Here is a 45,616-nt window from a genome sequence, read left to right on the forward strand (position 1 = left end):
CTACGGTGGCGAATATCGCCGCCGATGCGGTGATGAAGCCTATTATCCAGTAGCGCTGGTTGGACTCAACGGACTTGAAAAGGGTCTTAAGGAAAGATATGGACGTGTAGGAGGCCCCCACCACGGATGTAACCGCCGCAGACCATAGTACCACCCCAAAAAAGCGGTAGCCCAAATTGCCTGCCCCAAGCAGGAATGCGGATGCCGGGGGATTGTTGGGGTCCAACTGTTTGCCCGCAGCCACCACGCCGAGTATCGCAAGGAATAGGAGGTATCTCATAATGGCGGTTATGCCGATGGCTTTTACCGATCCCACGCTTATCTCTTTTATGTGTTCTTGACCGGTGATCCCGGCGTCTATTATCCTATGTGCTCCAGCGAAGGTTATGTATCCTCCCACGGTGCCGCCCACGAGGGTCAGGACGGTCATCCAATCTATGGATGAAGGGAGGATCGTCTCCTTCAGGGCAAGCCCTACGGGAGGCTGTGTCTTTATTGCCACGAACAGCACCAAGGCGATCATTAGGACGCCCAGGGCCTTTGTGAAGTTGTCCATAGCTCGGCCCATTTCCTTGCTGAGGAACAGGGCTATGGCTATGGCGGCGGAGATTATGGCTCCCGGTACCATTGGTACTCCGCAGATCACGTTAAGTCCCATGGCTGCCCCCGCCACATTTCCTATGTTGAAGACAAGCCCCCCCATTGCCACGGCAAAGGCCAGGAAATAGCCTAGCCCGGGGAGCACCCGGTTTGCCACGTCTTGCCCCCTCAGACCGGATACCCCCAATATCCTCCATATGTTGAGCTGAACCACCACATCGATGAGCACCGATGCCAGGATAGCAAAGCCAAAGGCCGCCTTAAGCTTGTCGGTGAATACCGCGGTTTGAGTTAAAAAGCCAGGTCCTATGGCGGATGTTGCCATGAGGAACGCGGCCCCCAGCAGCACGCTGCCACTCACACCAAGGGATCTTCCGTTGCTGGTCCTATCTTTGTCCAATTTCCCCACCTCCCACGTGATATCTTCAACACCAATACATGCAAAAAAATTGCCAAAGACCCATCCTTCGGAAGCTTTGAAAACATCGAAAAATAAAACGCAACCCCCTTTCGGGAGTGTGCGTGGTCCGCACGGCACTGTGCGGACCATAGGGTGGTTGCGTTAGCCTTGCTGCCTTAGTAGGCGCAATATCTGGTGTGTTTATGAAGTAATTTATCGGGTAGGGCGGCGGTTCCTGTGATAGGTCAAGGTTCGTCGGGGTATGCCAAGATTCCTTGATATCTCAAGATCTGATAACCCCATAGACTTTCCCCTTGATATTTCAATGCTTAAGCGATGTATGGACAGATTGGGGTTTGCCCTAAGTGGTTTGGAGAGAAGACTGCTTAATCTTACTGTACCGGCTTTGGTTACAGCATAAGTTCCCCTAACGCATCTGGAGATGGTGGATGGGGATAAGCGGGTTATCTTAGCCAGGTCTGTTTCCGTTAGTGGTTCCAGATGTTGGGACTTGCCGGACAGGAAGTTTCGCTGGGTCATGGTTACAGCAAGACCGATTGCAGCTAAGGTTCGATACCGTGCCGAGAGCCTGATCAGGATGGAGCGAAGTTTTCCCCTATTGGTTAATGGGCCAGTTAAGGATATGGAGGGAATGTTTTCCCTTAATAGTTTGAACGAAACCCCTTCTTCACAGGGAGTCATGGATATCTCCGGCCTAACCGGTGTAGAGGCGGTCCCAAGGGGGAACGGATCAAGCTTCCGAAGGCTCATCATGGCACTCTTTATCCTATCAAGATCCCACCCGGTGGCTTTGGATATGAGATCCAGCCTTGATGATTCAAGTTCTCGATGAAAATCCTTGAGCAACCTGGCTCCATCGGAGCCATCCAGAGAAAGACGTCTTAGCTGTATTAAAAGGTAGTCCCTTAGATCCTGTGCAAATATCCCAGGAGGGTCTAGTTGATCCTGGATCTCCTTGAGGGCTTCTAAGAAACGGTCCAGAGGGATGCCGAGGCTGGAAGCGCATTCCAGGGGGGAACCGTTCAAGTACCCCTTGGGGCCCAGCAGGCATACCCAGTCCAAAGGGGTTGTGCCCTTCGGGAGGTCCTTTATGAGGCTCAGCTGGAACTCTATCTCTCTTATCTCATCCAACGGTTCTTCCCAGATGTTTTCCTCCATCGGCAGCTCCAACCGCCCATGGGGACGCTTAACTATTACCGATGGAAGATCCTCACAAGCTTTATGCAGCTCTTCCACCAGCTCGTCAGGGGAGAGGAAAAGCCAGTTCCCGCCTCTTAGCAGATATGGTTTAGCTCCTATCCCCACGTTGGGGTTGTTGGAGAGCCTTATCTCAAGAAAGGCCATGGCGCTGAAGCCGCCTTAATAAGGAGAACCTTGATATGCCTAGCTCTTTTGCCGCTTGGGTCTTGTTGTTTCCACATCTTTCCAGGGCCTCAATGATCAATTCAAGTTCCCTGTTGGCCAGCTTTGCGTCCAGGGAGTTGGTAACGGACACTTCTTCCTCCTGGGGGAGGGTTAACATTTCCTCCGGCAAGTCCTTCAATGATATTACGTGGGATTCTGGGTCAGAGAGTATGACCAACCTCTCGATCAAGTTCTTAAGTTCCCTTACGTTGCCGGGCCAAGGGTAGTTTAGGAAGAGATCCTCCACCTCAGGGGAAAGGTCCTTAGGCGGCCGTCCTCTCTTTATGGAGAAGGTCCTTAGGAAGAACTCTGCCAGTTCTATCACATCGGATCCCCGCTCCCTTAATGGCGGGATCTTGATTGGTATCGTGGATATCCTGTACAAGAGGTCTTTCCTGAAGAGACCCTGGGTGGACATTCCCTTAAGGTCCTTGTGGGTGGCGCATACCAAGTTCAGGGATACTTCCCTTTCCACTGTATCACCGAGCCGCCTAAAACGCCTGCTGTCAAGAAAGCGGAGCAGTTTAGACTGAAGGGGCAGAGGAAGATCTCCTATCTCATCCAGCATGACGGTACCGCCATGGCCTATCTCCAGCAGTCCATTTTTGTCATCCGTAGCGCCAGTGTAAGCTCCTCTTTTATAGCCGAATAGTTCCGCCTCAAGCAGGCTTTCGGGTATGGCTCCACAGTTTATCGCCACGAAGCTGCCTCCGGGCGAGGTTGCCTCGTGAATCATCCTGGCGATGACCTCCTTGCCGGTGCCGCTCTCACCGGTAAGCAGTATGTTGATATCCCTTTGTCCCTTAAGCCGGTTTACAGTGTCTCTAAGCCTCGCCATGGGGACAGAAGAGCCTATAAGCTGGGTGCTTCCCATGGCGGCACCGCGGGCGGCCATATCTACGGAGTAACGGCGTATGGCTCGTTGGACCATTTTTCTTAATATCTCCAGGGAGAATGGTTTGTCGATGTAGTCAAAAGCCCCGTTCCTTATGGCCTTGACTATAAGGGGGCTTTCCCCGTACGCAGTCATGAGTATTATCCTCACGTGGGGCAGGGCGGATGATATGTTGGGTATTGCGTCTGCTCCAAGGCCATCCGGAAGCTTGTGGTCAAGGATTATGAGCTGCGGAGGTTGATGCGGTGACCTCGCGGATTGCAGGAGGGATTTCAACGTGCCGAAGGTGAGGACCCGATGACCGTCCTTCTCAAAAGCCCTTCTGAGCCCCTCCGCAAGGGCCCTCTCATCCTCCGCTATCCATATGTCCGCCATGATAACTGGGCCTCCTCTTGGTTTGAAGATGTTCCTTGGTTTGGTGTGTTTAGTGATATTTTAAAGCTGGTAACCCCATTACATACTGAAAATGATATATGTCCTCCCATTTCTTCCACCAGCTTTTTTGCTATGGCCAGCCCTAATCCGGTGCCGTTGGGTTTTGTGGTTACGAAGGGTTCGAATATACGGTCTGCCATGTGGCATGGTATCGGCTCTCCCGTGTCATCCACGCCTATTATCAGTCTCTCCCCTTCCATTTGAGTCCAGATTACCAGCCTGCCTCCGTCAGGCATGGCCTCAACCCCGTTTGAGATGAGGTTTAAAAGCACCTGCCGCAGTTTGCCCGGATCTGCCTCCACCAACTGGTTTGGGTTTTCAATCCGAGTTTCAAGATGAATTGTCCCAGAAGTGGCTATGGACCTCATCATGTGAGTGGCCCAGGATATCACTTGACCGATAGGAAGGTGCTCCATCTTACCCCTGTGGGTTCTTGCGAAAATCAGGAATCGCTCCACAGTGTCAGAAATCCTGTTAAGTTCCCCTGCTAAGAATTCGAGGTTTTCCACGGCCTCCTTCGGCAAGCGATCCTGCATCTCCATGAGCAGCTCCACGTGTATTTTCATTGCGGCCAAGGGATTTCGCACCTCATGGGCTACTCCTGATACCATCTCTCCCATCGATACCAGTCTATCCATGCGGCTTATTTGGGATTGAAGCCTTTGCCACTCTTGCAACTGAAGGGCCATCCTGTTGAATGACCTTATAAGGGTTTCCAGCTCGTATATGAAAGTCCCTTTTATCGGGGCTTCGGTCTGGTGGTCTCCTCGGGCGATGGCCTCCATAGCCCAGGAGAGTCGCCTTATGGGGTATGTAATCATGTAAGCTAAGACTATTGCCAGCTCCAGGGAAACTAACAGGGCTATTATGCCCCAAACCAAGATGATCCTGTTTTCTTCCACCACCTTGCCCATTATTTCAGATCGGTTCAGGCGGAGCCTTATCGCTCCACCATCCCTGGACCTTAGCACGATATCCCCTTGGGAGGATGGGATTAAAGTTGGGGCAAGTCGCTGAATCACCCTTTCAGTTTCGTTAAAATATAGGTTCCGGGTTATTTCGCCGGCGAGGCGAGCGTCGTCAAGGGCTCTTTTTATCTCCATCTCCAGGCTGGTTTTAATTTGCAGGGCAAGCAAGGTTCCTGCTACGCCCACCACTGCTATGGTAACGATGGCCTTTAAGACGGTCTCCAGGGAGGGTTTGTTGGCTGTTTTCATCTTATCCGCATCTCTTTCCATGGAATTATTGCGATTCCTTGGAATCCCAGGGTCAGGAGCATGCTTACTTCCGGCGGTATCCTTAACCCGCAAAGGGCTGTGTGAATGAGCAAAGACCAGCCAAGGATGGCGAAGGACATCCTATGCCGTAGCCTCCTTGGAAGGTATATGGGGGTTAGGAAGAAAACAGCCACGAAGGTCCAGCTTAGGCGGCCCACGAACATTATGTCGTAGTTAGGGATATGGCTTATAAGAAGCGCCACTGTGGCGATGAGAAGTATAGCCCCGCGATTTAATAGCATCCAGTGGTCGTGTCGGGTTTCTTTGGTGTGGGTTAAGCGTACGTTGTCTTTCCCAAGCCCTCCAATGTCGTAACATACGGCGGATGCCGCGAGCAGTAGCTGAGAGTTGGCGGTGCTGACCGCTGCCGCCATCACCGATACGAAGAAAAGGCCTGCAGCCCAGCTGGGACATTGGGAACTCAACAGCCGAAGTAGCCCCTCTGGATGGGCGCCATGAAATACGTTGGAAGGAATTGATGAAAAGATGAGGGCCATGGAGGACAACAGCAGGTATACCAAGCCTATCAGCACAGGGGATATGGAAAGCATTGCGAACGCATCCCTCTCTTTCCTGCAAGCCATGATCCTTATCCCGTATTGGGGGTTTGCTGCGACCCCAAGACCCCAGGCTAGTGCGGAGCTGATTACCTGAAGGGATTCAGTGGGAGATTCCCATACGTTGAGTTTGCTCGGTGAGGAAGCAGAGATTTCCCTTATGGCATGCCAAAACGGTTTTAGGTTTACGTTTAACTCAATTGCAGCCACCAAAACTCCCACGATGATTACCAGCAGGTTCAATGCGTCACTCTTGACAACCGATTGGTATCCTCCGAAGGTGGTGTAAAGTACGAATAGGTACACCAGGGCGGTGGAGCTGAACCCGTATGGTATCCCCAGCATGTGGGAGGCCACCAGCCCAAATGCCTTGAACTGTATTGCTATGTATGGCACGTATGATGCGAGCAACACCGCGCCGCCAAGCTTTACTAGCCTGTTGTCTTCGTAAAACTTGCCCACGAATTCCGGCACGCTTACGCTTCTTGACGCCCTTAGCCTTAGGACCGCAAAGGGCATTGGTATTAACCCCAACAGCCAGCCGTTTACGGATCCTGCGAAAGCCACCATCCCGTCGTGTATCATCCAGGTGGTGAAGCCAATGATGGATGCGGCGCTTAGCCAGGTGGCGCAAAAGGTCATGGTGCTGAATAGGACACCCGTGTCCCTCCCGCCAAGGTAGAACCTTCTAATGCTGTCCCGCCATGGGAAGGTTTGTCCTGTTAGGAGTATTATGGCCAGGGTGTACCCGCTGAAGGCAATTAGGTTTACGGCTAACGATGGCATCTTGTCTTTTGCCTGTACCTTATTAGAATGGCGCTCAAACTGAACGGGAGCACCAGAAGGATGGAGAACACTAAAAGGTTTGCCCGCATTTTTTTTTACGCCCCCTTCCGTTGAGATCCCACGCAGATAAGATTTTAGGTATAATTGACGATGTCAGTAATTGTCAAATGACGTAGTCTTCTCCCTGCGAGGTAGAAGACAGCGGTCTTTAATCTAAACGGGAGGTGTGGATCATGAGGATCAAAGAATCTTTAGGAAGCCTATTGCCCCGCGATGGACTTAAGAAGCTCATGATGTCCCTGCTCACCCTTTCGGTTCTATTCTCAGCCGGGATGGCTGGGGGATATCTCTATTCTCTGCTAAACGATCCTGCGGGCCTTCCCGTGGGGGCCTCCGTGGCCTCTGCGGATGTGCCGACCGGCCCTTCCAACCCATACGCCGGCAATCCCATAGTGCCGTTGGTCAAGCGCTCTGCGCCTTCGGTGGTTAACATAGACACCGAAAAGATGGTTAGACAGTCCTTCAGCCCGTTTCCGGATGAGTTAATGGAGGACCCTTTCTTTAATCAGTTTTTTGGAGAGCACTTTAAACAGTTTACCCGCGTTGTCCCGATGAAGGGCAAGGGATCGGGGTTCATAGTCACCAAGGATGGCTATATCCTCACCAACAACCACGTGGTTGAAGGGGCTGACAGGATAACGGTGACCATGTTGGACGGCCGTCAGCTTCCCGCAAAACTGGTGGGGCGTGATCCCACCTTTGACCTGGCGGTGATAAAGGCGGATCTCAAAGATGCAGCGGCCCTCAAGCTTGGAGACTCTGACGCCGTTGAGGTGGGAGAGTGGGTTGTGGCCATAGGCAACCCCTTGGGACTGGAGAACAGCGTTACGGTTGGTGTCATATCCGCAAAGAACAGGACCATAAGGGCGGAGGACATGAACTTCCAGGGCTTCTTGCAGACCGATGCGGCCATAAACCCTGGCAACAGCGGAGGTCCACTTATCAACTTAAGGGGTGAGGTGGTGGGGATAAACACCGCCATAGTGCCCTACGCCCAGGGGATAGGATTTGCGGTTCCCATAAACATGGCCAAACAAGTGCTTGATGATCTCATAAAGCATGGGGAAGTTCGCAGAGGGTGGCTTGGCGTAATGGTGCAGCCCAACAACCCCGCCTTTGCCAAGGCATACGGGGTGCCTACATCGGATGGAGCCATCGTGGCAAGCGTAAAGTCCGGCTCCCCGGCGGATTTAGCGGGGCTTCGAAGGGGAGATGTGATCATATCTGTGAGTGGGAAGAAGGTCCTGGACGATAAGTCCCTAACGTTCCTCGTGCGGTCCTTCGTAGCGGGCACTAAAGTTAAAGTTGAATTTTATCGGCGGGATAAGAAGATGTCCGTGGACGTGGTCCTTGGGGATGCCTCATCCGGGAGGTCTTGGGTCCCCAACCTACTTCCTTCTTCAAACAAACGGGCTGCGGAGGTTAACGTAATGGGGGCCGCTGTAGGGGCTCTGGATTCAGGCCTTCGATCAAGCTTTGGCATACCGTCGGATATCCAAGGGGTCGTGGTTCTTAAGGTAAGCCCGAAGTCCCGGGCGGAGTCCCTTGGGCTTTCCAGAGGGGACGTGATAATGGAGTTCAACGGGGTTAAGATAAGCTCCATTGCCGACATGGAGAATATCGCTAAGGGGGATCTAAAATCCCTTGCGGTGTTGATATGGAGAAAGGGAAACACCATGTTTTTGTCAGCCAGCTGACGATACCCTGGCAGGGGCCGGGAGATATTCCCGATCCCTGCCATTTTTTGCTTGTTTTGGTATGGGGTAGGGCGATTTATACGAGGTTATCCTCCAGAGGCATGGAAAAAGTGAAGGTGCTACCCTTGCCCGGGGCGGACTTCACGGATATGTATCCTGAGTGTAGGGAGGCTATCCTTTTGGCTATGGTAAGGCCAAGGCCGTGTCCCCCGCTGGATCTGGATTCATCCTCCCTCCAGAATGGCTGGAAACAATTTATAGCGGTCTCTTCGTCCATTCCTATCCCGTAATCCGTGACGGATATGATGGCCCTTCCGCCCCTTCGATCCACCCTCACCGACACGTCCACGAAGGACCCTGCGGGGCTGTACCTGCAGGCGTTTTCGATTATTTGACGGCACATGTTGACCAGCAGGTCCTCGTCACCCATCACCGGGGTTTCTTCCATGGACCTTCTTATTCGTATCGATTTTGATGATATAAGCGGCGCAAGGGAATCTATGGCCTCTTCGGCCACCACGGACAGGTCTGTGGGCCGCAAGTCCACCCCATCGGCGCCCTCAAGGCGGGACAGCTCCATCAAGCCCTTGACAAGCATTTCCAGGTGGCCAACCTGTCTTAGAACGTCTTCCAGCTTCTCCTTGTAGTAGGATGCGTTGCGATCCTTCATCAGCGCCAACTCGATGCGCCCCTTGATTATAGCTAGGGGAGTTCTTATCTCGTGCCCCGCGTCGGAGAGGAACCTGCTGCTTAAGCTCGCCCCGCTCTCTCTAGCTATCACCGAATAGTGGCGGACCAGGTCCCCGATCTCCTCCTCGTATCCTCCAAGCATGTGTTCCGGCATCTTTGATCGAGCCCCGTCTGCTAGGTCCCTTAGAACCCAGAAGAGCCGCTTGATTCGTCTTTCGTAGAGGAGCTCGTCGAAGACCGCCATGATGAATATAACTGGAACACAAAGAGCAATTGAGGCGAGTATAGCCCTTACCACGCCTGGCTGGGAGAACGTGAAAACCACAACCCGATCGATGGAGAAAAGGGCCGTCTCCTGCTGCCACATAAGAGATGCCAGCAGGAGAAGGAGAACCGAGAATCCCAGCAACAGCGCCACGCCCATAAGGGTCTTTAACACCGCAGACCGTATCTGGGTCTTTGAAAGGGAGTTTAGGATATTACTATTGACAAGTTTTGTTAGCTTTCTGATCATTTAGACCCCCATAAGACGTGGAATTTCAATTCCCCTGTCCGTGGCGGGCTTAGTCGCCGTCTGGGTTGGTAACCTTGTAGCCCACCCCCCGTACGGTTACCACCATCATGTCTAGGTTGAAAGGACGCAACTTGTCCCTTAGGTACTTTATGTGGACGTCCACCACGTTGCTGGTCCCGTCGTATTCCTTCTGCCACACGTGGGATATTATCTTGTCCCTGCTGAATACCTGGTTCTCATAGCGCATGAGGAGCTCCAGTATGTCGAACTCCCTGCGACGAAGGGGTATCCTTATATCCCCCACACGGCACTCCCGGGCCACCGGGTCCAGAGTCAGGGGGCCGCACTTAAGCATGGACCTTCGCTGGTCGGAACTGCGTCTTACAAGAGCGTTTACCCTGGCCATGAGCTCCTTAAAATCAAACGGTTTGGTAAGGTAGTCGTCAGCGCCCTGCTCCAAGCCTCTTACCCGATCTTCTATGGAGTCCTTTGCGGTGAGCATGATCACCGGGGTATTGCAGCCTTCGTCCCGCAGCCTATCCAACACCTGAAACCCGTCCATCTCCGGAAGCATCACGTCAAGGACTATGCAGTCGTAACCCCCGGGTACCGCCATTTCAAAGGCGGTCTTGCCGTCCCCCGCGGTATCAACCACATGTCCTTCCTCCTCGAAGCCTTCCTTAAGAAGCTGGCAGAGATCCTCGTTGTCCTCAACGATGAGAAGTCTCATAGGCGTTACCTCCTGTTGCGCTGTGGCGCAGGTTTTTAATTATACCTTGTTCATTAACTTAGCACAGCCCCGCGGACTTTGTCGAGACCCTAAATTAAATTTCTTGCTCCTGCCTTGATGGTTGGGTGGTGTGGGTATATACTTACCATTGCCCTTTACGCGGACCCATGGCATGCCTGGGCCTGGGTTAAGGGACGATATTTAGAGGAGTGAGTTTTCGTGATATCCAAGGAAGCCAAGCAGAAGATAATCGAGGAGTTTAAGGTTCACGGGGCGGACACCGGTTCCCCCGAGGTCCAGGTGGCCATTTTGACCCACAGGATAAGGGAGCTTACCGAGCACATGCGGGAGCATCCGAAGGACTTCCATTCCAGGAGGGGGCTTCTTGCGATGGTTGGTAAGAGGCGGAAGTTGCTTTCTTATCTCAAGGAGAAGGACTTCGGCCGTTACAAGAGCCTTGTTCAGAAGCTGGGGCTTAGGCACTAACCTGGGTGTGAAGATCCAGGTATTGAGGCGGGGCCAATTGGCCTCGCCTTTTATTTTGTGCTATCCTTAACCGTCATAGATCGAATGGGAAGACAGGGAGGATTACTGATGTCAAAGGTTGTAAGCATGGAAATAGGAGGTCGGGTCCTGTCGTTCGAAACCGGCAGGATGGCCAAACAGGCTAACGGAGCCGTTCTGGCCCGTTATGGGGATACGGTTGTTCTTGTAACGTCCGTCATGTCGGAAAAGCCAAGGGAGGGGCTGGATTTCTTCCCCTTGTTGGTGGACTACGAGGAGAGGTTTTACTCTGCTGGCAAGATACCCGGTGGGTTCATAAAACGTGAGGGACGTCCATCGGAGACCGCCATACTGAGCGGCAGAATGGTGGACAGGTCAATAAGGTCTCTCTTCCCGGAGCACATGAGGAACGATGTGCACGTGGTGGCCACGGTTCTGTCGGTGGATCAGCAAAACCCGCCGAACGTGCTGGCCATAAACGCCGCCTCAGCGGCGTTGTCCATTTCGGACATTCCATGGGATGGCCCCATCGGGGCGGTTAGGATAGGGTTCGTGGACGGACAGCTGGTGGTAAACCCCACGGAATCCCAGATGAGCGTTAGCGCCTTGGATCTTCTGGTGGCTGGGCATGATGGAGGAATCACCATGGTGGAAGCAGGGGCCAACGAGGTATCCGAGGAGCTCCTTGTGGACGCCATGGAGCTTGCCCATCGGGAGATAAAGCGCATAGTGGCTTTCATTCGGGACCTTAGGGAGCAGGTGGGAACGCCAAAGGTGGAGATACCTGAGCCCCTGAGGATTGAGGAGATAGACCGCTGGATAGAGGAGGAGCTTCGGGAGGACATATACAAGGCGGTCCAGATTCACGGCAAGGTGGAGCGTAAGGATGCCTTGGCGGAGATAACCAAGAGGGCTGTGGACCGTTTTGAGGCATCCTATCCGGACTGTGGTTCCTACGTGTCGTCAGTGGTAGAGGAGTGGGTTAAGAAGGGCCTCCGCCGCTTGCTCCTGGATGAGGCCAAGAGGGCCGATGGACGAGCCATGGATCAGTTGCGCCCCATAACCTGTGAGGTGGGCATACTGCCCAAGGTTCATGGTTCTGCCTTGTTTACCAGGGGAGAGACCCAGGCCTTGGCGGTTACCACCTTGGGTATGATGGGTGAGGATGACCAGATCCTTGATGGGCTGAAGCACGATGAACCTGCGAAGAGGTTCCTCCTGCACTATAACTTCCCTCCATATTCGGTGGGGGAAGTTCGCCCCATGCGCGGCCCAGGGCGCAGGGAGATAGGGCACGGCGCCCTGGCGGAGAGGGCATTGCGCCCCCTTTTGCCCTCCGAAGAGGAGTTCCCGTATGTGGTGAGGGTTGTCTCCGACATACTGGAGTCTAACGGTTCCAGCTCCATGGCCAGCGTGTGCGGCGGTAGCCTGTCAATGATGGACGCCGGGGTTCCAATAAAGAAGGCGGTTGCTGGCGTGGCTATGGGGCTGGTCACCGATGGTTCCAGGGTTTGCATACTCACGGACATACAGGGTCTTGAGGACCACTATGGGGATATGGACTTCAAGGTGGCTGGAACCAGGGATGGGGTTACCGCCCTTCAGATGGACAACAAGGCGGGGGGTATAACCAGGGAGATCCTGCAGCGGGCCCTAGCCCAAGCGAGGGAAGGCAGGATGCGGATTTTGGACATAATGGACTCCGCCATAAGGAGCCCCAGGGATCAGATTTCCCCCAACGCCCCAAGGATAATGACCATCAGCATAGACCCTGACAAGATAAGGGATGTGATTGGCCCTGGCGGCAAGACCATAAGATCCATAATAGCTCAGACCGGAGCGAAGGTGGACGTTCAGGATGACGGCAGGGTTTGTGTGGCCGCCCAGACTGAAGAGGCTGCCAGCCACGCCATAAAGCTGATCTCGGATCTTACCCGAGAGGTGCAGGCGGGGGAGATCTTCGTGGGCAGAGTTACCAGGATGTTGGGCTTTGGCTACTTTATAGAAGTTCTCCCGGGGAAAGAGGGGTTGCTGCACGTTAGCGAGATAAGCACCCACCACATACCCAAGATAGAGGACGCCTTCTCCATAGGCGACGAGGTCCTGGTGGTGGTGCGGGAGATAGACGACATGAACAGGATCAACCTTTCAAGGCGCCGCCTTATAGAGCGTTATGACCAGCTCGCCAAGGATCCGTCTCTTTCTGCTCAGGTGGAGGTTGAGCGGGCCAGGGAGATCCGGTATGGCGCATTGAAGGCCGACGGGAATTCCCAGAGGCCTGCTTCCGGGGGACGCCGGGATGGGGATAGGCGTTCGCCTTCCGGCGATCGAAGGGACAAGCACCATCGGTGATGGTCATGGGCATGTCTTCCGTTGAGGTTAGGATAAAGAGGGGCAGTGGTGCGGAGGACCTGCCCCTCCCGTCTCAGGGGACTCCCCATTCGTCCGGTGTGGATCTGCGTTCTGCCGAAGAGGGGATTTTGATGCCTGGGGAGGTTAGGTCCTTTGGGACCGGCCTCTTCGTGGAGATACCGCCGGGGTATGAGTTTCAGGTTCGCAGCAGGAGTGGTTTGGCCCTTAAGAATCAGGTTATGGTCCTTAACTCCCCAGGAACGGTGGATGCGGACTATCGCGGAGAGATAAGGGTTATCCTTTACAACGCGGGCTCCCAGCCATTTGAGGTTAAAAGGGGAGATAGGATAGCCCAAATGGTGTTGTGCCCGGTATTTAGGCCTCTTTTCTTGGAGGTGGAGGAACTCTCCGAAACCGACCGGAGCTCCGGGGGTTTTGGCAGTACCGGGGTAAGATAGCTGGCATTGTGTGCGTTATGTCGTGGCCATAGTGACGGGCACCGGGGATCTACCCGGTGCCCGCTTTGTTAGCGCGAGGAGGCCCTCCGGCCTAAGCCTTCTTTCTTTCCTCCGCCTTCATGGCGCTCCAAAGACACCATGCAAACCCTCCAAACACAAGGCCTAGTATAACGACCATCGTGACCTTCCACATGCTAAATCCCCCCTAGTCCTTGGCCTGGAGCTTGTACTTCATGGTATCCGCCAGCCAGTTATTCAGGATATAGAACACTGCCGCCGCTATGGCCCACTGGACGAACATGGTGCCAGGGGTGTAGGTGTACTTTGATATGGGCAGGAACTTGTACCACTCGCCAGGGTACCAGCTTATGGATTGCTTGAGCCACCATCCGAAGATTATCACGAACCACAGGGGGAAGAGCTTTACCAAACTCCACATCCACTCAACTTTCACGTCTGAGCAGGGTTCGATCCACTCTACCCACAGTTTCTTGACTCCCACCTTCATCGCGCCGATGGAGAAGAGAAGCCCTGATATGAGGAGCCCAACGCCCCATACCCAGTCCTGGTTCTCGAAGAACGTGTTGTTCATGGCAGAGGGTGCGCCGCAGATAAGGCATGCGATGCCAACGGTCCACGCGGCCTTTTTCCTGTCCCATCCTGCGTCGGCCAATATGCGGCATCCAAGCTCCATCATGGATATCTCCGAGCTCAAGGCCGCCATTATGAGGGCCAGGAAGAACGCTATGGCCATTATGACTCCGCCGGGTATTTCAGCGAATAGTTTGGTCAGGTGGATGAAGGCTATGCCGTTGTTGCCGGACTTTACCGCCGCCATGGGATCCGGAGAGAAGGCAAATATGGTGGGTATCACGCAAAGGGCGGCCAGCGATGCTGCGGTGGTGTCAGCAAAACCAGTGGTTATGGAGTTAAGAAGTATGTCCTCCTTCTTGCCTGCGTAAACGTAGTAGGTCAGGAATAGCCCCCATCCAGCCCCGGTGGACCAAGCCACCTGGGTGAAGGCCTCCAGGTAAGTCCTTGCCTTGAGCACGTCTTCCATCCTTATGGTGAAAAGGTACTCAAGCCCCTTCCAGGAGTTAGGAAGGAAGTTTGCTCTTACGGCGAGGAATATCAGCAGCACGAAGATGGAGGGTATCATTATCTTATTGGCCCGCTCAAGTCCGTTTTGGACCCCCGCAAGGCATATGAAGAGGGACATGGCCACCGCTATGGCGAAGAAGATTAGCCCCGCCATGGGGTCGTTGATGAAGTTCTTCCAAAGCGCCTCCGTGTCCAGCCCTGGTTTTATGACTCCGGAAACCGCATATATGAAGTACCTAATGCACCAGCCGATGACGACCGCGTAGTAAAAGGTTATGGCAAGGCATACCCAGGCGATGAAGCCGCCTACCCAGGTCCATTTGCGTCCCAGCATCTCCTTCCAGGATCCTATGACCCCCATTCTTGTGGACTTGCCCCAAACTGCCTCGGCGCACAGAAGGGGTATGGCCCAAAGGAACAGCGCCAGGAAATAGGCTATGTAAAAAGCTCCTCCGCCATTGGTGGCGGCCACCCGGGGGAACCTCCATATGTTGCCGGTGCCCACCGCCATGCCTATGGCGGCAAAAACCAGTCCCCACCTGCTAGACCATTGTTCGTTCTGTCCCTTGATCTGTTCCGCCATGCTCCTTAACCTCCTTTTTCTCTGATGTAGTTGAAAGGAAAGGCCTTAGGGGAACTTGCAGTGGCACCTCCCTTCTTCGGTGTAATAAGAGAAATGGGCGCCTTGCTGACGCCATGTGGGTTACGGAATACAGGATAATACATACCAATGTTCAGCGCAAGACCAAAAGTTGTGACTTTTATGCATTATGTTTATTTTAGTTGCCCATATTTTGTGGATAGCGGCGGCCTGCGTGGTACAATGTACGTTAAAGATGTAGGGATAGGGCTTGATGCCCTTACATGGAGGGATTGGCATGGCGTTTTTTGTGGATGCTTCCGGTGAGAGGCGCGTGGAGGGAGGCCCCATGAAGGCCCTTGAGGTCCTTTTGGCCCTTGGATTTTCGCTTGATGGGGTGGTGGCAGCGAAAGTGGACGGTGCCCCCGTAGACCTTGGGGCCCTGCTTGAGGGTGGGGCGGTGGAGCCCATAGCCGCCGATTCTCCAGAGGGATTGGATGTCATAAGGCATTCGGCGTCCCATCTTATGGCCCAGGCGGTTTTGTGTCTTTTCCCCGGCGCCAAACTTGGTATAGGCCCTGCCATAAAGGACGGGTTCTATTACGACATCCTGTTCCCGGTTCCCATAACCGATGAAGACTTGCCGCGCATAGAGGAGGAGATGCGCCGCATATCCAAAGAGGATCTTCCAATAGAACGAGTTTCCCTGCCCAAGGATGAGGCCTTGGAGTTGTTTTCCAAGAGGGGGGAGGGCTTCAAGGTTGAGTTGATTCGGGAGATCCAGGATGATGTAGTTTCGCTCTACAGACAGGGAGAGTTTGTGGACCTTTGCAGGGGGCCTCATGTCAAATCCACTGGAGTTATTGAGAATTTCAAGCTCCTTTCCCTCGCGGGGGCCTATTGGCGGGGTGATGAGAAGAATGTAATGCTTACCCGCATATACGGTACCGCTTTTCATTGCAAAGAGGCCCTTGATCTTTATCTTGCGAGGCTTGAGGAGGCTCGGCAGCGGGACCACCGAAAGCTGGGCCGGGAGCTGGATATATTCAGCATCCAGCAGGAGGGGCCGGGTTTCCCCTTCTTCCATCCTAAGGGGATGGTGATTCTAAACGAATTGGTGGACTTTTGGAAGAGGGAGCACAAGCGTAGGGGGTACCTTGAGATCCGTACTCCCCTGATACTGGACAGGAGCCTGTGGGAGAGGTCCGGCCACTGGGATCACTACAGGGAGAACATGTACTTTACCTCCATTGACGAAAGGCCCTTCGCGGTAAAGCCCATGAACTGTCCGGGGGGCATATTGGTTTTTAAGAGCTCCACCAGGAGCTACCGGGACTTGCCGTTGCGGATGTCCGAGCTGGGTATAGTTCACCGGCACGAGAGATCCGGGGTCCTTCACGGGCTTATGCGGGTTCGTTGTTTTACCCAGGACGATGCCCACATATACTGTACCCCTGATCAGGTAGGGGATGAGATCGCAGGGGTAATAGATCTTATGAGGTACGTTTACAAGGATGTTTTTGGATTCCCGTACAGGGTTGAGCTATCCACCCGGCCAGAGAACTACATGGGGAGCCTTGAGATGTGGAATTTGGCGGAGGATAAGCTCCGGGAGACCCTGGAGACCACCGGTACGGAGTATAAGGTTAACCCCGGGGATGGGGCCTTTTATGGACCCAAGATAGACTTCCATCTAGAGGACTCCATAGGCAGGACTTGGCAGTGTGGTACCATACAGTTGGATTTTCAGATGCCGGAGAAGTTCGACGTGTTCTACGTGGGGGCCGATGGCATGGAGCATAGGCCTGTTATGATCCACCGTACTGTGTTCGGCAGCCTTGAGAGATTCCTTGGCATCCTCATAGAGCATTATGCGGGGGCCTTTCCCTTCTGGCTTGCGCCGGTGCAGGTGAAGATCCTTCCTGTGAAACCCGAGCAGGGGGACTATGCTTCAAGGGTAGACCAGGTCCTTAGGAGTTGGGGTGTAAGGACCGAGGTGGATTGGAGGGACGAGAAGCTGGGTAAGAAGATAAGGGATGCCCAGATTTCCAAGGTTCCCTACATGCTGGTTATAGGTGGCAAGGAGGCGGAATCCTCCACCGTGGCGGTGCGCCACAGGGCCAAGGGCGATCTTGGCGCCATGTCGCTTGAGTCCTTGAAGGAGGCGTTGGATCAGGAGTTTCGTCCAAGATAAATACAGTAATAAAAGGTATGTCCTTGAGGCTCCTGGAAAACTTGCAATGATGGTTTGCCTGTGATATGCTTCTAGAGCTGTGGGTAAATGCCTTCAGTTTTTTAAAGAAGAGGATGTGCGCCCTCTCACCTGCCGCCTAAGGCGTCGGGTTGCCTGCATCGAAGCGGAAGTTCGTTTTAGGCTGGGCGCTTTCGGCGTCCAGCTTTTTTGTTGTGTGAGGAAGCAGCTTAATAATAGGAGGTGGCGTGCTATAAGTTTCAAGGATGATGAACCCCGCGTCAATCTGGAGATTCGTGCGGCGGAGGTGCTTCTGATCGATGATCAGAACGTGAAGGTGGGGGTGGTTCCTCTTCGGGAGGCCTTGCGGATGGCCGAGGAGAGGGATCTGGATTTGGTAGAGGTGGCCCCCCTTGCGAAGCCGCCGGTCTGCAAGATCATGGACTACGGCAAGTATCGGTTCCAGCAGCAGAAGAGGGACAAGGACGCCCGCAAGAAGCAGAAGAGCCAGGCCCTCAAGGAGATAAAGATGAGGCCTAAGATCGATGTCCACGATTACTCCTTCAAGGTTAGGGCCGTAAGGGACTTCCTTGAGGATGGACACAGGGTCAAGGTCTCGGTTTTCTTCAGGGGCAGGGAGATGGCCTTTTTGGACAAGGGGCGTGAGGTGCTTGACAGGGTCCGAAAGGACGTGGCAGACCTGGGTAAGGTTGAGATGGAACCCAGGATGGAGGGGTCCTATATGAGGATGATGATAGCGCCTTTGGTGCAGTCTTCGTCTAAGGATCTCGATGGTTCTAAGTCCGCCCGCCCCCGGAACCCAAAGGTTGATTCCAGTTCGACGGACGTTTCGTCAAACGAATCTTGAGGAGGGACTAAATTGCCTAAGGTTAAGACTCATTCGGGTGCTAAGAAGCGGTTTTCCATAAGCGGGTCCGGCAAGCTTGTGTTCAAGAAGAGCGGCAGGAGCCATCTTTTGGAGTGCAAGAATGCCAAGCGCCGTCGCCGGTTGCGCCAGAAGGGCGTGCTCGGCGGAACTCTTGGCGAGAACGTCAAGAAGTTGCTCCCCTACGCTTAAGCTACGAAATCCGGGAAGAGGTGAACTCTAAATGAGGGTTAAGGGCTCCAGCGCAAGCCGCAGGAAGCAGAAGAAGCTTTTCAGCATAACCAAGGGTTTTTGGGGAAGGAAGAAGAACGTTTACCGCAGGGCTAGGGAGGCGTTTCTGCACGCCCTTTCCAAGGCTTATCACGACCGCAGGGCAAAGAAGCGGGATTTCCGCAAGTTGTGGATAATCCGTATCAACGCGGCGGCCAGGATGCACGGCATGAGCTACAACTCCCTTATCGCGGGACTGAAGAAGGGCGGCATTGAGGTCAACCGCAAGATGTTGGCGGATCTGGCGGTTAACGATGCCAGCGCTTTTGGTGCGTTGGTTTCCAAGGCCAGGGAGGCGTTGGGCCGTTAGCAACGGTCTTCTGTGATGAGATCCTATAGCTCTTTCAGGCCAGAGCTTTGGCTGGTGTTTGGGTTCCTGTCGCTCATAGTGGCGGGAGCCCTTGCACTTTGGGGGATAGGTATTTTACACTCCATGCCCATAGATTTCTTGGACGCCCTTTTTACGTCAACCTCTGCGGTGTGTGTTACGGGGCTGTCTACCCTGGATGTGGGCCGTGACCTTCCAGTGGCTTCCCAGGTGGTGTTGCTAGCTCTCATCCAAATAGGCGGTCTTGGGGTGATGACCGCCACCACTGCCTTTGCCGTGGCCTTGGGGGCCAGGATAAGCATCAAAGAGAGGCTTATATGGGCGGAGAGCATGGGGCTTGATACTCCTAGCGGTGCGATCAGATTGCTTTTAAGGGTTTTTAGAATATCATTATTTACAGAAGCCTTGATGGTGGTGCCGCTGTTCTTTGGGTTCCTTAGTAAGGAAACTGCGGGCAGGGCTCTTTACATGGCGGTTTTCCATTCGATCAGCGCGTTCTGCAACGCCGGTTTCTCCCCTTATTCGGACAGCCTGGTGGGCTTCTCCGGGAACTTCTTGGTTATGATGCCCATAACCTTGCTCATAGTCGTCGGAGGTCTGGGTTTCCCGGTGGTGGATGACGTTCTAAGGTGCTTAAGGGCGCGGAGGTGGAGGCCAACCCCATACTCGGTGGTGGTGCTTAAATCCACCGCTTGGCTCATAATCACGGGAACGGTTCTGTTCTCGCTCAGTGAGTTCAGCGGCGCTATGAGGGGAATGCCCGTGTGGGAAAAGTTGATGAACGCGGTCTTTTGCAGTGTAACTCCAAGAACTGCTGGATTTAACTCCCTGCCCATGACCTCCCTTTCCGGTTTGTCTTTGGTTGTTACCGTATTTCTCATGTGGGTTGGGGCTAGCCCTTCATCAACTGGGGGAGGTGTTAAAACCACCACCATTGCGGTACTGTGGTCCAGCTGTATTTCTGAGGTGAAGGGGTTGGGGGAGGTTACCTTAGCGGGGCGAAGCGTGGACTCCAGGCTTCAAAGAAAGGCCCTTACGGTCTCTATGCTCTATACCCTGGCCATATTCCTTGCGGTGTGCATGTTGACCGTTTTTGAGTCTATGCCCATGTCGGCACTCATCTTTGAGGCCTTCTCCGCCATGGGGACGGTGGGGCTTTCCCTTGGGATCACCTCTAAACTTACGCCGGAGGGGAAGTTCGTTCTGATCTTGCTCATGTATTGGGGTAGGGTTGGGATCGTAACGTTCATGTACTCCCTTTTTAGACGCCACGTCCCCGGCAGGGTTTTTTTGCCGGGGATTAACATGCCCATAGGTTGAAGAGAGGGTTACTTATGGAAAAGAAGAAAACGGTGTTGGTCGTGGGTCTTGGGCGTTTTGGGCAGTCCCTGTGTCTTAGGCTTACGGATCTTGGCCATAGGGTTATAGGGGTTGACCGAGTTCGCGCCAGGGTTGAAGCTTTAGCGGAGAGCCTGGAGTACGTGGCCCAGTTAGATGCCTCTGACGAAGAGGCCCTGATAAAGGTCGGTGCTAAGGAAGTTGATATCGCGGTGGTAGCCATAGGAGAGGGACTCGAAGCCAGCGTGCTTGCCACCGCCATACTGAAGGACCTGGGGGTTTCGGTTTGGGCCAGGGCCACCAATGCCCTTCACGCCAAGGTGTTGGAAAGGGTTGGGGCGACCAAGGTCTTCTACCCAGAGAGGGAGATGGGCATAGTAATAGCGGATCAGATCGTACGCCCTTGGATGAGTTATTTCCACTTCGGAGGCGACTCGGAGATAACCATAGCTCAGGTGGAGGGGGCTCGTTTGGCTGGCAGGTCTTTAAGGGACCTGGACCTTACAAAACGCTACGGTGTTCTGGTATTATTCGCTGAACGGGACGGCAAGAGGTACGTTCCCAAGGGAGACACCGAGGTCTCAGCCATGGACAATCTCTGGATAGCGGGTACCGATGCGGACGTGTCCCGTTTCATGAATAAGCTAAGCAAGGAAGGGTGAGGCATGTGAGGGATCTTGTGGCCGAGGCCGTTGAGATTCGAAGAGCCCTGGAAGAGGAGTTGGCTTCAGCAAGGGCCCCGGAGGCCGTGGAAGCGGTCATGGTTAAGTACCTTGGTCGTAAGGGGGCTCTCACGCTTCTCATGAGATCCCTTGGGGACGTGCCTAGGGATGATAAACCAAGGGTTGGCAAGGAATTAAACATCATCAAGGACAGATGCGAGCTCCAGGTTAGGGAGAGGCTGGAGGAGCTCCTTAAGATAAAGGAGGTTCAGGAGGAAGAGGGCAACGTACTTGACGTGTCTCTCCCCCCCGCCGGTCGTCCGCTGGGGAGGTTTCATCCAGTGGCCCAGACCATGGAGGACATAGTTTCCATCTTCGTGTCCCTCGGCTTCTCGGTAGCCACTGGCCCTGAGATAGAGACCGATTTCTACAACTTTGAAGCCCTCAACTTCAAGGCCCACCATCCCGCAAGGGACATGCAGGATACGTTCTTCCTTAGAGACGATAAGCTTCTTCGAACCCACACTTCACCAGTTCAGGTTCGGTCCATGCTGTCCATGGGAGCCCCCCTTAGGATAGTGATCCCCGGAAGGGTCTACCGAAGGGATAGCGACCCCACCCACTCCCCCATGTTCCATCAGGTGGAGGGACTGTTGCTCGATGAGAACGTGTCGGTGGCGGATCTCAAAGGATGCCTCCAGGTCTTTGTGGATTCCATATTTGGGAAGCCCCTTAAATCCCGTTTTAGGGGCAGCTACTTCCCTTTTACCGAACCATCGATAGAGATGGATGTGGAATGCGTTGTCTGCGGTGGGGCGAACCCGTCTTGCCGGGTTTGCAAAGGTACCGGCTGGCTTGAGATCCTCGGTGCCGGTATGGTGCACCCCAACGTCCTAAGGAGCGGTGGAGTGGATCCTGAGAGGTTTGGCGGTTTTGCATGGGGCATGGGAGTTGATAGGATTGCCATGCTGAAGTATGGTCTATCCGACTTAAGACCACTGTTTGAGGCGGATCTCTCTTACTTAATCGGAGGAATGGCCCGATGAGAGTGCATCTTGGATGGCTTAGAAAACTTGTGGAAATAAACGTTTCGCTGGATGGATTGATAGACTGCCTTACCATGACGGGCACGGAAGTGGAGGAGGTCATAAAACCCGTCGGCGCTTCCAGCGGCATCCTCATAGCTCAAGTGGAAGATGTGGCGCTGCATCCATCTAAGCCCAGCCTTTCGGTGGCGAAGGTAAACTATCGTTCCGGCAATGCCACGGTTGTAACCGGTGCCCGCAACGTGGAGAAGGGGGGCTTGTTCCCCTATGCCCCCCCTGGAGCTAGGATATGCGATGGTGCGGAGCTTTCGGTGAGATCCTTCAACGGTGTGGATAGCCATGGGATGTTGTTGTCCTGCGAAGAGCTCGGACTGGAGGGGCTTGATGCCTCCGGCGGGCTCCTTAAGCTTCCCTCCGACGCCCCCTTGGGGGAGGATTTTCTCAGCTGGGCGGAGTTGGATCAGCCGGTGCTGGATCTTTCTATAACTCCCAACAGGGGCGACCTGTGCTCCATGATTGGGGTTGCCAGGGAAGTTTCGGCCCTTACCGGCGGTAAGCTCCTGCCCGTTGAAATGCCTGACATAAACTGGTCCGATGAGGATTGGTCTTCTCGCTTCCAGCTGAAGGTTTGTGATGATGGCTGCTGGAAGTACCTTTTAGGTTTCTGCGAAGTTAAATTCCTTGGGGAATCTCAATTTTTCGACAGGCTCAAGCTGGTGCTGTCGGGCATGAGGCCCCTTAATAACGTTGTGGATCCCACTAACCTGGCAATGCTGTTGTTCGGCCACCCGCTCCATGCCTTTGATGCAAACCGGTTGCCGTCGGGATCTGTGGAGGTAAGGGGAGCCGTTGCGGGAGAGACCTTAAGGACTTTGGATGGAAGGGATCGGGAGCTTCAGGACAAAGACCTCATTATTTGCAGCAGCGGCGTCCCCATCGCCATAGCCGGCGTTATGGGGGGGGAGGATGCGGAGGTTAAGAAGGATACCAAGGCGATCTTGCTGGAGTCGGCGGTTTTCGATCCTGCCAGGGTCAGCGTAACCTCCAGAAGACTCGGGATAAGCAGCCAGGCGGCGTTCCGATACAGCAGGTCGGTTGATTGGAATGTCAGCGAGGTCGCGGCCTTGTACGCATTGGGGAAGATGTCCTACGGGGGAGCCGTGGTAGTTGGGAGAGGCTTCCTTGAGCACCAAAGGGATTTCCGCATTGATCGTCGCATATCCCTTCGGCTTTCCTCCCTTAAGCGGGTTTTGCTTATGGACTCCCTGGAGCAGGCCGCTTGCATCCTGGAATCCCTTGGGTTTGAGAGGGAAGAAATTTCCTCCTCCCACGCGGTTTTCTCAGTGCCTTCCTGGAGGAGCGATGTGGAGGGAGAGGAGGACCTTATTGAGGAAGTGGGCCGGGTCAGGGGATACCATCTGGTGGAGCCCAGAATCCCTGGCAACCTGAGGGGCAGAGGGATTGTTCCAAGGGCTTTTGAACTGTCCAACTCCCTGCGGCGTGTGGCCATATCCAGAGGATACGTGGAAGTAATGACATATAGTTTTACATCCCCGGAAGAGTTGGGGGAGTTGGGGGTTTCTCATGAGGGGTCCCCACGCATAGTCAACCCCATAAGCAGGGAGCATCTGATCATGAGGCCCCTTATCGCCGTTGGATTGATAAGAGGTCTTAGGGGGAATCTGAGTTCCGGATGGAGAAAGCCCGTAAGGATTTTTGAGACGGGGAACGTGTTCGTTTCGGAGGGGGAGAGCCACCACGTGGCGGGTTTGGTTTTCGTGGGTAAGGACACCAGATCCGTGCACGGGGAAAGGGTTGTAGAGGATTTCTTCTCCATCAAGGCCGACGTGGAAGCCATGCTGGAGTCGGCGGGGGTGAAAGCGGTTTGGATAAGAGGCCGCGAGCCGTTCGGACATGCCGGACAGACGGCTCACGTTGTTGTTGACGGTAGAAGGATAGGCTTCCTATGCAGGCTTAAACCCTCCATCGAGAGGGAACTTGGGGCTGATGAAGGGGTCTTCGTCTTTGAGCTTAACACCGATGGTCTTTTGAATGGTCCCCTGCCGAGGTTTGGCGGTTCCTCCAAGTTTCCTTCGGTTAGCAGGGACATGGCCATAATGGTGGCGTCGGATGTTCCTGCAGTTCAGGTGGAAGAAGTGATAAGGGAGCTTATGGATCCCAATCTGGCGGTTGCGGTGGAGCTGTTTGATGTTTACATGGGCAAGGGGCTGCCTGAGGGATGTAAGAGCTTGGCTTTTTCTGTGGTATATCGTCACCCGGAGCGGACATTGCGGGATGATGAGGTGGACCAGGTCCATTTTGCCCTCAGACAGAAACTTCAGGACAGGGGATACTCCCTAAGGTAAAGGGGAAGGAGGACTGTTCGTCGTGACCCAGCAGTTTGAGCAGATAGAGCGTTTGGTGGATCGTTTGGGGGCTAAGATCTCCCTTCTTCAAAAGGAGAGGGACTCCGCTTTGGCAGAGGTGGCTTCCCTTAAGTCCCAGCTTCAGGAGAAGGATCTGGAGCTCATTCGGATTAAGAAGGAGATGCAGAGGGCGGTAGAGCAGCTGGAAAGGGAGAAGACGGCTCTTCAGAAGGAGCTCCAGCAGCAGGAACAGAGGATAGGGGACCTTTTCGGCAAGATAAGGTCCTTGCTCCCCGAGGATCCTGCCGGTCGTCAGTAGCCCCAAGGGGGTACTATGGAGCGACGTCTCGTCCTGTTGGTGGGCAAGAAATCATATCCCATAGTTACGTCCTTGGAAGAGGAGGAGGTCCAAAGGGCTGCAAGCCTTGTGAGATCCTTGGTGGACTCTTTGGATTCCTCACTCAGCCAGGACGAGAGGCTTTTTTTGGCCTCCATGACGTTGTCAAGCCAGTTGTTAAGGGTTCAGCGTGACCTTGAAGGGCTGGTGGAGGAGGATCTGGAGTGACTGCTTTGCCATGGTCCCCCCTCGACTGGATTCTTGCTTTCGCGGGGGGAGTTTGGATACTGAGGGGTGTCTTTAGGGGCTTTGTGGCGGAGTTGGCGTCCTTGTTGGGGTTGGCGTTAGGGTTTGTCCTGGCGGCCCGCTATTCAAAGTCTCTTATCCCCCTTCTGGTGGAGATGGGCATCCCGCCCTTTGGGTGCTCCATCCTCGCTTTTGTTTTGGTTGGGGCCGCCTCCGTTGTGCTATGCAGGGCCCTGGGTGGGGTTGTTAAATCCATAATTTCAAAGGCCAATCTTTCATTGCTGGATAGACTTCTTGGGGGCGCCTTTGGGGCCGTTAAGCTGGCCTTGTTGGTGCTGATCTTATTTGTGATGGGTAGGGCGGTGTCTCCCTTCCTGGCGCCTGGTTGGGAGGAACGAAGCTTCTTTTTAAGCGCGGTGTCGTCCCACCAGGAACTTATTAGCGGCCTCTTCGATGTCATGGGCGTTGTCCCACATGGGGGCTTGATGCCGGGATTGCCTCGTTGATGTACCTCTTCCTGGAGAATTTAGGGGTGAGATATTTTGATATGTGATGCCAATACATACAGGGTCCTTGAGGTAGACAAGGTCCTGGGCATCGTTAGTCGTCTTTGCCGGGGAGAACTTGGGGTTAGAAGGGCGTTGTCGTTGTCTCCGGCGGGGGATGTGGGGGCTTTAGAGCGGCGGTTTGATGTTCTAAGGGCCTTTGAGTCCGCTGTCCTTAGGAGGGGGGACTACCCTTGGGATTACCGGGCTGCTCCATTGGATGGACTCATAAGGGAGGCAAAATCGTACGGCTGGCTGAGCGGAGCTGAGCTAGTTCGTTTCAGGATCAACCTCTGGCTGGCCGCCAGGATAAAGGCCAGGCTTAAAGAGGACTCCTTGGAGTTCGAGGCATTGCGGGATCTTGTCAGGTGCTTCCCAGACTGGGAGGAGGAACTTTCTCGTCTGGAGGTGCTTGACGAGGATGGCGGCCTTTACGATGGGGCTTCAGACAGGCTTAGGGATATACGCCAGAAGATGAGGGATATCCGTGCTCAGGTTAGGAGCCGATGGAACGACATACTGTCCAGCCCTCACTTGGCGTCCATGTTGCAGGATAAGGTGCTTGTGCTTCGGAACGGAAGGTTCTCTGCCCTGGTTAGGTCTGACATGGCTGGGACTTTCCCGGGTATAGTCACAGAAAGGTCTTCCTCGGGTAGCAGCGTCTACGTGGAGCCCTCTCAGCTTTTGCCTTTAAACAACCGTATGTCCTTGCTTACTGGCGAGGAATGCGAAGAGGAGGAGAGAATCCTTAAGGAATTGACGGAGATGCTGTTGGTCCGTGAGGGTGCTTTGATGAACACCGATGAGGCATTGGGCGCCGTGGATCTCCTTTGGGCACAGGTGGATGTGATGGGATCCAAGAAGTGGACTGTTCCAGAAGTGACGATGGACAGAAGCTTTTGCCTTAAAGGAGCCAAGCACCCTCTTCTGGATGATAGGGCGGTGCCCTTGGATATTTCCTGCGGGGATAGGTTCAGAATGCTCGTGATAACGGGCCCAAACACTGGTGGCAAAACCGTTGCACTCAAGACCGCAGGAGTTGTGGTATACCTTGCATGGCTGGGGTTCCCGATTCCTTGTTCGGAGGGTACCAAGGTCGGGGACATCGGGGAGCTGTTTGCCGACATAGGGGACGAGCAGAGCATAGAACAGAACCTTTCTACGTTCAGTGGGCATATAAATCAGCTCAGACACATAATGGACCAAGTGACCGATAGGTCATTGGTGTTGCTGGATGAGTTGGGAGCTGGTACGGACCCAGAAGAGGGATCTGCGTTGGGGGTTGCGGTGTTGGAGTACTTCCTGCGACGGAAGTGTCTTTTGATCGCCACGACGCATCACAACAGGATAAAGCATTTTGCTATGACGACCCCCCGAGTTGAGGCCGCGTCTATGGAGTTCGATCCCGTCACGTTGTCTCCCACATACAGGCTGCTTATGGGAATACCTGGCAGCAGCAACGCCATACTCATAGCTGAAAGGCTTAAGATGCCCCTTGAGGTTATAGATAGGGCAAGGGAGGAGATGGGCAGGGCCCCGGCGGGGGTGGATCTTCTCCTAAGAGGGTTAGAGGAGCGCCAAAGGGATTTGGATCTGAAACTTAAGGATGTAGAGACCTTAAAGGCAGAACTGGATTCCATGAAGCGGGATTACTTGGCTAAGTATGGAAAGGTTCTTTCGGATTCGGAATCCATAATAAGGGAAGCTAAGGTTAGGGCTGAGGGTATAGTACATCAAGCGGAGGAAGAAGCTAAGTCCCTTTTAGGAGAGCTTCGCAAGAAGTCCCATGCGGAAGCCCAGAGAGCCTATCAGAGGGGAAGGGATAAGGTGAGACATGCCGCTGCCGCTTTAGATAAACTAGGCTCTGAGGTTTTTGATCTGCCCTCTCCTGTCTTGGATTGGCAGCTGTCGGTTGGTGATGGGGTGAAGATAAGAGGAAGCGCCGTGAAGGGCGAGCTGGCGGAGATAGATGGAGATCATGGGGTTGTTGTGTCTGGAGCCATGAGGATAAAGGTTCCGCTTAAAGATCTTATCCCATCGTCATCTCCTGTCACGGTGCCGCAACCTAAGGTTACCGTATCAACCCCCGATAAGGTCTCCAGTTCCATAATGATAAGGGGAATGACGCTGGACGAGGCGATGCCCATAGTGGAGAAGTACATAGATCAGGCCTATCGTGTTGGTTACGGTGAAGTGGTGATAATACATGGACGGGGAGAGGGTATTCTCAGGAGGGCGGTTCATGACCTTCTAAGGCGCATGCCTTTCGTGGAGTCTTTTCGCCTTGGGGGTCCCGGCGAGGGAGGGCATGGCGTAACGGTGGTGCGTTTTGCCAGGTGATCAAAAAGTTAAAGCCAGGGTAAGGTTGCGCTTTGCCCTTCCCCGTGGTAATATATGCACCGTCAAGCGTGTCCGTAGCTCAGCTGGATAGAGTGTTGGCCTCCGGAGCCAAAGGTCCCGGGTTCGAATCCCGGCGGGCACGCCATGATTTATAGGCCCTTAGGGGCCTTTTTTATTTTGCCCCCCCTTCCGGCCTTCCGTCCCTACTTCGCTGCTTGCCCGGTCTTCAATCGTTGTTTAGGTGCTCAATTAGGTTCAGTCCCCATGGGTTTTAGCCCCAGCGCCGGGTTTTTCCAAGTTCAGGAGGAGCATCTTGGCCTCAAGCCCCCCAGGGGCAGAGAAGCCCCCGAGCCCAGTGCGACCCAACACCCTATGGCACGGTATTACTATTAGTATCGGGTTAGCAGCGCAGGCCCTTCCAACTGCCCTTGCGCCCATTGGGGACCCAATTGAGGATGCAATATCCCCATAGGTTCTGGTGAGGCCATAGGGTATCTCCGCCAACGCATTAAAAACCCTGCGTTGAAATGACGTTCCCCTTGGGGCTGTCTTAAGATGAAACACCTTTCTTGCCCCTTCGAAGTACTCACGGAGTTGATCCATGGCGTTTCGTACCAAAGGGGAGGGGTAATAGTCCTTGGCTTCTTGTTCCCCTATGACCTTGATTTCTGTGATTGCATCCCCTTCTGCGGTTATCATGATGAGGCCCAGGGGGGTTGAAACTATCCCGTGGGAGTTGTCGTCCACGACCTATCACTCCATATTCATTATTCATCTGATGTAGAAATTGTTCAGCCACCAGATGCCGAAAGCTATGCTGCCGATTGTTACTGGAAGCCCGACATTGAGGTGTTCCAGGGAGGATATTCTGACCCTGCCGGATGCGCCTTCAATGACTATTATGTTAGCTATGGATCCAAGTACGGTGAGGTTTCCTGCGAAGGTGGAGCTCATGGCTAGGATTAGCCATCCCCTATCTCCAAGGTCCATGGCTTTTACCAGGGGTTTGAGGAGCATAACTGCGGGGACGTTGCTTACCAGGTTAGACAACCCGGCGGATATAAGAGATAGGGAGGTGCTCCCTGTCAAAGCTACGGCGCTGAAGCTGGATAGCCATGCAAATGCCTTAGACCTCTGGAAGCCACCCATTATCACGAACAAACCTATGAAAAGGAGCAGGAGCTTGAAGTCTATCATCTGGTAGACCTTTTCGGGTTTTACTCGCCGTGTTATCAGGAAGCACGACGCTATGGCCATGGAAACCACCTCTATGGGCAATCCCGAGAAGAAGCCCGCCAGGCAAGCGGTGCTTAAAATGGTGAACTTTATGACCATGGCTTTGTGGTATGGGAAGCTTTCGTCATCCCTTAGGTGTGTCGTTGGTGCGGTCAACTGCTCCCTGTAAGACATCCTGATGACAAAGTAAGTTAGGATAAGCCCCACTGCGGATGGGATCAACATGTTCACGAAGAACTTCCCGTAGCTGATGCCGGAAGCCAAGCCTATGATAAGGTTTTGAGGGTTTCCTGTTATGGTGGAAGCGCTTCCCACGTTGGCTGCCATGCACAGGGCCAGTAGATGAGGTCTTGGGTCGGTCCCCATTGAGTAGGTTAACCTTAGCAGCATGGGGGTGAACAAAAGGCATATGGTATCGTTTACGAATAGGGCTGACAGCGCCCCTGCGGTGGTGATGACGAAGATGAGGAGGCCATTGGGTGTTCCTGCCCGTTTAAGTAGCCAAGCGGACAGCAGGTTTACCGTCCCGGATAGCCTGAAGTGTGCCACCAGCACCATAAGGCCGAATAGGGTGGCCAGAGTTCTGTAGTCTATGGATTTATATGCATCCTCCGTTGAAATGGCCCCCACGAACACCATTAGAGAGGCGCCTATTATGACCGCCCCTGTGCGGTCTATGCGGAGGATTGGGGGTTGTCCCACCGCGAGGATCAGATAGGAAACGGCAAAGATCAAAACCGATGGTTCCAACTGTAGCACCGCCTCTTGCCTCTGCGTAGGGTGCTTTCTGATAATTAATCATAAAGATCCTTGCGCCCCTTGGCAGATGTGCTATTCTTACTTTCCGGATCTTAGATTATCAGGAAACGAGCCTTGCAGAAAGGGGATGGATCATTGGAAATCAAACCCATGAAGAAGATCAAGAAGCTTAAGAAGTTGAAGCTTTACGGCTTCAACAACCTGACTAAGTCCTTGAGCTTCAACCTGTACGATATATGCTACGCTAAAACTCCGGAGCATCGCAACGCTTACATAGACTACATAGATGAGGAGTACAACGCCACCCGGTTGACCACCATACTTACAGAGGTGGCCAACATCATTGGGGCTAATATTTTGAACGTAGCCTACCAGGATTACGATCCCCAGGGAGCAAGTGTGGCGTTGCTTATATCGGAGGAGAAGGTGGGGGAGAGCCAGGGGGACCACTGTCAGGACCAGGATGAAGGCGAGAGTCCCGGACCCCTCCCTCAGACCTATCTTGCTCATCTGGACAAGAGCCATATAACGGTTCACACCTATCCGGAGAGCCATCCAGACCGTGGTGTATGTACGTTCAGGGCCGACATAGACGTCTCAACCTGCGGCAGGATATCGCCCCTTAAGGCCCTCAACTACCTGTTGCACACCTTCTCCCCGGATATTGCCATCATAGACTATCGGGTGAGGGGCTTTACACGGGACATATCGGGGGAGAAGTTCTTCCTGGATCATAAGATAAACTCCATACAGAACTTCATATCCAAGGATACCCGGGAGCTTTATCAGTTTATTGATGTTAATATATACCAAGAGAACATATTTAACACGAAGATGATAATAAAGGACTTTGATCTGGATAACTATCTTTTTGGTACCGGAAAGAAGTCGCTTCTCCCGGGGGAGAAGAAGCGTATAAAGCAGGAGATTAAGAAGGAAATGGCGGAGATATTTGCGGGGCGCAACCTGCCGTCTTTTTAATGGATCGAATGGACCTTTCCTTTATGGGTGAGGCCCTCCTGGAGGCTAGGGCTGCTTTTGAATCTGGCGATGTGCCGGTTGGGGCGGTTGTGGTGATGGACGGTCTAGTCGTGGGCCGGGGTAGGAACGTGAGGGAAGTGGACCGAGATCCATTTGGGCATGCGGAGATGGTGGCCATAAGGGATGCCTGTTCTCGCCTTAGGACTTGGCGTCTGGACGGAGCTTCACTCTACGTGACGTTGGAGCCCTGTGTTATGTGCGCTGGTGCCATATTGCAGAGCCGTATAGGGGAGGTCCACTTTTCGTTGAGGGACCCAAGGGCTGGGGCGTGCGGATCCCTTTATGATGTGCTTAGGGATCCGAGGCAGCCCTTCCGTTGCAGGGTGTTCGAGGGTGATGGGGCTGAGGAGTCGCGGCGTTTGCTGTGGGCATTTTTCGAATCCCGCAGGGGCTCCAGATCTGGACAACCTGCGGCGCTTTGAATATAATTCTCGTCGTTTCTTCATGATCTGCGGAGGGGTGGCCGAGTGGTCGAAGGCGGGCGACTCGAAATCGTCTAGGCGGTGCTGAGCCGTCTCGTGGGTTCAAATCCCACCCTCTCCGCCAGCATTAGAGGTTAAGAGGTCCCCCAGGTGGGGACCTCTTCTATTTGCTGCAATACATTTATGCATCCCTTGATTCTAATTCCCCAATCCCTGTCATGGTGATGTTTGATGGGAAGCAGTAGTTTTTGTTTTATATGCTATACCCCTGGCTAATAATTAGTTGTTAGGCAGAGGTATAGCATTTTTGTGCATAGTTTTTATGTATTGGGGCTGGGTGGGTCTGTTGTTTAAATCCTTGTTATGCTGGCTTTGTATGGGGTAAGGTTATATGGAGAGTCCTTGGGGATATGGGACAAGAGAAATGGAAAGAAACTGTTGACGCAAAAACCTTGATCTGATTTTTAGTTGACATATCCTATGAGATGAGGTAACTTGATTGCAATCATAATTTTTATGTTTGGAGGTGTTGTATAGTGGCAGATAAGTCCGCTTCCGCGTCTGAAAAACCTAAAAGGGCTAGGAGGCCCAGAAGAAGCCCAGAAGAGCTTCTAGCGGATCTTGAAAGGCGCCGTTTAAAGCTGGAAAAGCGTCTGATGAAGAAAAACCAGGAAACCGTAATGGCTTTGGGGTATGCCTTCCTAAAGGCGGTGGGTAAGGAGCTTTCGTCTATGGATCCTTCGGAATCAAGCCGGATAATATCTGAGCCGGATTATGCTCTCCATTTTGTGAGGGGGCTTATGGGCAAGAACTAAGCTCCCTTTGGTGTTGATGTGTATGATAAAGAAAATGCCCCAGGGGGCTTGAAATATTCCTTGTAATTGGGTATCATTCCCCGCGTGATCAATGAAGGGTGCGGAGAGGTGGCTGAGTGGTCGAAGGCGCTCGCCTGGAGAGCGAGTGGGCGGTATAAAAGCCGCCCCGAGGGTTCAAATCCCTCCCTCTCCGCCATGGATTGTCCGGGGCCCGGTGGGCCCCGTAACTTGTATCTCGGGTTGATCCTCTGCTTTTTTGAATGGTTTAGGCGCATTGCGGTCTCCAGCGGGAGGTCTAGCCCCGTGCGGCGGAGCCTCGTGAACCCCGCCAGGTCCGGAAGGAAGCAACGGTAAGCGATGAGCTTCGGGTGCCACGGCAAGCTGGGCCTCCCGCTGGGGGCCGCATTTGGTTTGTTCACCTTCCCCTGTATTTCCTGCCTATGGTGGTGTGTCATGTCCGTTTTGTTGTATGCAGGCGCCGGCCCTCGGGATTGCGACGGAAACCTTTGGGTGCCTTTTTATTTGATTCGGGGAGAGTACCTGGTTCGAAGGATTTTGGGAAGATCCTCCTACGTTAGAAGCCGGTGGCTCTTGAACGGGGTGCTCGGCTCCGTGGAGGAGGTGGATCCCAAGCGCCCGTTGGAACTTCAGGAGGGAGTCCTCCCCCATTCGGATGGAAGGCGTGTGTTGGACTTTCGCGTATCTCCGGACGAGGCGGAGCAGCGGGTCCGGCTTGTAATCTCCGATGTGGGGTTCTGGGGTAGGCTTGCAGGGGTCATGCAGGGGGTTAACGTTTCCGCTACCCCCTTCTATGCCAGGTACTGCATTCACGGAGGGGAACTCTTTGACCCCTTTGGCGGGGAGAAGTGCACGGACCCTCTTTTTTTAGGTCTTATTGATCCCCGTCCAGGGGAGTGAGGTCTATCATCGCCTTTATCAACCTCTCCAGCTCTTCCATCCTTTCCCTTGGGGCCTCTGATCCCGCTTGGGCTATGCATTTGTTTAGGTAGTTCTTCAGAACCGCTATGGACGCGTTCTGCATGGCTCTTCTCGCGGCGTTTAGTTGAATCAGGATGTCCTTGCAGGGCTTTTCGTCCTCTATCATCTTTTGTATGCCCCTTATCTGCCCTTCCAGGCGCCTTAGCCGGTTGATCACCGCGTTTTTACCCGTGGGGTCATTTGTTGTTTTAGCGTTCATATCAGCCGCTCAACTCCTAACGCTATGATCTGCGTGGACTAGGGGTGATTAATGCCCCCCATAGGTATATATACTATACCTGCATGTCTTGAAGGTCAACGGTTGTCGTGGTATACTGCCCAACGGCAATCCGCACACGGGCGGATCTCTTGGGTGTTGCCCTTTGCATGGGTTCCCAGGGGATATGAGGTCCGTGGAGGTAAAAACGAGGAGGGGAAACCACATGGCAGTAGTGAGCATGAAGCAACTGTTGGAGTGTGGGGTTCACTTCGGTCACCAGACGAGGCGCTGGAACCCGAAGATGAAGCCCTACATATTCACCGAGCGGAACGGTATCTACATCATCGATCTTCAGAAGACGGTGAAGGGTCTTGAGAGGGCTTACAGCTTTGTCAGGGAGGTGGCCAAGGAGGGCGGCAGCATGCTCTTCGTGGGCACCAAGCGTCAGGCCCAGGAGCCCATTCGCAATGAGGCCCTTCGTTGTGGCCAGTTCTACATAAACCAGCGCTGGCTTGGCGGCCTTCTCACCAACTTTGCCACCATAAGGCGCCGGATCAACCGAATGGTTGAGCTCCAGAAGATGGAGGCCGATGGCTCCATTAACCGCTATCCCAAGAAGGAGATCATCCAGCTTCGCAAGGAGAGGGAGAAGCTGGAGAAGTACCTCTCCGGGATAAGGGATATGCGGGACATGCCGGATGCGCTTTTCGTTATCGATCCCAGGAGGGAAAACATAGCGGTTCTCGAGGCTGCAAAGCTTGGCATCCCGGTGGTGGCCATAGTGGATACCAACTGTGATCCCGAGCTTATCGACTATCCGATTCCCGGAAATGACGATGCCATAAGGGCTATTGAGCTTATCACCGGCCTGATGGCCAACGCCTTTATAGAGGGGCGTCAGGGGGTTGACGGTATGCCCACCCCGGCGGCAGAGGCGGAGGCCGAGGAGCCTGTGGAGGACGTCATCGAGGTTAGGGAGAAGCTGCATGACGAGTATTCGGATGTTGCGGAGGTCCTGGTCAACCAGGAGCTTGAGGAGCGCAAGGGCTGGAAGGAGGCCTAGTTATGTCTGTGGACATGGAAGCGGTAAAGGACCTTAGGGCTCGTACCGGAGCTGGTGTGCTGGATTGCAAGAAGGCTTTGGCGGAGTGTGGAGGAGACATAGAGAAGGCGGTGGATTACCTCCGGGAGAAGGGGCTTGCCAAGGCCGCCAAGAAGGTGGGGCGCACCGCTGCTGAGGGGCTGGTCTTCAGCTACATTCACACCAACGGCAAAATAGGTGTGCTGCTGGAGCTTAACTGTGAGACCGACTTTGTGGCCAGGACCGACGAGTTCAAGAAGCTTGGGCATGAGATAGCCATGCACATCGCTGCTGCCAATCCGCAGTACGTATCTCCCGAGGATGTTCCCTCCGAGGATCTTGAGAGGGAGAAGGAGATCTATCGGAAGCAGGCTCTGGAGGAGGGTAAGCCGGCCCACATCGTGGATAAGATCGCGGAGGGCCGAGTTAACAAGTTCTACGAGGAAACCTGCTTGCTGGAGCAGCCCTACATAAGGGACCCGGAGAAGAAGATAAAGGACCTGGTGATGGAGAACATAGCCAAGATAGGTGAGAACATAGTGGTTCGCCGGTTCACCAGGTACGCCATCTCCGAGTAAGGGGATCTCGGCATTTGAGAGGCGAGGGAAGGTCCCTCGCCTTTTTCCTTGGGCATAAAAGGCCCTTGGGTTATGGGTTATGCGGTGTATCTGTCACGACTGTAAAGATCAGGAGGCTTGCCATGGGGCGATACAATAGGGTGCTTCTCAAGCTGTCTGGCGAGATATTGGCGGGTAAGTGCGGCTTTGGATTAGACCTGGAGGAAGTTAGCAGCATTTGCGCCGAAATCGCTGACGTGGCCCGTGAGGGTGTGCAGGTGGCCATGGTGGTCGGAGGCGGAAACATAATGAGGGGGCAGCAGGCGGTCCAGAAGGGAATGGAACGGGCCCAGGCGGACAGCATGGGGATGCTGGCCACGGTGATAAATGCTTTGGCCCTTCAGGATGCTCTGGAGAGGATGGGGATGAGCACCAGGGTTCAGACTGCGGTGGAGATGAGGCAGGTGGCGGAGCCCTTCATCCGCCGGCGGGCCATAAGGCATCTGGAAAAGGGCCGTATAGTCATCTTTGCCGCCGGTACCGGTTCTCCTTATTTCTCCACCGACACAGCCGCGGCCCTTCGAGCTTCGGAGATAGGGGCTTCGTGCCTTATCAAGGCCACCAAGGTGGATGGTATATATGATGATGATCCTTCAAAGAACCCCAATGCCAACAGGTTGCCCGTTGTAAGCTACAGAGAAGCCCTTACCAAGGGGCTTAAGATAATGGACGCCGCCGCCTTTGCGCTTTGCCAGGAGAACAACATCCCTATAATAGTGTTTGATGTGCTTAAGAGGGGTAACCTGAGATCCCTCTTGGTGGATGGCAAGCCTGTGGGCTCGGTGGTTTGCGCTGATCCACAGGGAGATAACTGACAGGGCTAAAAGGGAAAGGAGTGATCTTTTCATGCCTCAGAACCAGATTAAGGATATGAAGCAGAAGACAGAGAAATCCATCGAACATCTCAAGGGTACCTTGCAGGGCATAAGGACCGGGCGGGCTCATCCTGCCCTAGTGGAGGACATAAAGGTGGACTACTTTGGCACGCCTACTCCGATTAAGCAGATGGCCACGGTTACCGTCCCCGAGTCCCGTCAGCTTGTTATAACTCCCTGGGACAAGACCGCTCTCAAGGCCATTGAGAAGGCGATACAGTCCTCCTCCCTTGGCGTTACCCCAAAGACCGATGGTGACACCGTAAGGGTCACCCTGCCGGAGCTGACTAAGGAGCGTCGCCAGGAGCTCTCCAAGCTGGTTAACAAATACGCCGAGGAGGCCAGGGTGGCCATAAGGAACATAAGAAGGGATGTGCTGGAAGCCTTCAAGAAGATGGAGAAGGCTGGAGAGATCAGCGAGGACGAGCACAAGAAGCTCCAGAAGGAGGTTCAGGACCACATAGACGCTGCTATCAAAAAAGTTGATCAATTGGCCCAGGATAAGGAGAAGGAGATCCTTAACGACTGACCTCTTTCACTTTGTTGTACCATGGGGTCGTTCGTGGAGTTAACTTTAGAGTTTTGAGGGGGACGTGGAGTCCCCCTCTTTTTGTCTCCATGGGGTGCCCATTTTTTAGGTGCTTGGATATCATCATGATGGGCCAAGGGGAGGGGCATTGTACAGCGCTTGATCTTTTGTTTAGATCTAAGAAGGGTAGCCCGTTGGCGGGATCCTATGGCGCTTGCATATACGTTTGGTAAGGCCGTGGCATCCATATCATATAAAGATCCCGCCGGGATCAGGTCCAAGCGGGATCTTGTGTGGTGCCGCGTAAGCCGAAGCCCCTTGTCTTAAGGACAACTGCTAAAGGGAGGCTAGGAACTCCTTAAGGCGCCCCATGCCTTCCTCGATCTCCTCCATGGAGTTGGAATAGGAGAGCCTTATGTATCCCGGGGCGAAGAAGGCACTGCCCGGTACAGCGGCCACCCACTTTTCCTCAAGCAGTCTTGCGGAGAACTCCTGATCATCCTTTAGGGGGGAGTTGGATACGTTAAGGAAGACGTAGAAGGCCCCCTCCGGCACGTGAAATGAGACGTGGGGCATATCATTCAGCAGTTCCACCATCCGGTTCCTTCTTGCTTCGAAGGCCTTCCTCATGAACTCAACCGCGTCGTCCCCATCCTTTATGGCTCCAAGGGCGGCCCATTGGGCTATGGAGCTGGCGTTGGAGTTCAGATGCCCCTGCAGGGCGTTTATGTCAGCGATCCACTGGGAAGGGCCAAGGGCATAGCCTATTCGCCAGCCCGTCATGGCATAGGCCTTGCTCGCTCCGTTAACTATCAAGGTCCTGTCCTTAAGGTCCGGCGCTACCTGGAGTATGTTCACGTGTTTGGCATCTCCGTAAACGAGCCGTTCGTACATTTCATCGAATATTATCCATAGGTCCCTTTCCCTTGCCACTTGAGCCAGCATTTCCAGCACCTTGGCGTCCCAAACCGCGCCTGTTGGGTTGCAGGGGGTGTTGATTATCATGCCCTTGGTGTTGGGGCTCAAGGCCTTCTCCACCATTTCCCTGGTGGGTATTAGGTTGGTGCCCAACGTGTCCACCAAAACCTCACGGCCCTCCGCCAGCCGTATCTGCTCCACGTAACTTACCCAAGCGGGGGTGAAGAGGAGAACCTCATCTCCGGGGTCAACCACCACTTGTATGGCCTCATAGAGAAGGGGCTTCCCGCCGCTGCCCACGGTTATCTGGGATACCGGATAGTCCAGGTTCATCCTGGTCTTGTAATAATCCTTTATTGCCTCCCTAAGCTCCGGTATTCCGGCCACGGGGGTGTAGTGGGTTTGCTGGGACCTTATGGCCTCCATGGCGGCTTCGCAGGCAGCCTGGGGGCTGCCGAAGTCCGGCTCTCCAGCGGCGAAGGAGATGACCTTTTTGCCCTCCATCTTCAATGCCTTTGCCTTGTTGACCAGGCTCAAGGTGGCGGATGGGGCCATCCGCTGGGCTCTCAAGGACCGCTTCATGTTTCATCACTCCTTAATAGTGTTATTTTCTATTGGTAAATCATATCCAACCTTGCGGGTATTTCGCAACCCTGGTGGGGGCGAAAAATATTAAGTGTGCCTAAAAAGAATTTATGTGGTAAAATTGAATCACCGAGCAGGATTGGAGGGATTGCGATGGACGTACGCTTTGTAGCCCGCAATGTTGAGTTGCAGAACTCCGTCAAAGATCTTATGGAGAAGAAGCTGGGCAAATTGGAACGGTTTTTCGACCGTATCCTGGATACCCAGGTGACCGTTGACTTCAAGAGGGGAATGTACGTCGTGGAGATTACCTCCAATATAAACGGCATGGTGATGAGGGGAGAGGATTACGCGCCGGACCTTCGCAAGGCATTTGAGAAGTCCCTTAAGAACATAGAACGTCAGGTTAAGCGCCACAAGGACCTCTTGGTGGACCGTCTGCAGCTTAAGACCAAGGACATATCCTTTGAGCTGGAGACCGAGCCGTTCGCCTTAGAGGAGGACAAGTCCCAGGAGAAGGTGGAGATCGTTAAGGTCAAGAAGTTCCCTGTGAGGGCTATGACCCCCCATGAGGCGGCGCTCCAGATGGATCTTTTGGGGCACAGCTTCTTCCTCTTCCGCGATGGAGATACGGGAGAAATGAACGTGGTGTACCGTCGTAAGGAGGGTGGCTACGGGGTACTGAAGCCCGAGGCATAGCTTCCGCCCCTCTGGTGTGAAAGTTGGTGTAATATGAGCGGGGAGGGCTGCCCTTCCCGCTTTTGAATTTTTGAGCCCTTGAGGTTGAAACATCATGATGATGTGGTTTCCTTTGGAGGTCTTGGAATGGTAGTCATGAGGTGTTCGGACGTTCTTGATGGATTAAACCCAAAGCAGGCCGAAGCGGTCACCTATTGTGACGGCAACCAGCTCATCCTTGCTGGAGCTGGTAGTGGTAAGACAAGGGTGCTTACCCGCAAGATAGCTTATCTCATAAAAGAAAAGGGAGTGCTGCCTTCAAAGATATTGGCGGTTACCTTCACCAATAAGGCGGCGGCGGAGATGCGCCAGCGTGTTGAGAAGCTTCTTGGAGGGGCTCTCAGCGGCATGCGGATATGTACATTTCATTCCTACGGCCTTAACTTCCTGCGCCGCAATGAAAACGTGTTGATGAAGATGGGGTATGCCACTCCAATCCTGGTGATGGATAGGACGGATCAGAAACGCCTTATAAAGCAGATCCTCAAGGAGAACAACGTCGATGAGCGAAGGGTTGAGGTTTCATGGCTGGTGGACGCCTTTTCTTCAGCTAAGGAGGGAGACGCTCCCGGTTCCTTTTTTCGTGGCGAGGCCCAGAGGCTCTTTGAGATCTACCGGGAGAGGATGAAGTCACAGGGGGCGTTGGACTTTGATGATCTGATAACCCTTCCCTTGGAGATATTGTCCTCCAATCGGGAGGTTCTGGAGCGGGAACTCTCATCAATAGATTGGATACTGGTTGATGAGTACCAGGACGTTAACCGATCTCAGTACAGGCTTCTCAAGAAGCTTTCTTCCGGTGGGCAGCGCATAGTGGTGGTGGGGGATCCTGATCAGGCCATATACGGTTGGCGGGGCGCCGATGTGACCATGATACTTAACTTTGACAAGGATTTCCTGGATGCCAAGGTGACGGTGCTGGAGCAGAACTACCGTTCAACCGGCAATATCCTGGAGGGGGCTAACCACGTAATATCTCGCAACTCCGAAAGGCCCAAGAAGAACCTCTGGACCGCCGCTGGCCGGGGGGAGAAGATAAGGATCTTAAAGGCCAGGGATGACGCGGAGGATGCGAGATGTCTTGTGGAGTGGATAGAGCGGCTTTCCTGCGATGGATATTCGCTTGGAGACATGGCCATCCTGTATCGCATAAACGCCCTTAGCCGGCTTTATGAGCAAAAGCTTATGGAGGCTGGGATACCCTACAAGGTGATAAGAGGCCTTGGCTTTTATGAGCGCAAGGAAGTGAAGGACGTTCTAGCCCTGATGAAGCTGGCGGTTCAGCCAAGGGACAGGGTATCCTTCGAGCGGATGGTGAACGTACCAGCCAGAGGCATAGGGCCTAAGTCCATAGAGGCCGCCTGGAGCTGGATGGAGGGCATGGTCTTAGTTGAGCCGTTGGACTTTTGGCGGGCGGCGGAGAAGGGACAGCCGCCGCTCAAGGGGAAGGCGAAAGAGGGTTTTATGGAGCTGGCCAGGGGTATGCTTGGCATCCTGGAAGCTCGGGACAGCGCAAGGGATGCGGTCCGTTACATCCTGGAGGACTATGGATATGGCCGTTATCTGGAGATGGAGGATCCCGCCTCTTTTGAGGATAGACTGCAGAACGTTAAGGAGCTCTTGTCGGTGTTGCCCGATGGCACCATAGACCAGGTGTTGTCTGAAGTCGCCCTCTTCTCCGATGCGGATGTGAGCTCCGATGAAGATAAGGTGAGTCTTCTCACCCTTCACGCCGCCAAGGGGCTTGAGTTCTCTGTGGTCTTCATGGTTGGCTTGGAGGATGGCATATTTCCTAACGCAAGGTGCTTAGACGATAGAAGCCTCCTGGAGGAGGAACGTAGGCTTTTCTACGTGGGAATGACCAGAGCTCAGGAGCGGTTGTTCCTGTCCGGAGCTGCCAGGAGGGTGATATTTGGGAGCGTTGTGGTAAACGGGTTCTCAAGATTTCTTTTGGAGATCCCGGAGAATTGTGTTCACCTTGAGGACAGGACCAAGGAGGGACCCTTGTTTGTTCATCGTGGCTTTGACAGGAGACGTTGGAGCTGGTAAATCAACCTTCATGTCCATCCTCTCCAAGATGGGGGCGAGGACCGCTTCTGCAGACCTGGTGGCGAAGGGTTTGTGGATGAGGCGGGATGTAAGGGATGCCTTCGTCTCCCGATGGGGGTGCCTGCCCACTAAAGCGGATGGATCCATTGATGCCGCCGCCATATCCAAAAAGGTCTTCTCCGATGCGGAGGAGTATCATTTCCTTTGCTCCGTCTTGCATCCTACCACCTGGGAGATGCTTAGGGATGCCGTTACCGATGATGGTGTGTGGGTTCTTGAGGTTCCCCTGCTATTTGAGTCCAAAGTGCCCCATTGGATTGACGGAACGGTGTATCTAAGAAGTCCTAGGGATGTCCGCGTTTCTAGGGTTGCTGCCAGAGGGTGGGATGATGAAGAGCTCCTATCCAGGGAGCGGTGGCTGTTGGATGGCGAGGTAAAATCCCGCATGGCCGATTGGGTATTGGATAATTGCGGGACGTTGGAGGATTTGGAGATTGCCGCCCGGGGCCTGTATGAGGAGTTTAGGCGGCTGAATTCCGTGTTGCTTGGAAACCTTACATTTGGGTCGATGTCCGAGGCAAGGCGCTTTGCCAACGAGATGGTAGAAAGGCGAATAGCTGCGTGCTGCAGGATGAAGTTGGTTTCCAGCGTGTATCGGTGGGAAGGGGCGGTTTGCGATGAGGATGAGGCGGAGCTGACATTTAAGACCATTGAGGATAGGCTTGAGGATCTAAATGAACTTCTTCAAAGCCATCCTTACCAGATGCCAGCTCTTATGCTTCAACGACCCCATAGGATGCCCCTTGGTCTTAGGCGTTGGGTGGTGGAGAGCTGTTCGCCATGAGGGTCATAACCACCCACATAGGTGCGGACTTTGATTCCCTTGCCAGCATGTGGGCGGCCCTTAAACTATATGGAGACGGGGCCATGTGCTTCTCCGGGGCGGCCTCAAGGAATGTAAGGGATTTCTTGAAACGCAACAGGTTCCGCCTAAAGGTTCTGACTCCCAAGCAGGTAAATATGGAAGCCATCTCTAACTTGGTGGTGGTGGATGCCAGATCCCTTGGCAGGATAGGTCCCTTTGCCTCCGTGGCGTCGGATCCATCCGTGGCGGTTCACGTCTTTGACCACCACCCTCCGGTGCTTGATGAGATCCCCGCTTCGTTCTCCGTTGTTGAAAGGGCCGGCGCCACCGCTACGGTTCTCACGGAGATGCTGTTGGAACGCTCAATCCCGTTGAGCCCCTTCGACTGTACGTTGCTGGCCATGGGAATATATGAGGATACCGGAGCTCTTACCTTTGGATCCACCACCGAACGGGAATACCTGGTGATGGGCGAGCTTAAGAAGAGGGGGGCTGACCTACCATCTATCCCTACGTGGATAGAGCTTTCCTTTTCAACCCTGGAGAGAGAGCTTTTGGATCGGATGATAGAGGCGGCAAGGGAACGCTTCGTGAAGGGGTATCGGGTGGTATCATGCGCGCTGGAGTTTCCTCGATTCTCCGAGGGGATAAGCCTATTTGTTCACCGGTTGATGGATTTCTTTGACGCCGATGTGGCTGTGGCGGTTATTAGCATGGACAAGCGGACCTATGCGGTGGTTAGGAGCAGGGAAGGCATAGTGGATGCCAGAAAGGCCATGGGGGATCTCCCCGCCGGAGGGCATCCGCAGGCGGCTTCGGCTTCAATGCCAAGGCGTGATCCAAGGGATGTGCTTGACGATCTTGAATGCCGGATAGAGAAGATGCTTAAGCCGGCCCTTACGGTGGGAGATGCCATGTCAAGCCCGGTTATGGCGGTTAGTGCCGCCCAAACCGTGGAGGATGCATACCGCCTTATGATCCGCTACGGCCATTCCGCTCTCCCGGTGGTATACGATGGCCGCGTAGGCGGGATTATCACCCGGAAGGACCTGGACAAAGCACAGCTGCATGGTCTTGGGCTTGTGCCAGTTAAAGAGTTCATGACCGAGAGGGTGGTGACCATAAGTCCCGATGCCCCCGTTTGGGAGGCTCACCGACTGCTGGTTGCTAACAACGTGGGAAGGCTGCCGGTGGTGCGGGATGGAGTCCTGGTGGGGATAATCACCAGGACCGACATGTTGAGAGCCCTCTATCCCTCCGTTTCGTCTTCTTACGATTCAAGAGAAGGGGTATCTTTGCCCTGGCAAGAGGATGTGTCCCATGCCCTTGATGAAGTTCCACGGGATGTCATGGAGAAGATCCGCTTCTTGGTGGATAAGGCTGGAGGAATGGGTTATCCCATATACCTGGTGGGGGGCTTCGTAAGGGACCTGTTGATGGGGCGTAGGAATGAGGATGTGGATCTGGTGGTAGAGGGGGATGCGGTTCCTCTGTTGGAGTCTCTGATTCGGGAGGGTCTTGATGTTTCCATACATAGGCGCTATGGAACCGGCACCATAGCTTTCCAAGACGGCAGGAAGGTGGACTTGGCAACCGCCAGGAGGGAGTTCTACGAGTATCCGGTTGCCCAGCCGACGGTTTGTATGGATTCGTTAAAACACGACCTTTACCGGCGGGACTTTACCGTTAACGCCATGGCCATATGTCTTAGCCCCCAGTGGGGGCTTTTGGTGGACTACTTTGGGGGCCGGGCGGACCTTAAAAGGGGACAGCTTAGGGTGCTGCACAACCTGAGTTTCGTTGAGGACCCCACCAGGATCTTCAGAGGGGTAAGGCTTGAGGGGCGGTTGGGCCTTAGGATGAGCCGAGATACGGAGCGGTTGGCGACCAGTGCGGTAAAAGGGGGGCTCTTGAACCTCCTTTCCGGGCCTAAACTTCGCAGTGAGGTGGAGCTCGTCTTCTTGGAGAGGGATTTTGTTTGGGATGTGGAGCGCCTTCTGGAATTGGGGGCGTGGGAAGCGGTCTTCCCTGGGGTGCCGGTTGGATCCTGTGGGATAAAGGCTCTAAGAAAACTATCCATGTTCAGGCGCAGGCTTGGGAAAGACCTCCCCGATTTCGGCAGGGACCTTTGGCTTGCCTTTTTGGGGGTGCTACTGTATTTTGGAAGCCCTTGGGGTGCCAGGAGTGCGATTGATAGGCTATTCCTCTCATCAAGGGAGAGGGAGTTGGTGGAGAGGATCCTTAAAGATTTAGGCTCGGTGGAGAGTGCCATAGGCACCAAGGGAGAGATCCGCTGGTCGGTGATATGCAAAGAGCTTGAGAGGTTTAACCGGTTGGTTGTTTTCGCATGGTGCGGTCTCACGGATAAGTGGCGAGTAAGGCGGCGCATGCTTTTGTATCTTACAAGGCTTTCGAAGGTCTTCCCCATGCTTACCGGTAGGGATCTGATAGATCTTGGGGTTCCAAGGGGGCCGATGGTTGGTGCGGTGCTTGACGCACTTCGCTGGGCCCGTATGGATGGGGAGGTTGAGACCCTGGAGGAGGAAAGGGCGTGGGTGGTAAAGAGGTTAGTGGAAGCCTGAATATATGTGGTTGACATGTTGGTGTAGCATCACCAGGCCTTAAAATTTGCGATGTTTTGGGGGTAGATAGATTGTTCTCCGACTTTTCGCTCCGGCTTGCGGAGCTCCTTTTGAGCATACCGGCGGTTTTGTGGGCCATAACGTTTCATGAGTTTTGTCATGGGTACGTGGCCCACCTTTTGGGGGATCCTACCCCTAGGCTTTCCGGTCGACTCTCCCTTAATCCCCTGCATCATCTGGATCCAGTTGGGGCGGTTATGTTGTTGATATTCAGATTTGGTTGGGCTAAACCGGTACCTGTGGATGCAAGGTACTTCAAGAACCCCACAAGGGACATGGTGTTAGTTTCGCTGGCGGGGTCGGCGGGCAACTTCCTTACCGCCTTTATGGTTGGGCTGATGGTAAAGGTGATGCCCCAGTTTTTTCTCTCTAACTTCGCTCTTCGAGAGCTGGTGCTCCTCATGATCTTCATAAACCTTGGCCTTGGGGTGTTCAACCTTTTCCCCATACCACCTTTGGATGGATCAAAGATACTTTACCTTCTCCTGCCTAGCCGATGGCTGCACTCGTACTTCTGGTTGGAGCGGTATGGGGTACTGGTGATACTGGTTCTGGTGATGACCGGAGTCCTTCCAAGGATAATGAGTCCGGTGGTGATGTTTTTGGCTTCATTAGTTCTTTGAACGACCGTGGATGTGCGGGTTGATCTCTTTAATTTGACGACTTAATGCTATGTGGGAGTGGATTGGTTGATGAAGATATTGATCTCAAACGATGATGGCATATTGGCGCCTGGAATTCAGATAATGGCGAAGGTGCTGGCGGACAGGGGTATACCTGCCGTTGTGGTGGCCCCTGACAGGGAAAGGAGCAGCATAGGGCATGCCATAACCCTTAATCGTCCGTTGCGGGTTTGGCATCTTGAGCCCGGCGTATTCCCCACCATGATGCCCGCCTACGCGTGCGATGGAACCCCGTCGGACTGTGTGGTGATAGGAACCGAAGAGCTGGCAAGGGACGTTACAATGGTGCTTTCGGGTATAAACCGTGGTCCTAACCTTGGAGATGATTTGACCTATTCCGGCACTGTGTCCGCAGCTATGGAGGGCCTGATCTTGGGGTATCACGCCATAGCGGTATCCTTGGCCTGCAAGGGATCCGATCCGGCGGCCCATTACAGCACCGCCGCGGCGGTTGTCATGGCCTTACTGGACTGGTTCAGGGAGAACGGCACTCCAAACGGGGTCCTCTACAACATAAACGTGCCCAACGTGCCCATCCGAAGCCTCAAGGGAATGTTGCCCACCCGCAAGGGTACCAGGCTTTATAGGGATAAGGTGGTGAAATTCAAGGATCCCCAGGGAAGGGATTGCTACTGGATGGGAGGGGTGCCGGAGGACCACATGGAAGAGGGAACCGACGTATGGGCGGTGGCCAACGGTTATGCGTCCATAACGCCGGTGCACATGGACATGACTCATTACGATACGTTGGAAGCCATGCGCGCCAACGGCGTGGATTCGCTGCTTAAAAGGTCCTGATTTTTCCTTCCGCCCCCATGTTGCCTCTCTTAAGAATCTAAACGAACGAGACGGGTTGCCTCATGTAAAAATCTAAACGAAGGCAGGGATCTTTTTGGGGGATCCCTGTTTTCTTTTCTCTGCCCCGCATTTTCCCAGCTCCTCCAATG

Annotated in this window: 42 protein-coding genes, 3 tRNA genes and 1 other RNA gene (1 of these 46 running past the window's edge); 34 read left to right on the top strand and 12 right to left on the bottom strand. The window is 53.9% G+C overall.

What is annotated here, in order from left to right:
• From N2315_00325 to N2315_00345, 5 genes are all read right to left on the bottom strand, one after another.
• Window positions 1–1,000, bottom strand: the 5' portion of a protein-coding gene (locus tag N2315_00325) for a divalent metal cation transporter (protein MCX7827646.1). It extends 215 nt beyond the left edge of the window; only the first 1,000 of its 1,215 coding nucleotides appear in the window; the start codon lies at window positions 998–1,000; its stop codon lies off the left edge, out of view.
• A gap of 213 nt (window positions 1,001–1,213) precedes the next feature.
• Window positions 1,214–2,365 (bottom strand): hypothetical protein, encoded by a 1,152-nt coding sequence (locus N2315_00330; GenBank protein ID MCX7827647.1) that lies wholly within the window; start codon window positions 2,363–2,365, stop codon window positions 1,214–1,216.
• Window positions 2,352–3,695 carry a sigma-54 dependent transcriptional regulator gene (locus N2315_00335; GenBank protein ID MCX7827648.1) on the bottom strand — a complete coding sequence of 448 codons (1,344 nt, stop codon included), beginning with the start codon at window positions 3,693–3,695 and terminating at the stop codon, window positions 2,352–2,354. Before N2315_00335 ends, N2315_00330 begins: the two co-directional genes overlap by 14 nt.
• Window positions 3,677–4,993, bottom strand: coding sequence for an ATP-binding protein (locus N2315_00340; GenBank protein ID MCX7827649.1), 1,317 nt, complete (start codon window positions 4,991–4,993; stop codon window positions 3,677–3,679). Before N2315_00340 ends, N2315_00335 begins: the two co-directional genes overlap by 19 nt.
• Window positions 4,969–6,375 carry a sodium:solute symporter family protein gene (locus tag N2315_00345; GenBank protein ID MCX7827650.1) on the bottom strand — a complete coding sequence of 469 codons (1,407 nt, stop codon included), beginning with the start codon at window positions 6,373–6,375 and terminating at the stop codon, window positions 4,969–4,971. Before N2315_00345 ends, N2315_00340 begins: the two co-directional genes overlap by 25 nt.
• 233 nt (window positions 6,376–6,608) lie before the next feature.
• On the opposite strand from N2315_00345, the gene N2315_00350 reads away from it, so the two are divergent.
• On the top strand, window positions 6,609–8,132 hold the full coding sequence (locus tag N2315_00350) for a Do family serine endopeptidase (GenBank protein MCX7827651.1): 1,524 nt from the start codon (window positions 6,609–6,611) through the stop codon (window positions 8,130–8,132).
• A gap of 76 nt (window positions 8,133–8,208) precedes the next feature.
• Here N2315_00350 and N2315_00355 read toward each other — a convergent pair whose 3' ends face one another.
• Complete coding sequence (locus N2315_00355; GenBank protein MCX7827652.1) at window positions 8,209–9,336, bottom strand: HAMP domain-containing histidine kinase; 1,128 nt, start codon at window positions 9,334–9,336, stop codon at window positions 8,209–8,211.
• A 49-nt stretch (window positions 9,337–9,385) separates the two neighbouring features.
• Window positions 9,386–10,066: a response regulator transcription factor gene (locus N2315_00360; GenBank protein ID MCX7827653.1), complete on the bottom strand. Its 681-nt coding sequence runs from the start codon at window positions 10,064–10,066 to the stop codon at window positions 9,386–9,388.
• A 219-nt stretch (window positions 10,067–10,285) separates the two neighbouring features.
• Between N2315_00360 and rpsO the strand changes: the two genes are divergently transcribed.
• The 3 genes from rpsO to dut all read left to right on the top strand — a co-directional run bounded on the left by rpsO (window position 10,286) and on the right by dut (window position 13,380).
• Window positions 10,286–10,552: a 30S ribosomal protein S15 gene (gene rpsO, locus N2315_00365; GenBank protein MCX7827654.1), complete on the top strand. Its 267-nt coding sequence runs from the start codon at window positions 10,286–10,288 to the stop codon at window positions 10,550–10,552.
• Between the two features lie 108 nt (window positions 10,553–10,660).
• Window positions 10,661–12,922 (top strand): polyribonucleotide nucleotidyltransferase, encoded by a 2,262-nt coding sequence (locus N2315_00370; protein MCX7827655.1) that lies wholly within the window; start codon window positions 10,661–10,663, stop codon window positions 12,920–12,922.
• An 11-nt stretch (window positions 12,923–12,933) separates the two neighbouring features.
• Window positions 12,934–13,380: a dUTP diphosphatase gene (gene dut / locus N2315_00375; protein ID MCX7827656.1), complete on the top strand. Its 447-nt coding sequence runs from the start codon at window positions 12,934–12,936 to the stop codon at window positions 13,378–13,380.
• A 205-nt stretch (window positions 13,381–13,585) separates the two neighbouring features.
• On the opposite strand, the gene N2315_00380 is transcribed toward dut, so the two are convergent.
• Window positions 13,586–15,064: a sodium-dependent transporter gene (locus N2315_00380; GenBank protein ID MCX7827657.1), complete on the bottom strand. Its 1,479-nt coding sequence runs from the start codon at window positions 15,062–15,064 to the stop codon at window positions 13,586–13,588.
• Between the two features lie 295 nt (window positions 15,065–15,359).
• On the opposite strand from N2315_00380, the gene thrS reads away from it, so the two are divergent.
• The 13 genes from thrS to N2315_00445 all read left to right on the top strand — a co-directional run bounded on the left by thrS (window position 15,360) and on the right by N2315_00445 (window position 27,761).
• The gene (gene thrS, locus N2315_00385) at window positions 15,360–17,255 is read left to right on the top strand and encodes a threonine--tRNA ligase (GenBank protein ID MCX7827658.1); all 1,896 of its coding nucleotides are present in this window, start codon (window positions 15,360–15,362) and stop codon (window positions 17,253–17,255) included.
• A gap of 214 nt (window positions 17,256–17,469) precedes the next feature.
• Window positions 17,470–18,120: a translation initiation factor IF-3 gene (gene infC / locus N2315_00390; GenBank protein MCX7827659.1), complete on the top strand. Its 651-nt coding sequence runs from the start codon at window positions 17,470–17,472 to the stop codon at window positions 18,118–18,120.
• 12 nt (window positions 18,121–18,132) lie between these two features.
• On the top strand, window positions 18,133–18,330 hold the full coding sequence (gene rpmI / locus N2315_00395; protein ID MCX7827660.1) for a 50S ribosomal protein L35: 198 nt from the start codon (window positions 18,133–18,135) through the stop codon (window positions 18,328–18,330).
• A gap of 31 nt (window positions 18,331–18,361) precedes the next feature.
• On the top strand, window positions 18,362–18,718 hold the full coding sequence (gene rplT / locus N2315_00400) for a 50S ribosomal protein L20 (GenBank protein MCX7827661.1): 357 nt from the start codon (window positions 18,362–18,364) through the stop codon (window positions 18,716–18,718).
• Window positions 18,719–18,733: 15 nt separating this feature from the next.
• A complete protein-coding gene (locus N2315_00405) occupies window positions 18,734–20,056 on the top strand; it encodes a hypothetical protein (GenBank protein MCX7827662.1) in 1,323 nt (440 codons plus the stop codon).
• Window positions 20,057–20,070: 14 nt separating this feature from the next.
• Complete coding sequence (locus N2315_00410) at window positions 20,071–20,736, top strand: TrkA family potassium uptake protein (GenBank protein MCX7827663.1); 666 nt, start codon at window positions 20,071–20,073, stop codon at window positions 20,734–20,736.
• Between the two features lie 5 nt (window positions 20,737–20,741).
• The gene (gene pheS, locus N2315_00415; protein MCX7827664.1) at window positions 20,742–21,782 is read left to right on the top strand and encodes a phenylalanine--tRNA ligase subunit alpha; all 1,041 of its coding nucleotides are present in this window, start codon (window positions 20,742–20,744) and stop codon (window positions 21,780–21,782) included.
• A complete protein-coding gene (pheT, locus tag N2315_00420; protein ID MCX7827665.1) occupies window positions 21,779–24,148 on the top strand; it encodes a phenylalanine--tRNA ligase subunit beta in 2,370 nt (789 codons plus the stop codon). Before pheS ends, pheT begins: the two co-directional genes overlap by 4 nt.
• Window positions 24,149–24,170: 22 nt before the next feature.
• Window positions 24,171–24,467 (top strand): hypothetical protein, encoded by a 297-nt coding sequence (locus N2315_00425; GenBank protein ID MCX7827666.1) that lies wholly within the window; start codon window positions 24,171–24,173, stop codon window positions 24,465–24,467.
• Window positions 24,468–24,482: 15 nt separating this feature from the next.
• Window positions 24,483–24,713, top strand: a complete 231-nt coding sequence (gene zapA, locus N2315_00430) for a cell division protein ZapA (protein ID MCX7827667.1) — start codon at window positions 24,483–24,485, stop codon at window positions 24,711–24,713.
• Window positions 24,710–25,237, top strand: a complete 528-nt coding sequence (locus tag N2315_00435; GenBank protein ID MCX7827668.1) for a CvpA family protein — start codon at window positions 24,710–24,712, stop codon at window positions 25,235–25,237. Before zapA ends, N2315_00435 begins: the two co-directional genes overlap by 4 nt.
• 36 nt (window positions 25,238–25,273) lie before the next feature.
• The gene (locus N2315_00440) at window positions 25,274–27,616 is read left to right on the top strand and encodes an endonuclease MutS2 (protein ID MCX7827669.1); all 2,343 of its coding nucleotides are present in this window, start codon (window positions 25,274–25,276) and stop codon (window positions 27,614–27,616) included.
• Between the two features lie 68 nt (window positions 27,617–27,684).
• Window positions 27,685–27,761 (top strand) — tRNA-Arg (locus N2315_00445).
• A gap of 110 nt (window positions 27,762–27,871) precedes the next feature.
• On the opposite strand, the gene N2315_00450 is transcribed toward N2315_00445, so the two are convergent.
• The gene (locus tag N2315_00450; GenBank protein ID MCX7827670.1) at window positions 27,872–28,363 is read right to left on the bottom strand and encodes a methylated-DNA--[protein]-cysteine S-methyltransferase; all 492 of its coding nucleotides are present in this window, start codon (window positions 28,361–28,363) and stop codon (window positions 27,872–27,874) included.
• Between the two features lie 24 nt (window positions 28,364–28,387).
• The gene (locus N2315_00455; protein MCX7827671.1) at window positions 28,388–29,602 is read right to left on the bottom strand and encodes an anion transporter; all 1,215 of its coding nucleotides are present in this window, start codon (window positions 29,600–29,602) and stop codon (window positions 28,388–28,390) included.
• 159 nt (window positions 29,603–29,761) lie between these two features.
• Between N2315_00455 and speD the strand changes: the two genes are divergently transcribed.
• From speD to N2315_00490, 7 genes are all read left to right on the top strand, one after another.
• On the top strand, window positions 29,762–30,592 hold the full coding sequence (gene speD, locus N2315_00460; GenBank protein ID MCX7827672.1) for an adenosylmethionine decarboxylase: 831 nt from the start codon (window positions 29,762–29,764) through the stop codon (window positions 30,590–30,592).
• A gap of 8 nt (window positions 30,593–30,600) precedes the next feature.
• Complete coding sequence (locus N2315_00465) at window positions 30,601–31,074, top strand: nucleoside deaminase (GenBank protein ID MCX7827673.1); 474 nt, start codon at window positions 30,601–30,603, stop codon at window positions 31,072–31,074.
• A gap of 31 nt (window positions 31,075–31,105) precedes the next feature.
• Window positions 31,106–31,198: transfer RNA gene (locus N2315_00470), tRNA-Ser, on the top strand.
• A 412-nt stretch (window positions 31,199–31,610) separates the two neighbouring features.
• A complete protein-coding gene (locus tag N2315_00475) occupies window positions 31,611–31,889 on the top strand; it encodes a hypothetical protein (GenBank protein MCX7827674.1) in 279 nt (92 codons plus the stop codon).
• A 102-nt stretch (window positions 31,890–31,991) separates the two neighbouring features.
• Window positions 31,992–32,085: transfer RNA gene (locus N2315_00480), tRNA-Ser, on the top strand.
• 96 nt (window positions 32,086–32,181) lie between these two features.
• Window positions 32,182–32,280: signal recognition particle sRNA small type (gene ffs, locus N2315_00485), an RNA gene on the top strand.
• Between the two features lie 131 nt (window positions 32,281–32,411).
• On the top strand, window positions 32,412–32,807 hold the full coding sequence (locus N2315_00490; GenBank protein ID MCX7827675.1) for a hypothetical protein: 396 nt from the start codon (window positions 32,412–32,414) through the stop codon (window positions 32,805–32,807).
• Here N2315_00490 and N2315_00495 read toward each other — a convergent pair.
• On the bottom strand, window positions 32,782–33,045 hold the full coding sequence (locus N2315_00495; protein ID MCX7827676.1) for a metal-sensitive transcriptional regulator: 264 nt from the start codon (window positions 33,043–33,045) through the stop codon (window positions 32,782–32,784). The genes N2315_00490 and N2315_00495 overlap by 26 nt on opposite strands.
• A 265-nt stretch (window positions 33,046–33,310) precedes the next feature.
• On the opposite strand from N2315_00495, the gene rpsB reads away from it, so the two are divergent.
• The 4 genes from rpsB to frr all read left to right on the top strand — a co-directional run bounded on the left by rpsB (window position 33,311) and on the right by frr (window position 36,189).
• Window positions 33,311–34,150, top strand: coding sequence for a 30S ribosomal protein S2 (gene rpsB, locus N2315_00500; GenBank protein MCX7827677.1), 840 nt, complete (start codon window positions 33,311–33,313; stop codon window positions 34,148–34,150).
• 2 nt (window positions 34,151–34,152) lie between these two features.
• Window positions 34,153–34,746 carry a translation elongation factor Ts gene (gene tsf, locus N2315_00505; protein MCX7827678.1) on the top strand — a complete coding sequence of 198 codons (594 nt, stop codon included), beginning with the start codon at window positions 34,153–34,155 and terminating at the stop codon, window positions 34,744–34,746.
• A 122-nt stretch (window positions 34,747–34,868) separates the two neighbouring features.
• Window positions 34,869–35,600: a UMP kinase gene (gene pyrH, locus N2315_00510; protein MCX7827679.1), complete on the top strand. Its 732-nt coding sequence runs from the start codon at window positions 34,869–34,871 to the stop codon at window positions 35,598–35,600.
• Window positions 35,601–35,631: 31 nt separating this feature from the next.
• Window positions 35,632–36,189 carry a ribosome recycling factor gene (gene frr, locus N2315_00515; protein MCX7827680.1) on the top strand — a complete coding sequence of 186 codons (558 nt, stop codon included), beginning with the start codon at window positions 35,632–35,634 and terminating at the stop codon, window positions 36,187–36,189.
• A 336-nt stretch (window positions 36,190–36,525) separates the two neighbouring features.
• Here the strand turns inward: frr and N2315_00520 are convergent, their stop codons facing one another.
• Complete coding sequence (locus N2315_00520) at window positions 36,526–37,689, bottom strand: pyridoxal phosphate-dependent aminotransferase (protein MCX7827681.1); 1,164 nt, start codon at window positions 37,687–37,689, stop codon at window positions 36,526–36,528.
• A gap of 156 nt (window positions 37,690–37,845) precedes the next feature.
• Here N2315_00520 and raiA point away from each other — a divergent pair, with 156 nt between their 5' ends.
• The 6 genes from raiA (at window position 37,846) to surE (ending at window position 45,467) form a co-directional block, all read left to right on the top strand.
• Window positions 37,846–38,391, top strand: coding sequence for a ribosome-associated translation inhibitor RaiA (gene raiA / locus N2315_00525; GenBank protein MCX7827682.1), 546 nt, complete (start codon window positions 37,846–37,848; stop codon window positions 38,389–38,391).
• 126 nt (window positions 38,392–38,517) lie between these two features.
• Window positions 38,518–40,479, top strand: a complete 1,962-nt coding sequence (locus N2315_00530; protein ID MCX7827683.1) for a UvrD-helicase domain-containing protein — start codon at window positions 38,518–38,520, stop codon at window positions 40,477–40,479.
• A complete protein-coding gene (coaE, locus tag N2315_00535) occupies window positions 40,448–41,323 on the top strand; it encodes a dephospho-CoA kinase (GenBank protein MCX7827684.1) in 876 nt (291 codons plus the stop codon). The genes N2315_00530 and coaE overlap by 32 nt, the downstream gene beginning before the upstream one ends.
• Window positions 41,296–43,926 (top strand): CBS domain-containing protein, encoded by a 2,631-nt coding sequence (locus N2315_00540; protein ID MCX7827685.1) that lies wholly within the window; start codon window positions 41,296–41,298, stop codon window positions 43,924–43,926. The genes coaE and N2315_00540 overlap by 28 nt, the downstream gene beginning before the upstream one ends.
• A gap of 71 nt (window positions 43,927–43,997) precedes the next feature.
• The gene (locus tag N2315_00545) at window positions 43,998–44,609 is read left to right on the top strand and encodes a site-2 protease family protein (GenBank protein MCX7827686.1); all 612 of its coding nucleotides are present in this window, start codon (window positions 43,998–44,000) and stop codon (window positions 44,607–44,609) included.
• A gap of 69 nt (window positions 44,610–44,678) precedes the next feature.
• The gene (surE, locus tag N2315_00550; GenBank protein ID MCX7827687.1) at window positions 44,679–45,467 is read left to right on the top strand and encodes a 5'/3'-nucleotidase SurE; all 789 of its coding nucleotides are present in this window, start codon (window positions 44,679–44,681) and stop codon (window positions 45,465–45,467) included.
• Window positions 45,468–45,616 lie beyond the last annotated feature (149 nt).

It is taken from the genome of Thermanaerothrix sp. (assembly GCA_026417795.1).
GTDB lineage: Bacteria > Synergistota > Synergistia > Synergistales > Synergistaceae > Thermanaerovibrio.

Bases quoted from the DNA above. Each gene is read 5' to 3' on its own strand.
- N2315_00330 (MCX7827647.1), bottom strand. From the start codon at position 2,365: ATGGCCTTTCTTGAGATAAGGCTCTCCAACAACCCCAACGTGGGGATA.
- N2315_00335 (MCX7827648.1), bottom strand. From the start codon at position 3,695: ATGGCGGACATATGGATAGCGGAGGATGAGAGGGCCCTTGCGGAGGGG.
- N2315_00340 (MCX7827649.1), bottom strand. From the start codon at position 4,993: ATGGAAAGAGATGCGGATAAGATGAAAACAGCCAACAAACCCTCCCTG.
- N2315_00345 (MCX7827650.1), bottom strand. From the start codon at position 6,375: ATGCCATCGTTAGCCGTAAACCTAATTGCCTTCAGCGGGTACACCCTG.
- N2315_00350 (MCX7827651.1), top strand. From the start codon at position 6,609: ATGAGGATCAAAGAATCTTTAGGAAGCCTATTGCCCCGCGATGGACTT.
- N2315_00355 (MCX7827652.1), bottom strand. From the start codon at position 9,336: ATGATCAGAAAGCTAACAAAACTTGTCAATAGTAATATCCTAAACTCC.
- N2315_00360 (MCX7827653.1), bottom strand. From the start codon at position 10,066: ATGAGACTTCTCATCGTTGAGGACAACGAGGATCTCTGCCAGCTTCTT.
- N2315_00370 (MCX7827655.1), top strand. From the start codon at position 10,661: ATGTCAAAGGTTGTAAGCATGGAAATAGGAGGTCGGGTCCTGTCGTTC.
- dut (MCX7827656.1), top strand. From the start codon at position 12,934: ATGTCTTCCGTTGAGGTTAGGATAAAGAGGGGCAGTGGTGCGGAGGAC.
- N2315_00380 (MCX7827657.1), bottom strand. From the start codon at position 15,064: ATGGCGGAACAGATCAAGGGACAGAACGAACAATGGTCTAGCAGGTGG.
- thrS (MCX7827658.1), top strand. From the start codon at position 15,360: ATGGCGTTTTTTGTGGATGCTTCCGGTGAGAGGCGCGTGGAGGGAGGC.
- rplT (MCX7827661.1), top strand. From the start codon at position 18,362: ATGAGGGTTAAGGGCTCCAGCGCAAGCCGCAGGAAGCAGAAGAAGCTT.
- N2315_00405 (MCX7827662.1), top strand. From the start codon at position 18,734: ATGAGATCCTATAGCTCTTTCAGGCCAGAGCTTTGGCTGGTGTTTGGG.
- N2315_00410 (MCX7827663.1), top strand. From the start codon at position 20,071: ATGGAAAAGAAGAAAACGGTGTTGGTCGTGGGTCTTGGGCGTTTTGGG.
- pheT (MCX7827665.1), top strand. From the start codon at position 21,779: ATGAGAGTGCATCTTGGATGGCTTAGAAAACTTGTGGAAATAAACGTT.
- zapA (MCX7827667.1), top strand. From the start codon at position 24,483: ATGGAGCGACGTCTCGTCCTGTTGGTGGGCAAGAAATCATATCCCATA.
- speD (MCX7827672.1), top strand. From the start codon at position 29,762: ATGAAGAAGATCAAGAAGCTTAAGAAGTTGAAGCTTTACGGCTTCAAC.
- N2315_00465 (MCX7827673.1), top strand. From the start codon at position 30,601: ATGGACCTTTCCTTTATGGGTGAGGCCCTCCTGGAGGCTAGGGCTGCT.
- rpsB (MCX7827677.1), top strand. From the start codon at position 33,311: ATGGCAGTAGTGAGCATGAAGCAACTGTTGGAGTGTGGGGTTCACTTC.
- tsf (MCX7827678.1), top strand. From the start codon at position 34,153: ATGTCTGTGGACATGGAAGCGGTAAAGGACCTTAGGGCTCGTACCGGA.
- pyrH (MCX7827679.1), top strand. From the start codon at position 34,869: ATGGGGCGATACAATAGGGTGCTTCTCAAGCTGTCTGGCGAGATATTG.
- frr (MCX7827680.1), top strand. From the start codon at position 35,632: ATGCCTCAGAACCAGATTAAGGATATGAAGCAGAAGACAGAGAAATCC.
- N2315_00520 (MCX7827681.1), bottom strand. From the start codon at position 37,689: ATGAAGCGGTCCTTGAGAGCCCAGCGGATGGCCCCATCCGCCACCTTG.
- raiA (MCX7827682.1), top strand. From the start codon at position 37,846: ATGGACGTACGCTTTGTAGCCCGCAATGTTGAGTTGCAGAACTCCGTC.
- N2315_00530 (MCX7827683.1), top strand. From the start codon at position 38,518: ATGGTAGTCATGAGGTGTTCGGACGTTCTTGATGGATTAAACCCAAAG.
- surE (MCX7827687.1), top strand. From the start codon at position 44,679: ATGAAGATATTGATCTCAAACGATGATGGCATATTGGCGCCTGGAATT.